The following is a 57,671-nucleotide window of genomic DNA, read 5'->3' as shown; positions in this document are numbered from 1 at the left end:
AGGCAGGCCCCGATCCACACCAAACGACGTTTCATGGGGAACTCTCCGGGGATGGGGGAAGGCTTGTCTCCCGGAAGTGGACGCCGGCGCCGAAAAGGTTGCCCGGTTGCCGCCGGTTAATTGAGTTTCCCGTGCCGGATGCACAAAAAGGACAGTACAAAAACGAACAATAATGGGCCGGTGGCCACCGGCTGAATGCCTTTTCGTTACCTGAAAGAGAATCGATCGTCATGGGGTGTGCTTACGCTCCGGCGGATCAACTTCGTCCGGAGGACACTCTTAGATGCCTCAAAACATACCAAGTGCGGACGTTGCTGCGCGCCGTTCGCACCGCCGGCGTTCACCATGGACTCCGCCGTTCTCCCGGCCCGCACTTCGTGCCGTTGGCGCCGCCGTTCTGGCCACCGCACTCGGCCTCAGCTTCACCGGCCCGGTTTCCGCCGCGGAAGTCGCCGACACGCCGTTTATCAGTGAGATCCACTACGACAACGCCGGCACCGACAGCGGTGAGGCGATCGAGATTCAGGCTCCGGCCGGATTCGATCTGACCGGCTGGCGGGTCGTCCTTTACAACGGCAACGGCGGCGCGTCGTACGGAACGCTCACGGTGACCGGCCCGGTGCCGGACGCCGGTGTGGTGGTCGTACCGGCGAGCGGTCTGCAGAACGGTGCGCCCGACGGTGTGGCGCTGGTCAGGCCCGACGACACGGTGGCCGAGTTCCTCAGCTACGAGGGTGCCTTCGCCGCGACCGGCGGACCGGCCTCGGGCCGGACGAGCGTCGACATCGGAGTGTCCCAGCCGGACAGCACACCGGCCGGTCAGTCGCTGCAGAAGGTCGGCGGCACCTGGACCGGACCGGTCACCAGCAGCTTCGGCACCGTCAACAAGGCCGAGCCGGAGGAGCCCGAGGAGCCGGAGGAGCCCGGCGCGGGCTGCACCACGGACCTCACCCACACGATCGCCCAGGTGCAGGGCACCGGAGCGGCGACCGGCCTGGCCGGCTCCACGGTCACCGTCGAGGGTGTCGTCACGGCGGACCACCGCACCGGTGGCTACAACGGCGTCTACCTCCAGACCGCGGGTAGCGGCGGGGACCGCCCGGTCGCCGCGGGCACCGCGTCGGACGGCATCTTCGTCTACCTGACCGCGAACACCGCGAACCACCCGTCGGTGACCGTCGGAGACGTGATCCGGGTGACCGGTACGGTCAGCGAGTTCAACGCGCTGACCCAGATCACCATCGGCGCCAAGACCGACGTCCAGCTCTGCGCGAGCGACAAGCCGCTGCCCGCACCGGTTCCGCTGGCCCTGCCGCTCACCGACGAGGCACGCGAGTCGGCCGAGGGCATGCTCGTCGCCCCCGTCGGTGCGTACACGATCTCGGACGTCTACAACACGAACCGGTACGGCGAGATCGTCCTCGCCGCCGGTAACGACCCGGCCCGCATCCCCACGGACGTGGCGCGGCCCGGCAGTGACGCGGCCCTGCAGCTCCGGGCCGCCAACAAGAACGGCCGGGTCCTGCTGGACGACGGCAAGACCACCAACCTCGCCTCGGCGGGTATCGCTCCGCCGTACTTCTCCAAGGACGACCCGATCCGGGTCGGCGACACCGTGGAGAAGTTCGGGCCCACAGTGCTCGGCTACGGCTTCAGCGAGTGGCGCCTGCAGCCGGCGAAGCCGGTCGACGCGGACACCGCGGCGGTCTCGCGGACCACGTTCAAGGACACCAACCCGCGTACGCCCGCACCGGTGAACGTCGGCGGCGACATCCGGGTGGCCAGCTTCAACGTGCTGAACTACTTCGTCCACTTCGGTGGCGAGGCGCGCGGCGCGACAGACGCGGCGGCGCTCGCCAAGCAGCAGGAGAAGATCGTCTCGGCGATCACCGCGCTGGACGCCGACGTGGTCGCCCTCATGGAGATCGAGAACTCGGTCCGCTTCGAGGACAACGACCCGCAGCTGGCGCTGAAGACCCTGGTCGGCGCGCTGAACGCGGCCGACGGTGCCGGCACCTGGGACTACGTCCGGTCGCCGGCCGAGCTGCCGGGCGCGGCCCAGCAGGACTTCATCACCAGTGCGATCATCTTCAAGCCGGGCTCGGCCACGCCGAAGGGCCCGTCGAAGGCGATCAACGACGAGACGGTGTGGTCGAACGCCCGCGAGCCGATCGCGCAGACCTTCACCTCGGGTTCGATCGACTTCACCGTGGTGGCCAACCACTTCAAGTCCAAGAGCGCCTCGGTCGCGCCGACCGGCGACAACGTCGACACCGGTGACGGGCAGGGCGCCTACAACGGTGACCGGGTGCGGCAGGCCAACTCGCTGGCGGGCTTCGTCGCGGGTCTCGGCACCGACAAGGTGATCCTGCTCGGCGACTTCAACGCGTACGGCCAGGAGGACCCGCTGAAGGTCCTGTACGACAAGGGCTACACCGACGCGCACACCACGTTCGCGCCGGACAAGTCGTCGTACGTCTTCGGCGGCGAGTCGGGTTCGCTGGACCACGCGCTGGTCACCGGCGAGTTCGCCAAGCGCATCACCGGCGTGGACATCTGGAACATCAACTCGGTCGAGTCGTTCGCCTACGAGTACGACGGCTTCGCGCCGTTCTACGACGGCGGGCCGTACCGGGCCAGCGACCACGACCCGGTTGTCGTCGGCCTGGAGACCGGGCTGGCCGGCCCCGTCGACCTGCAGTTGCTCAGCATCAACGACTTCCACGGCCGGCTCGAGTCGCCGTCCACCGTCAACGGTCAGGCCGTCGGTGGCGCCGCTCAGCTCGTCGGGCTGGTCGACCAGCTGCGCGCCGCGAACCCGAACACCGCGTGGATCTCGGCCGGTGACAACATCGGCGCCTCCACGTTCATCTCCGCGATCGACAACGACAACCCGACGATCGACGTGCTGAACGAGGGCGGCCTCGCCGTCTCCGCGGTCGGCAACCACGAGTTCGACAAGGGTCTCGCCGACCTGCAGGGCCGTGTCGACGAGCGGGCCGACTTCCCGCTGCTCGCGGCGAACGTCTACAAGGACGGCAAGCGGATCCTGCCCGGCTACTCGGTGCAGAACCTGGGCGGTGTCCAGGTCGGCTACATCGGCGTGGTGACCGAGCAGACCGGCTCGCTGGTCAGCCCGGACGGCATCGCCGGCGTGGAGTTCCGCGACCCGGTCGCCGAGGCGAACACGCTCGCGGCGCAGCTCTCCGACGGCAACCAGGCCAACGGTGAGGCCGACGTGCTGGTGCTGCTCGCCCACGAGGGTGCGGCCACCGCGAACATCAGCTCCGCGGCGGCGCTGCAGGCCGACCCGGTGTTCGGTGAGTTCACCAAGGTGAGCGCCGAGATCGACGCCATCTTCAGCGGGCACACCCACCAGCCGTACGCGTTCCAGGTGCCGGTTCCCGGTTCCGAGAAGACCCGTCCGGTGATCCAGGCCGAGGACTACGGCGAAAAGCTCGGCAAGGCGGTTCTGACCTACGACCCCGCCACCGGTGAGGTCACCACGTCCACCGCCGAACTGATCACGGTGACCGGCTTCGGTTCGAACACCGCCGTCGCCGACATCGTGACGGCAGCCAAGGCGAACGCCACCGAGCTGGGCAAGCAGACCCTCGGAAAGATCACCGGGGACATCCTGCGGGCGTACACCAGTGCGGGCGCCGAGGACCGCGGCGCCGAGTCGGTGCTCGGCAACTTCATCGCCGACGTCCAGCTCGACCAGACGAGCGAGCCGGGCCGTGGCGGCGCGCAGATCGCCTTCATGAACCCGGGCGGGCTGCGGGCCGACCTGAAGTACGGCACCGACGGCACTGTCACCTACTCGGCGGCCTTCTCCGTCCAGCCGTTCTCGAACGACGTGGTGACCCAGACGCTCACCGGCGCCGAGATCAAGCAGGTGCTGGAGGAGCAGTGGCAGCCGGACGGGGCGTCCCGGCCGGTGCTGCACCTGGGCTCGTCGAAGGGGCTCACCTACTCCTACGACGCGAGCAAGCCGCGCGGCTCGAAGATCATCGCGTCGTCGCTCAAGCTGAACGGGGTCACCCTCGACCCGCTCGGCACGTACCGGGTCACGTCGAACTCGTTCCTCGCCGCCGGTGGTGACAACTTCGCCACCCTCGGCAAGGGCGACGATCGGTTGACGACCGGCGACAACGACCTCACCATGCTGGTCAACTACTTCGCCGAGCACACGCCGATCACCCCGGACACCACCCCGCGGAGCACTGCCGGTGTCGCGGACACCACCGCGCCGACGGGCGTCTACACCCTGAACGCGGCGGCCCTCTGGTCCGGCCAGTCGGTGACGCTGACGCAGAAGGCCCTGGCCGACGATGTCAGCCCGGCGGCCGGGATCACCCGGGTCGTCAACTGGGGTGACGGCAGCGCGCCGCAGACCCTGGCAGCCGGTGCCACCACCGCGACCCACACGTACGCGAAGGCCGGCGCCCACCAGGTGTCGGTGGCTCTCACCGACGGGGCCGGCAACAGCGGCCAGGCGACCTTCGAGGGCGCGTCCAAGGTGACGGTCTCGGCTCAGCCGGGCCGGTTCAGCCTCGACAGGTCCTCGATCTGGGCCGGTCAGACGGCCACGCTGCGCCTGAGCGGAGTAACCGGTGCCACCAAGATCGTGGTGGCGTGGGGCGACGGCACCAGCACGACGGTGTCGCCGGGAAGCACCTCCGCGGCGCACCGGTTCGCCAAGGCCGGCACGTTCGCGGTCAAGGTCACGCCGTACAACGCTCTCGGCGCCGGCCAGCAGGTGACGGCCGGGAACCTGAAGGTCGTCAAGGACACCTTCAAGCCCGGCGTGAGCCTGAACGTCCCGAAGAGCCCGGCCAAGGCGTCGTCCTGGTCGAAGCTCAGCGGGAAGGTGGCGGACACCGGCCTCGGTGCCGCGCAGGTACGGGTGAAGCTGATCGAGAAGCGGTCCGGCAAGTGGTACTACTACAACGGCCGGAGCTGGGTGAAGGCGAGCTCGCTGACCTCGGCCCAGGCCCGGGCGAAGGTGGTCACCGCGACGCCGAGCGCCAAGGGCACGTGGAGCGTCGGCGTGAAGGGCGTCCGCAAGGGCACCCTGAAGGTCACCTACTGGGCCGTGGACAGGGCGGGTAACACCTCGTCCGTGAAGGTCTACACGGCGAAGATCACCAAGTAACTCCGGAGGGCCCCCACACACCACTCGTGTGGGGGCCTTTCGCTGTCCGAAAACGGTTATTTACCTACTATCGGAAGGTGTTGCTCAAAGCGCCCGAGGTCGCCCCGGACCAGATGACGCAACGCGTGCACAACGGCCTCACCCTGGCCGCGGTCCTCGGGCTGGCGATCAACACGCGCACCCTCTGGGCGGGGATCGCGCTGCCGTACCCCGGCCTCGCCGTCGTGATCACCCTGGGCTACGGCGTGATGCTCGTCGCCGCGGTCATGGCGCTCTGCGCGCGGACCACCGCGGCCCTCGCCCGTCTCGACGTCACCGTCCTCGTCACGGCCGTCGTGCTGCGGACGATCGCCCTCTGGCCGGCGATCAGCGGTGCGAGACCACTCCGGGTCGACGAGGGCATGCTGATGGACCGTGCCACCCGTGCCGTCGCCGCCGGGCAGAACCCGTATGTGATGAGCTGGCCCGACATCGACCCGGAGTCGGTGACCCGGCTGATGGGCGGTGGAGCGGTCGCCGGCTTCGGCTATCCGCCGTTCGGGGTCCAGCTCGGCGCCCTGGCGCAACTGGTCACCGGCACGTTCCCCGGCATCGTCGTCGTCTCGGCGCTGGCCCTGATCGCCACGGCAGTCATCGCCTTCCGCGCCGCCCCGGTTCCCCTCCGGCCCCTTGCCACACTCGGTGTTCTCGGTACGGGACTGCTCACGCCGTACGCCGAAAACGCCTATCCCTCGATGATCGCCCTGCCCCTGCTCTGCCTGGCGGTTTGGCACTGGCCCTCGATCGGCCGCGGCGGCCGGCTCGGCCGGCGCGGCGTCCTGCGCGCGGTGGCGATCGGCCTGGCCGTCAGCACACATCAGCTCGGCTGGTTCCTCAGCCTGTTCCTGCTGGCCGGGCTCGTCCTGGTGCGGCGCGGCGAACTGCCCTGGCGCGGCACCGTCCTGGTCGTAGGCCGTTACGTCGCCGTCGCGGCCGGGGCCGCTCTCGCCGTCAACCTGCCCTACCTGATCCCGGACCCGGCGGCCTGGCTGCACGGTGTCGCGGAGCCGGTGACCCAGCACGCGGTGCCGCACGGCCAGGGCATCATGGCCGTTTCCTATCACCTGATCGCCGGCAGCGGAGCGCTCGACTTCTACAGTCACGCCGCCGTCGCCATGCTGCTCGGCCTGCTCGGGCTCTACGTCGTGAACGTCACGCGTCTCGGTCCGGCCGCCGTGGTGCTGCCCTGGCTGGTGTTCTGGGTGGCGATGCGATCACAGGACGGCTACTGGGTGCTGACGATGCCGCTCTGGATCGTCGGGCTCTGCACCACGAATCGCAGGGACTTCGCCAAGGCGTACCGGATCCCCTGGCGCATCGAGAGGATGGCGTTCTTCGTCCCCGCGGCGGTCTGTCTGATCGTGGCCATGGCGACGCCGCAGCCGCTGAGCATGCTGGTGTTCACCGAGGTTGTGCCCGGCCAGGAGGTGAGGACGCTGACCGTCGCGGTGACCAACCGGTCGCCGCGGGTCCTGGCGCCGCACTTCACGGTCACCACGGGTGCCTATCTGGGGCAGTTCTGGCCCGTCGTGACCGGCCCGGCGACGCTCGCACCGGGCCGGTCGGCGACCTACACGCTGGTGCCACCGCCCAATCGGCAGGGCGAACCGGTGTGGAAGCCGGCGGTGGAGCAGCCCGCGCTGCTGAGGGCCGTTACGGACGGGCCGCAGACCCTCAGCAGCGTCGAGTTAGGCGGCGGCTAGCTCCCGCTCCGGTTCGACATCGTGGGGAACGGCCAGCTGCCTGGTCAGCCGCGCGCCCTCGACATCGACGTCCGGCAGGAGCCGGTCCAGCCAGCGGGGCAGCCACCAGGCGGACCGGCCGAGCAGCGACAGCACCGCCGGCACGATGGTCATCCGGACCAGGAACGCGTCCACCGCGACGCCGAACGCCAGGGCGAAACCGAGCGACTTGATGATGGTGTCGTCGGCCAGGATGAAACCGGCGAAGACGCTCATCATGATCAGGGCGGCGGCGGTGACGACCCGCGCGCCGTACTTCATGCCGCTGAGGACGGCAGCGTTCGGGGTGGCGCCGTGCACGTACTCCTCACGGGTGCGGGTGACCAGGAAGACCTCGTAGTCCATGGCCAGTCCGAACAGGATGCCGATCAGGAAGATCGGCATGACGCTGACGATCGGCCCGGTCGACTCCAGGCCGATCAGGCCGGCGAGGTGGCCGTTCTGGAAGACGGCGACCAGGGCGCCGAAGGACGCGGCGATGCTGAGCAGGAAGCCGACGGTTGCCTTGATCGGCACGAGGATGCTGCGGAACACGAGCATCAGCAGGATGAACGCGAGGCCGACGACGATCGCCAGGTACGGGATGAGGGCGTTGGTGAGCTTCTCGGAGATGTCGATGTTGACGGCGGTCGTGCCGGTCACCGCGAGGCCGGGGAGTTCCGCGTCGCGGATCGCGTGGACCAGGTCCTTGGTCGCCTCGCTCGTCGGTGCGGAGGCGGGGATGACGGTCAGCATCGCTGTGTCGCCCGCGGGGTTGACCGTGGGCGGGGTGACCAGGACCACGTCGTCCAGATCGGTGATGATGCGCTGGGCCTGCTCGGCGGCGGCCTTGGCAGTGTTCGACGCGGACGACACCACGATCACCAGCGGGCCGTTGAAGCCCTCGCCGAAGCCCTCGGCGAGCTGGTCGTACGCCTTGCGCTGGGTCGAGCCGACCGCGGCGGTGCTGTCGTCGGGCAGTGCCAGGCGCAGGTCCAGAGCCGGGACGGCCGCGGCCGCGAGCAGGCCCAGCGAGACGATCAGGGCGATCCACCGGTGCCGGAGTACGGCGTGAGCCCAGCGCTCGCCGAACGCCATCTTCCCGGCGGCAGCGGTGGCCTTCCGGCGCCGCCGGGGGAGGATGCGGTGACCCGCGAAGCCGAGAATGGCGGGCACGAGGCTGAGAGTGATCACCACTGCGACGCCGACGGTGGCGGCCGCGGCCAGGCCCATGGCGGTGAGGAACGGGACACCGGTCACCGACAGCGCGGCCAGCGCGATGATCACGGTGAGCCCGGCGAAGACCACCGCGGAACCGGCGGTGCCGACGGCGCGACCGGCGGCCTCGTCGCCGTCGTGCCCCTCGGCCAGCTCGTGCCGGTACCGGGAGACGACGAACAGCGCGTAGTCGATGCCGACCGCCAGGCCGAGCATGGTGGCCAGGGCGGAGGTGGAGGACGACAGGTCGAAGAAGCCGGTGGCGATCTGGATGCCCAGCATCCCGACACCGACGCCGACCAGCGCGGTGAGCAGCGGCAGCCCGGCCGCGACAAGCGAGCCGAACGTCATCAGCAGCACGAACGCGGCGACCACGATGCCGATCGCCTCGGCGGCGTGGCTCTCCTCGGCGGTCCGGGTCACCTCACCGGAGAACTCGACACCCACAGCTGCCGAAGCGCCGGCGTCGAGCAGCGCCTTTCGAGCTTCGGTGGTCACGTCGGTCGCGGGGACCGAGTAGGTGACGGTCGCGTACGCCGTCCGCTGATCCTGCGAAACCGTTTGCGACACGAACGGATCCGACACCGCGGCGACCTGGGGAGCCTTCGCCATGCCGGCGATCGCGGCTTCGACGGCGGCCTTCTGCTCGCCGCCGGTGAGCCTGGTGTCGCCGGTGGCCGTGAAGACGACCTTCGCGGTCGCGTTCGCACCGTCCGAGGAGCCGAATTTCTCCTCGAGCACCTCCAGCGCGCGCGACGACTCCGTGCCGGGGATCGAGAACGCGTTGCTTGTCGGCCCGGACAGCGTGGCCGCCCCGATCCCGAACAGGGCCAGCACGGTGACCCAGACGGCCAGGGTCCACCGGCGCCGCCGGAACGAGAACCGGCCGAGCCGGTAGAGCAGGGTTGCCACGGGTGATTCCTCCAGGACGGGAAACGGTGCCGACCCGGTTGATCGGCCGATCCGTCCCGGAGATGAGTTCTAGGGGGAGCCATCCGCATGGCGGCGCCGTCCCGCAGCGCACCGCATTACATCGCGCCGCATCGCAGCATCGCGGCGCGGAGATGGGTTAGATGCGTGACCGGTTGCGTGCCTTCCACATCCGGAAGCCGGCGGCGGTGGCCGTGACGGCCGCCCAGACGCTGACCACGGTTGCTGGGATTCCCCAGCCGGCCAGCGCGAGCACGACAGCGGCAACGGCTATCACGGCGGCGGTGACGAACAGGGGGAGAGCCGGGCGCCCGGTCGCCGACACGCTGAAGTTTCCGCCGCCCATCCGGGCACAGAAATCGGGATCTTCACGGTGAAGCTGGCGCTCGAGCTGTGCCAGTCGCCGGTTGTCCTCTTTGCTGAGCATGCCGCCACCCTCCGGTCCGCCGCGCCGGTGAAGCATTGATCAAGTGAGAGCGATCTCGATCACAGCCATTGTTACCTGTGAGTTGCATTTGTGATACGCCTGCGTGTGCCGATTTTTCGCCCGGAGCGTCTCCCAGGCCGTCGCCGGCCGGGAAGGGTGTGCGGGGCATCGAGTCCCCCGCAACGGATACAACGGACGAAGCGATACCCGGTTATCGGCGAATGCTCCCCGCAAATCAGAACAATTACGACGCCCTCCCCGGAACAGCCGGAGGCGGCGACAAGAGCAACCGGACGGCTTCTCCTACTCGGCCACCCAGAGCCGGTTCAACTATTCGCGGCCACCCACGGTGATCTTTCGAGCACCTTGCGCGGTGGTCTCGGTGGCCGCCGGCGAGACGAGCCGCTCAACCCCGCATCGGCGTCTGGTGAGGAGATTCATGGTGAGGTCAGGTCGTACAGGGTGGTGTCGTCGACCGTCTTCGCGGTGTAGTTGGCGGCCACCCACTCGCTGATCTGCGAGCTGTAACTACTGCCACCGTTGCCACCGCCCCGGGCGAACCCGCCACCTCCGACGAAGTAGTGGATCTTCCCATCGGCCACGTACTGCTGGAACTGCTCAAGGGTGGGCGACGGGTCGGTGCCGTTGAAGCCGCCGATCGCCATCACCGGCTTCTCGGTCGCCAGCTGGTAACCGGAGGCGCTCTGCGAACCGATCGCGGCGGCCACCCACGTGTACTTGCCGGCGTCCTGTTCGAGCAGCGCCTTCATCTGGTCGCTGACCTCGGCGGCGTTCAGCAAACCACCCATACCGCCACCACCGTCCCGGCCTGCACGACCCGCCGCGCCACCGGGTAAGCCGCCGCCAGGAAGACCGCCCCCGGGGAACCCGCCCGGACCGCCGCCTCCGGGGAACCCGCCCCGACCGCCGCCTCCGGGGAACCCGCCCCGACCGCCGCCCCCACCCCGGCCGAAACCGCCCCCGAACCCATCGGCCACCGACGGCCCAGCGGACGGGATCGACCCACTGTGCGGCTCCGAAGCAGTCTGCCCCGCGTACGCCGAAGGTCCCGCCAGACTCACGCCGAGCGCGACCACCGCAACCACCACCCCCCACCGCCTGGCCAGTCGAACGGTGACCACCAGCGCAACCGCCGCAACCAGCCCGGCCACCAGCACCGGCACGCGCAACCAGGGCAGAAAATCAGCACTGCGCCCCAGCAGCACATACGACCACCAAGCGGTCACCGCCACCGACGCACCCAGCGCAACCACCGCGACGACGCTGGTCCGCCGCTCCCAGAGCAGCGCCGCGCCGATAGCCACCACCGCACCGATCGCCGGCGCCAGAGCAACCGTGTAATACGCGTGGAAGATCCCCTGCATCAGGCTGAAGACCAGCCCGGTGACCAGCAGCCACCCGCCCCAGACGATCAGGCCGGCGCGCTGGAGATCGGTCCGTGCCCGCCGCGCCGTGATCGCCAGCCCCGCCACCAGAAGAATCAGGGCGGCGGGCAGCAGCCAGGAAACCTGTCCACCCTGGCCGCTCTCGAAGAGCCGGGTGACCGATGCTGATCCCCACCGGCCGCCACCGCCGCCACCCCCGACGCTGCCGGCCTCTTCACCGCTGAGCCGGCCGAGGCCGTTGTACCCGAGGGTGAGCTCCAGCAGGCTGTTGTTCTGGGAACCGCCGATGTACGGCCGGGCCGAGGCCGGGATCAGCTCGACGATCACGATGTACCAGCCGGCCGACACCACCAGCGCGACCAGGGCGAGCAGCAGCTGCCAGATGCGTTTGCCCAGCTGGGGCGGGCCGGCGAGCAGGTACGCGAGGCCGAACGCCGGAACCACGAGCAGCGCCTGCAGCATCTTGGCGAGGAAGCCGAACCCGACGAACACCCCGGCCAGCACGATCCACTTGGTGGAGCCGTTCTCCACAGCGCGCATTGTCGCGTAGGCACCCGCCACCATCAGCAGAACCAGCAGCGCGTCGGGATTGTTGAAGCGGAACATCAACACGGCGACCGGGGTCAGCGTGGAGATCGCCCCCGCCAGCAGACCGGCAGCCGGACCCGCCGCGCGGCGCACAGTGGCGTAGAGCAGCCCGGTGGTGGCGACGCCGAGCAGGGCCTGGGGTACCAGGATGCTCCAGGAGCTGAGGCCGAAGACGCGTACCGACAGCGCCATGATCCAGAGCGAGGCGGGCGTCTTGTCCACTGTGATGGCGTTGGCCGCATCGGAGGAGCCGTAGAAGAACGCCTTCCAGCTCTCTGAGCCGGCCTGGACCGCGGCCGAGTAGAACGCGTTCGCCCAGCCGGACTCGCCGAGACCCCCGATGTAGAGGACGGCGGTCGCGGCGAGGAGCGCGAAGAGGGAGGGCCGGATCCAGGGGGCATCCGTGCGGCCGAGAAGGTATCGGGCGGCACCGGTGCGCTCACGCCGAGCGGGCGCCTCCGGAACGTCAGCGGCGGCCGCCTCCGGCAACAGCAAGGTCATGCGGAAACGATCGAACGACGGACTGTCGTTCCCTTGTGGCGTGGCTGAGCGGTCCCTGTGAACTCAGGGACCGCCCGGGAAACGAGGTCAGACCGTGCGGCGCTTCGCGGACGCGGTGGCCAGGCGCTCCAGCACGCTCACGGTGGCGTCCCAGCCCATGCACGCGTCGGTGACCGACTGCCCGTAGACGAGCGAGCCACCGAGGTTCTGCCGTCCCGGCTGCAGGAAGCTCTCCAGCATCACGCCGCTGATCCCGCGCTGCCCGGCCTCCATCTGCTGTGCCACGTCCTCGGCCACGATCGGCTGGCGGTTGTGGTCCTTGTTGCTGTTGCCGTGCGAGCAGTCGATGACCAGGCGCTCGGGTTCGCCGGCCGTACGGAGCAACTCGAGGGACGCGGCAACGTCGGCGGCGCTGTAGTTGGGCCTGCCGCCCCCGCCGCGCAGCACCAGGTGGCAGTCCGGGTTGCCGGTGGTGTGCAGGATCGCCGGGGTGCCGGAGTAGTCGATGCCGGGGAAGACGTGCTGCGCCGCGGCGGCCTGGATCGCGTCGACGGCGGTGGAGACGCTGCCGTCGGGGCGGTTCTTCATGCCGATCGGCATCGACAGTCCGGAGGCGAGCTGGCGGTGCACCTGCGACTCGACCGTACGGGCGCCGATCGCACCCCACGCCACGGTGTCCGCGATGTACTGCGGTGTGATCGGGTCGAGGAACTCCACTGCCACCGGCAGGCCCCGGCCGACCACCTCGAGCAGCAGCTTGCGGGCGATCCGCAGGCCGGCGCCGACGTCACCGGTGCCGTCCAGTGCCGGGTCCATGATCAGGCCCTTCCAGCCCACCGTGGAGCGCGGCTTCTCGAAGTACACCCGCATCACGATCAGCAGGTCCTCGCTGAGCCGCTCGGCCTCCTTCTTGAGCAGGTCGGCGTATTCGCCTGCCGCGGCCGGATCGTGCACCGAACACGGGCCGACCACGGCGATCAGCCGTTGATCTCGGCCGTTCAGCACGTCCTCGACCTGCTTTCGGCCGGCCAGCACGGTGTCGTGGAGGTCGGAGGTGAGCGGCAGCTCGTGGTGCAGCAGCGCCGGGCTCATCAGCGGGACGACCTTCTCGATGCGCTGGTCGCGGACGCGCTGTACCTCGGGGGCAGTCATGGCGATCTCTCTCCTTCGCCGGCACCCGAGGGCGAGAGCCGGCTTGCTCGTGGCAAACAAAAAGGCAGCGACGTCGTCGCTGCCTCGGCCGGCTCTGGCGGGGGTGTCTCAGGTCATGCGGTCATGGCCGAGGCACCGGCGAGAGCCGGCCTCGTAAACCAATAGAAAGACCACATCCGAGTCACGCCAAGGAGCATAGCCCGTTCACCGCGCCGGATGCAGCGCCTCCGGCTGTTGTTCAGCTGTTGGGACGACAGGCGGTGGGCCGAGCGGCAGCATCACCGTGAAGACAGTCTGCCCGGGACGGCTCCGCACGCCGACCTTGCCGCCGTGCGAGGTCACCACCGCGTGCACGATCGAGAGGCCGAGACCGGTGCTGCCGGCGGCACGCGAGCGTGAGCCGTCACCGCGGGTGAACCGCTCGAAGATGCGAGGGGCCAGCTCGGCGTCGATGCCCGGACCGTTGTCGATCACCTGGAGCACGGCTGCGTTCGGTACGGCGCCGACCTTCACGGTCACCGTCGAGCCCTCCGGGGTGTGTGTCCGAGCGTTGGCCAGCAGGTTCGCCAGCACCTGATGGAGCCGGGCGCCGTCGCCGATCACCGAGACCGGCTCCTCCGGCAGGTCGAGCTGCCAGAGGTGGCGTGGTCCAGCGGCGTGCGCGTCGCTCGTCGCGTCAACGGCGAGCATGGTCAGATCGACGGGATCCTGCGCGAGCGGACGGCCGGCGTCCAGGCGGGCGAGCAGCAGCAGGTCCTCGACGAGCGTGGTCATCCGCTTGGCCTCGGACTCGACCCGGGTCAGCACGTGCGCGATCTCGTCCGGGACGGGCTGGCGGCTGCGGCGGCTGAGTTCGGCGTAACCGCGGATCGCGGCGAGCGGCGTGCGCAACTCGTGGCTGGCGTCGGCGACGAACTGGCGCACCTGCATCTCGCTGGCGTGCCGCGCCTCCAGGGCGTTGCCGACGTGGTCGAGCATGCGGTTCAGCGCGGCGCCGACCTGGCCGACCTCGGTGCGCGGGTCGGTGTCCTGGTCGGGGACCCGCTGTGCGAGCTGCACCTCGCCGCGGTCGAGCTTGAGCTCGGAGACGCGGGTCGCGGTGGCTGCCACACGATCAAGGGGCTTGAGGGTACGGCGGACGATGAGCGCACCACCCCAGCCCGCGATCAGCAGCGAACCCGCGATCACGCAGCCGGTGAACGCGGCGACGGTGAGCAGCGTCGAGTTGACGTCTCCGAGCGACAGCCCGGTGTAGAGGGTCACCGTCTGGTCGTCGTACTTCGCCTTGGTCGCGATCACCCGGTATTCGGGGAGGTCACCGCCGAGGTCGATGTCGACCGCCCGGCCGCCCACCGTCGCCTCGCCGGTCAGGACGGCGACCTGTGCGGGGGTCAGTGAGTTGAAGCCGCCCTCCGGGCCGCGCGAGCCGACCTGGAATCGCACCAGGCCACCATCGACCGGGGTTCCGTCCGCGGCGATCCACAGGGTGATCGAATTCTCCGGGGAACCACCGGCGGGCTTCTTCGGCGGCAGCTGGCGGGTGCCCGGATAGATGTTCGAGTCGTCGTTCCTGATGTATCGCAGACGGCCGGAGATGTCGTCCAGTTCTTTGTCGATCTGGCTGTGCAGGGACTTGTAGAGGTAGATCTCCGCGGTACTGCCGACGACCAGCCCCAGCACCGACAGCAGCGCGATCATGATGGCGACCAGCCGGGTGCGCAGCGGCCAGCCCGCCGGGCTGCGCCAGCGGGCGGGGCGGGTGGTGCGGGCCGGGGCAGTGCCGGGCACGTCAGTCAGCCGGCTTGAGCACGTAACCCGCGCCACGCATCGTGTGGATCATCGGCGCCCGGCCGGCGTCGATCTTCTTCCGCAGGTACGAGATGTAGAGCTCCACCACGTTGGCCTGCCCACCGAAGTCGTAGTTCCACACCCGATCCAGGATCTGCGGCTTGCTCAGCACCCGGCGCGGGTTGCGCATCAGGTAGCGCAGCAGCTCGAACTCGGTGGCGGTCAGCGTGATCAGATCGCCGGCCCGGCGCACCTCGTGCGAGTCCTCGTCCAGGGTCAGGTCGCCGACAACGAGCTGGGACTCCGTACGCATAGGAGCGTGACCCATCCGCCGCATCAGACCGCGCAGCCGGGCCACCACCTCCTCCAGGCTGAACGGCTTGGTGACGTAGTCGTCGCCGCCGGCCGTCAGGCCGGTGATCCGGTCCTCGACCGAGTCCTTGGCGGTCAGGAACAGCACCGGGACCTCGGGCGTCTCGCCGCGCAGCCGCCGCAGCACCTCGAGCCCGTCGATGTCGGGCAGCATCATGTCCAGGACGACGGCGTCGGGGCGGAACTCCCGGGCGGTCCGCACGGCCGTCATTCCGTCGCCCGCGCTGCGCACCTCCCAGCCCTCGTAGCGGAGCGCCATCGAGAGCAGCTCGGCCAGGGTCGGCTCGTCGTCCACGACGAGCACCCGGACCGGTGTCCCGTCGGGCCGCCGGAGTTCGGTGCTGGGATCTGCGTTCGCCATCGTCATGCCCCTACTGTGCTGGGCGACGCTCTGCGCCGGCTTTCCGTTTCCTGTGTAGCAGCTGTGTCTGCTGTAGCAACTGTGTCCGCGCACAGCGGCTTCGCGCCGTCATGGTGTTCGGCAGAACGGTTCGCCCTCTTGAGGCAATAACCGCCTTCGCCGGTGCGGCATACCCCTTAAAACCGACAAAACACCCATACTGTACGGGTGAGAAGCGGACGAAAGATGCTGGTGTCCCTGTCCGCGCTCGTCCTCTTCCTGCTCACCGCGGTCCCGGCGGCGTCCGCGGCCACCACCGAGCCGGCGGCGCCGGAGCGGGATTCCGTCAGCGCGACCGAGCTGCCCGGCAGTGGGCCCAGCCCGATGCTGCTCGCCGCTATCGGCGGTTACCTGCTGACCGGTGGCCTGGCGCTGCTGCTCCTGCGGCGCTGAGCGTCCGCACACACTTGATCGGGTGGAACACTCGCTGTTCCCTCGATGTTGTGCGAGCGTTGGGGTCGGCGACGCGAGTGAGGAGCTGCACGTGGATCTTCTCGAGGAATACCGCAGGGCCACCTTCTTCTTCGAGTCCGGCGACCCGCTCGGTGCCGCTCGCCTGCTCGAACCGATAGTCGAGGCCGAGCCGCACAACACCGCCGTCCGTCAGCTGCTGGCCCGGGCCTATTTCAACTCGGCACAACTGGGCGGCGCGGAAACTCAGCTCCGGGTGCTGATCGAGCATGATCCCTCGGACCACTACGCGCACCACGTGCTCGGCCGGACCCTGGAGCGGGCCGGCCGATTTCGTGAGGCCCTGCCGCACCTGCGCCTGGCCGCCGCGATGAAGACGCAGCCCGATTATCAGGAAGCCGTCCGCCGGGTCGAGACCTGGCTCGGCAAGAACACCGCAGCGTAGGGTTCTCGATCGTGAAGCTGAAGCTGGACCTGCACGACATCTTCAACAAGGGTACCGAGATCGACCGTGCCCTGCGCGGGATCATCGACGAGGCCATCGAGAAGAAGGCCACGCTCGTCGAGATCATCCCGGGCAAGGGCAGCGGCGCCCTGAAGAAGAAGGTGCTCCGCTTCCTCGACCAGAAAGAGATCAAGCAGCTCTATCACCGGGTCGAGAAGGACGGCGACAACTGGGGCCGGCTGTTCATCCACTTCCGGTTCAACACATCCACCGGCCGGGGCCGCGGCCGCGGTCGATAACGGTCACCGCAGAACGCGATACCAGAGGCCGTTGGCCAGTGGGGACTCGCTGCTGCTGAGGCGTTCGAGGGCGACGTCGGTGCCGCCGGGGTGCTCGAAGAGGCGGGTGCCGTCACCGAGCAGTACCGGTGCCACGAAGACCAGGATCTCGTCGAGCAGCCCAGCGGCCACCAGCTGCCGGGCCACCTCGGCACCGAGCACGTTGACGTACCGGCCGCCCGCCGCCTCGCGGGCCGCGGCGACCGCCTCGTGCAGGTCGGTGACGAAGGTGACGCCGGGCACCGGCTCGGCCGGCGGGCGGTGGGTGAGCACGAACTGTGGCCCGTGCCAGGCACCCTCCATCGCGCCCTCCCGGTCGGTGCCCGCGTTCGGGTCGTCACCGCCGAACGTCCGCCTGCCGACCAGGAAGGCGCCGACCTGATCGACCAGGTCTTCGGCGGCGGGGTTGGGCCCGAGCCGCGGTGCCAGCCACGACATGTCCCCACCGGGACCGGCGATGAAGCCGTCGAGCGACATGGTCACGGAGTACAGAACTCTGCTCGTCACAGCGTGTAAGTCTTCGCTACGGCGACCATCTCGCTGCTGTGGGACCCCAGAACGCCCACCCCCGCGGGACGGGCCTGGAAACCGGGGAGCCGGGTGACGTCGTCGCTGGCGTCCATCGCGCGCAGCCGTACCGGATCGGTGCCGCGCAGGGTCAGCTCCACCTCGACCCCGTCCTTCGGTGGAGCGTGGAAGACGAACCCGAAGCCCCACCCGCCGCCGGCCTCGCCGGTCGGCGCGATCGGCCGTCCGCCGACGGTGGCGGCGGTGATCCACGTCCCGGCGGCCACGTGCAGCGTGACGAACCGGACTGTGCGCTGCGGGGCCAGCCGCAGACGCAGGGTCCGGCCGTCACCGGTACGGGTGTCCGTGACCAGGGTGAGGTTCGGTGCGGGCAGTGTCGCGGCCGGTGCGGGGCCGCTGCGCAGTTCCTCGGCGCCGAAGGCCGGCAACGAGTCAGTGGTTGTCACGGGGTCGCCGGCCACGTACTGCGCGGTCCACACCTGCGGATCGGCCTCCTCGCTGAGCCAGCGGGCGGTGCCGGTGTCGGCGTCCATCGCGTACATCAGGTGGGTGAGCGACGGGTGCTCGGCGTCGAATCTGTCGACGGCGAGGCCGGTCACGGTGCACGCCAGCACGGCGACCGCAGCGGTCAGCGTGGGCAGGGCGCCGTGCCGGCGGGCGCGGATAGCCTCCATGCCGCGGGCGCCACCCGTCGCCGGATGGATCAGGTCGACGACCGGTAGCAGGGCGAGGCCGAGCAGCACGGTGAGCAGCGCGCCCACCCCGGCCATCGGCATGCCCAGCGCGGGGAAGAACATCAGCACCGTGGGCAGCAGGATCACCACCGCGACGATGCCACCGGCGGCGATCGCCACGACCGCGAAGAGATCGGGGACGAGGATCGCGACCAGCGCGGTGAGCGCGCCGGCGAGGGCGGGCAGCGTGGTCAGATAGGCGCCGCCCGGGGTGTACGCGGAGAGCGGGATGCCGAGGACGGCGAGCCAGCCGAACCCGGCGACGGCCAGTGCGGCGGGTCCGACGCGGCGGCGCAGCAGGGCGTACCAGGTCAGGATGGTGAGCGCGGCGAGGGCGATCACGGCGAGCCGGTACCAGAGTGGACGGTACGGGTCGATCGGCAGCCCGCCGTACTCCGGCCGGATCAGGATCAGCAGCGACCACAGGCCCTGGGCCAGGAGCGGCGCGACCACGATCGGGATCAGGGTGAGCCCGGCCGCCGCCGCCAGCCGTCGTCCGGTGGCCCGCTTCTGCCGCACCACCAGGAAGCCCAGCAGCCCGACCGCGAGTACGGCCAGCAGAGTCAGCGGCCACACCAGTGAGCCGGGGTAGCGGATCAGCAGGCCCACCACCGGGAAGTAGGTGGCGTCGCCGCCCTCGAGCGCCGTCAGGTCACGCCCGCCCAGTTCCCGGGTGAGGGCCAGGGCGTTGTCACCGTGGTGCTGGAGGCTGTCCCGGTTCATCGACTCGGGGGTGTCGGTCGGCGCGTGGTAGACCGCTGCGCCGTCGATGTATGCCGAGTTCAGCCCCTGGAACCCGGCGTCGAGGAACGGGGTGAAGTCGGTGTCGTTCGGCATCAGCCGGTAGATCTCGACGGCCAGCGACGTGCCGACCGGATACGGCACGTGCCCGTACGCCTCGACGAGCCGCCCGTTGCCCTCCGAGGTCTCGAACATGATCGCTGGCCCGCTGCTGCCCCGCGCCTCCAGGTTGAGCACCACGCCACCGTCCCGGGCGAGCGGGTGCTGGTCGGTGAACGCCTTGGCACCGCAGAGACAGGCCTCCTCGGCGTCGGTGAGCACCAGTACGACGTCGTTGCGCAACGGGCCGCCGGCCTTCAGCGCACGTGCCGTCTCCAGGATCGTGGAGGTGCCCGCGGCGTCGTCGTTGCCGCCCGGCGCGATCTGTGCGGAGTCGTAGTGCGCCACCAGGAAGATCCGGCCGGTGGAGGCGGTGCCGGGGATCAGTGTGACCACGTTGCGTACCCGGGCCAGCCCGGTCCCGCCCGCGCTCGCCGACAGCGTGCCGCCCTGAACGGTGACGGTGTCCTGCACCTCGGGGGTGAGGCCCATACCGCGCAGCGTCGTGAGCAGGTGCTCGCGGACCGTGTCGTTCGCCGCGCTGCCGGCCGGGTGCGGTACGGCGGCGATCGTCTCCACCTGGGTGAAGGCCCGCGCCGCACTGAACTCGTCCGGCGGCGCCGTGGCCGCTCGCTGCGCGGGCGGCGCGATGGCGCGCACCGCGGCGAAGCCGGCCAGGGCGAGCACGGCGAGGACGGCGGCCGCGGCGAGGCCCCGGCGGGCCGGCCTGGTCAGGGCGTAGTCACGCATGAGTGACATCTAAGCGCTCGGCGCGGCGGCCGGGTACCCCGAAGATCCAATGCCGCGTGGCATAGCGTTGTCCGGGTGACTACCCCGCTCGATCCAGCCGCCGTCATCGCGGAGTTCATCGCAGCGGTGTCCCCGTACAACCCGAACCCGGACGCCGCGCCCGTCGCCGTCGTCGGCGTGCGCACCGCGCTCGGCGAGGACGTCTTCACCCTCAGTGATCATGTGATCCGGGCGATGTGCCGTGCGCTCGCCTCCTACCGGGACCCGGAGGACCGCGGCGAGTGCGTCGGATGCGGCGGACGTCACCTCGACGAGAACCTGCACTGCCGGGATTGCGGCAGGTTGCACGGAATCCTCGGTCAGGTGATCGCCGAGCACGCCCGCCGAGTGGCGGCGGACGGCGCCGACCAGCACCCGACGGGCCCGATGTGATCCCAGGTCACGACCTGGTGACCGGAGTTGTGCGGCCGGGCCCGGTGGTACACGATTTGCGGGTCCAATCTGCGTCGAGTGGGGAATCGGAATGACGGAGCGGTCGCTCGCGCCCCGCAGGTACGCGGCGAACCAGCTGGAGAGATTGCGGATCCTGCTCGTCGAGGACGACGAGGGCGACGCCTTCCTGGTTCGTGAACTGCTCAGCGAGGCTGAGGCTCCGTTCGACCTGACGATCGTCACCAGCCTCCGCGAGGCGACGAAGGTGCTTGTCGGCGTCGACTGCGTGCTGCTCGACCTGGGCCTGCCCGACGCGGAAGGCATCGACGGGCTGCGCAAGCTGCTCGCGGTCGCCGGCGGTGCCGCGGTCTGCGTGCTGACCGGGCGCTCCGACGAGCACCTCGGTGTGCAGGCGGTCGCCGAGGGAGCCCAGGACTACTTGGTCAAGGGTCAGGTCGACGGTGTCCTGCTGATCCGTTCCCTGCGTTACGCGGTGGAGCGCAAGCGCGCCGACGAGAACGCCCGCCTGCTCCGCGAGGTGGAGCTGCGCCAGGCCGAGTCGGCTCGCCTGGAGCGTGGTCTGCTCCCGCAGCCGCTGATGCAGACGACCGAGGTCGCGGTGGAGACGTTCTACCGGTCCGGCCGCGCGATGGGTCTGCTCGGTGGTGACTTCTTCGACGTGGTGCAGGTCGGTGACGACCGGTTGCACCTGATCGTCGGTGACGTCTGCGGGCACGGTGTCGACGAGGCCGCGCTGGGTGTGGAGCTCCGGGTGGCCTGGCGTGCCCTGACGCTCGCCGGCGTTCCCGAGGAGCAGGTGCTGCCCTCGCTGGAGCAGGTTCTGATGTCCGAGCGGCGGGCCCGGGAGGTCTTCGCCACGGTCGCCTCGGTGGTCATCGACCTGCCGGGCAACCGCGCGACCGTACGGCTGGCCGGGCACCCGCCGCCCGTGGTGCTCTCCGGCGGCCGGGTCGTCCCGGTGGCCGCGCGTACCGGAATCGTCCTCGGGGTACGTCCTGCTCCCACACCCGCGACGGAGTTGGAGTTCTCCGGCCATGACTGGTCTCTGCTGATGTACACAGACGGACTGATCGAGGGGCACACCGGTGGTGGCCCCGAGCGGCTCGACGTCGAGGGTCTCCGCGAGCTGCTGGACGAACGGGAGGCCCGGGAGATGCCGCTGCCCGCCCTGCCCGCCTGGCTGGTCAGCCGTGCGGACCAGGACAACGGCGGCCCGCTCGCCGACGACGTCGCGATGCTGCTGATCTCGCGTGGCGGTGGCCGGTGAACGTGCTCGACGCGCGTACCTGGACCCTGCGCGGGCGGATCGCCGCGCTCTGCACCGCCGTGGGCCTGATCCTCGGCGCGCTCGGCGTGTTCGCCGCCTTCACCGCGGCCTCCAACAACCGGCACCTCGACGACGTGCTCGATCGGATCGGCCCGATGCGGGTGGCCGGTGAGGCGCTGAACACCGCGCTGGTGAACCAGGAGACCGGCATCCGGGGCTATGCGATCACCGGACAGCTCGACAACCTCAAGCCGTACGAGAACGGGCTCGCCGCCGAGAACGATCAGATGGCGCGCCTGGAGAGCCTGGTCCGGCCCGGCGACGCGGACATCAGGGCGGGCCTCGAGGACGTCCGGGCGCGTTCCGCGGCCTGGCGGGCCTCGGTGGCCGATCCGGTGATCACCGCGGTCCGGTCGCAGGGCACGCAGGCGGCGCAGACGATCGTCGATCAGGCCGACACCCGCCAGTTCGACGAGTTGCGGCAGTCGGTCCAGCGCGTGCAGGGCCACATTCAGGTCATCCGCGCGGAGGCGGCGGACGCGGCCCGGCAGGCCGGTTCCACCATGGTGGCGATCGAGATCGCCGCCGCGGCCATCATCGTGCTGACCGGCGCCTTCCTGCTGTTCCTGCTGGATCGGCTGGTCAGCCGTCCGATCACGGTGCTCGCCAACCAGGTGCGCGAGGTGGCGGCCGGCGACTACGACCGGCACATCGACATCCCGCAGGGCTCACCCGACCTGGTGGCGCTCGCCGCCGACATCGACCGGATGCGCCAGCAGATCGCCAGCGAGCTCTCCGAGGTACGCACCGCCCGCGGCCAGGTCGAGTGGGTGAACCAGCAACTCCAGTCGCAGGCCGAGGAGCTGACCCGGTCCAACCGTGACCTCGAGCAGTTCGCCTACGTCGCCTCGCACGACCTGCAGGAACCGCTGCGCAAGGTGGCCAGCTTCTGCCAGCTCCTCCAGCGGCGGTACGCGGGTCAGCTCGACGACCGCGCCGACCAGTACATCGGTTTCGCTGTCGACGGTGCCCAGCGCATGCAGCGGCTGATCAACGACCTCCTGGCGTTCTCCCGGATCGGCCGCCTGACCAGCGGGTTCAGCGAGGTCGACCTGAACAAGGTGCTCACCGACGTCCAGTCGCAGTTGGAGCCGCGGGCCGGTGAGGGCGCCGAGATCGTCTGGTCCGGACTCCCCATCGTGGAGGGTGAGGAGCCGCTGCTCACCACGCTCTTCGTGAACCTGGTCGGCAACTCACTCAAGTTCCGCCGCCCCGACGTGCTGCCGGTCATCCGGATCACCGCGAAGCGGGACGGCGGCGAGTGGCAGATCAACGTCCGCGACAACGGGATCGGGATCGAGGCCGAGTTCGCCGACAAGGTGTTCGTGATCTTCCAGCGGCTGCACGCGCGCGATGCGTACGAGGGGACCGGCATCGGACTGGCGATCGTCAAGAAGATCGTCGAATACCATGGCGGGCGGGTCTGGCTGGACGTCGATGTCCCGGAAGGTGCGTCGATCTACTTCACGCTGCCGGTGCTGCCCGGTTCGGAGCCCGAAGAGAAGGCCGAAGAGGCCGTGGAAGAGGTGCCGGCATGAGCATGACGCGGGAAAACGGGACACCTATCGAGGTGTTGCTCGTCGAGGACGACCCGGGTGACGTCCTGATGACGCAGGAGGCGTTCGAGGAGCACAAGGTCCGCAACCGGCTGACCGTGGTCTCCGACGGTGCCGAGGCTCTCGCGTACCTGCGCCGGGAGGGTCAGTACTCCGACGCGGTCCGTCCCGACCTGATCCTGCTCGACCTGAACCTGCCGCGGCGTGACGGCCGTGAGGTGCTCGAGGAGATCAAGAAGGACGACGACCTGGGCCGGATCCCGGTTGTCGTGCTCACCACCTCCTCGGCGGACGAGGACATCCTGCGCAGCTACCAGCTGCACGCGAACGCGTACGTGACGAAGCCGGTGGACTTCGAGCGGTTCATCGCGGTGATCCGCCAGATCGACGAGTTCTTCGTCAGCGTCGTGAAGTTGCCGCCGCGTGCTTGATCAGGTCGCCGAGCTGATTCGTGAGGTAGCGCACACCGTCGTCCTGCCGCGCTTCCGGCACCTGGCCGACTCCGAGGTGCAGGAGAAGGCACCCGGTGACCTGGTCACGATCGCCGACCAGGAGTCCGAGCGGGCACTCACCCGCGGGCTCACCGCACTGCTGCCGGGCTCGGTGGTGGTCGGTGAGGAGGCCGTCGCGGCTGATCCCGCGGTGCGCGACCGGGTCGGTGGCGGCGGCGCGGTGTGGATCGTCGACCCGGTCGACGGCACCAACAACTTCGCCGCCGGCAAGACGCCGTTCTGCGTGATGGTCGCCCTGGTCCGTGACGGTGAGCCGGCCGCGGCCTGGATCCTCGACGTGGTCGCGGACCACCTGACGGTGGCCGAGGCGGGCTCGGGGGCCTACCGCGACGGCGTCCGCGTCAAGACCCGGACCGACAACCCCGGTGCCGCCGAGCTGCGGGGCGTCGTCTCGCACAAATACCTCCCCGACGACCTGCGGGATCAGGTCCGTGCGAACGCCGCCGGCCTGGGCGGGCACACCAACGGCAAGCACTGCGCGGGGTACGAGTATCCGGCGATCGCCACCGACGAGCAGCAGTTCGGCATGTTCTGGCGGATCCTGCCGTGGGACCACGTGCCCGGTTCGCTGATCGTCCGGGAGGCCGGTGGGGTGGTGCGTCACCTCGACGGCACGGAGTACCGGCCCACCGACCACCAGCGGGGACTTCTGGTCGCCGCGAACGCCGACATCTGGCAGTCGGTCCACGGGACGCTGTTCCCGGGCGGTGCGCCCGACGTGGAACCGGTTTAGGGTCGCGTCGTGTCGTCGTACCTGGAAATGATCTTTGGTCTGACCGGCCGGACCGCTGTGGTGACCGGCGGCAGTTCCGGGATCGGCCGCGCGATGGCTGTCGCTCTCGGTCGCGCCGGAGCGCGGATTCTGGTGGTGGCCCGGCGCGAGGCGCCGATGGCCGAGGTGGTCACTGAGCTGCGCGAGCACGGCGTTGAAGCGGACGCGATCTCTGCGGATCTCGCCGATCGCGCGTCGGTCAAGGCTGCCATAACCAAGATCATTGAGGGGTACGGTCAACCCGACATTCTGGTCAACTCGGCGGCGGTCAACCTGCGCCCGCATCTCGACGCGCTCACCGACGACGACTGGGACGTGACGCTGGCCGCCAACCTGACCGCGCCGTTCCTGCTCGGGCAGGCGTTCGGCCCGGCCATGGCGCGCAACGGCTGGGGCCGGATCGTCAACGTCGTCTCGCAGCAGGCGTTCCGCGCCTACGGCAACAGCGGTGCCTACGGCGCGGCGAAGGCCGGCCTGGTCGGGCTGACCCGATCGCAGGCCGAGGCCTGGTCGCGGCACGGAGTCACCTGCAACGCGGTGGCGCCCGGCGTGGTGCACACCCCGCTCACCGAGGAGGTCTTCGCCGACCCCTCGAAAGTGTCGGTGCACACCGCCCGGACGATGATCGGCCGCAACGGTTTGCCGAGCGATTTCGCCGGATGTGCCGTTTTCCTGGCGAGTGATGCTGGGCAGGCGGTAACCGGTCAGACACTCTTCGTCGACGGTGGCTACTCGGCCACCTGAGTGATCTCCCTTTCTCCAGGTCCGGCACGGTAAAGTACCGGCGCTTACGACTTGGAGGTATTCGTGGCGGCCACTCTCCCGCGCCGGTTGACTGCCCTGTTGGCTCTGCTGGCCGCTGCTGTGTCGGTGACCCTCGTTGCCAGTGCTTCCCCAGCCGCCGCCGATCCCGAGGGCGGCACCAAGAAGCTGCGCAACGCGCTCGAAACGGCCGCGAAGGGCTACGACCAGGCGAAGACGAAGCTGGCCTCCTCGAAGAAGCGGCAGACGCAGCTGACCGAGAAGCTCAAGCAGTCCGAGGCCAGCGCGAAGGTGCTGACCGGGCAGGTCAACGAGGTGGCGAACCGGCTGTACCAGATGGGCCGGATCAGCACGATGTCGCTGCTGCTCAACAGCGCCTCGCCGGACAACTTCATCGATCGGGTGCAGAGCCTCGACGTGCTCGCCCAGATCGACAGCGGCACCCTGGCCCAGTACCAGGAGGACATCGAGACCTCCAAGAAAGCCAAGATCGCGCTCGACGCCGAGATCATCGAGCAGCGCAAGCAGGTGAACGTGATGGCCCGCAAGAAGCGGGAGGCCGAGCTGGCGCTGGCCGAGGTCGGTGGCGGAGCCGCGGGTGGCTTCGTCTCGGCGAACTCGCCGGCGGCCAAGGCGGCACCGCGCAACTCGGACGGCTCCTGGCCGAAGGAGTCCTGCACGGTCAAGGACCCCACCTCCAGCGGGTGCATCACACCTCGGACGCTGCACGCGTTCCAGGAGGCCAAGGCGGACGGGTTCAAGCGGTACACGGTGTGCTTCAGCCAGCGGTCGTCCGGCGAGCATCCGAAGGGCCGGGCCTGCGACTTCTCGGCGGCCTCGGGGACCTTCAAGAACGAGGCGGCGAGTGGCGGCGACAAGTCGTACGGTGACAGCCTCGCCGCCTACTTCGTGAAGAACGCCGACGAGCTGGGCGTCATGTATGTGATCTGGTTCCGGCAGATCTGGCAGCCGAGCACCGGCTGGCGGGCGTACAGCGTCAGCGGCGGGCCGGCCGCGGTGCACACCAACCACGTGCACCTCTCGATGCTCTGAACCCTCTCGTCTCCCACAGGTGGCGTGGGGTTTAGCGTTCCCACCATGGACGACCACAGGTGGATGGGCCGCGCCGTCGAGCTCACGCACCGCTGTCCCCGCTCGGAGACGGCGTTCGCCGTCGGCGCGGTGATCGTCGACGCGGACGGGCACGAGATCGCCTCCGGCTGGTCGCGTGACGCGGATCCGTACGTGCACGCTGAGGAGTCGGCCCTGATCCGGGCGGCCGGTGATCGGCGGCTGCGGCGGGCGACGCTCTACAGCACCCTGGAGCCGTGCTCGAAGCGGAGCAGCCGGCCGCACGCCACCTGCGTGAGCCTGATCATCGCGGCCGGGATCCCCCGGGTGGTGATCGCCTGGCGGGAACCGGACATCTTCGTCACCTGCGAGGGAATCGCGCTGCTGACCGCGGCCGGGGCCGAGGTGGTCGAGTTGCCGGAGTTCGCTGAAGCGGCGCAGTCGGCGAACGCTCACCTGCGTACCTGAGCTTTTCGGCCCGCCGGTAACATCCGGCGATGGACAGTCCGCCACGCGCTTTGCCCTCGGCCCTCGCCACCGCCCTGGCCTTCGGGTCCAGCGGGGCCGTCCTGGTCCTGGAGATCGTGGCGTTGCGTCTCGTCGGCCCGTACGTCGGTGTCACCCTCCAGGTGAGCAGCTCGGTGATCGGGGTGGCGCTGGCGGCCATCGCGTACGGCGCGTGGATCGGCGGGCGCCTCGCCGACCGGTTCGACCCGCGGTCCCTGCTCGCCCCCGCGCTGATCCTCGGCGCCATCGGCACGGCGGTGACCCTCCCGCTGGTCCGCTGGGGCGGTGAACTGCTCCGTGGCGGCGCCGCTCCGGCAGTGCTGCTGCTCGCGGCACTGGCGATCTTCCTGCCCGCCCTGGTGCTCTCCACGATCCCGCCGATGGTGGTGAAACTGCAGCTCGGCGACCTGAAGAAGGCCGGCTCCGTGGTGGGGCGGCTGTCCAGCATCGGCACCCTCGGCGCCATCACGGCGACCCTGGTCACCGGCTTCGTCTTCGTCGCGGCGATGCCGAGCAGCGTGATCGTGCTGAGCCTGGCGGTGCTGCTGGCGGCGGGCGGGCTGCTGCTCGGCTGGTGGACCCGGCGGGACCTGCCCGGATCGCCGAAGATGCGGGCGGCGCTCGTCGCGGTGGGGCTGGCCGGGGCGGGGCTCGGCGCGAGCTCGCCGACACCGTGTGACGTGGAGACGGCGTACCACTGCGCTCGGGTGGATGCCGACTCCGGTCGCCCTGGTGGGCGGACCCTGATGCTCAATTCGGCGCGGCACTCGTACGTCGACCTGAACGATCCGCTGTACCTGGAGTTCGAGTACGTCCAGTGGATCGGCGCGGTCACCAACGTGTTCAAGCCGCCCGCCGCGCCGATCGACGCGTTGCACCTGGGCGGCGGCGGGTTCACCGTGCCGAACTACGTGAAGGCGACCCGGCCCGGCAGCGACCAGCTGGTCCTCGAACTGGACGGCGGTCTGGTGGATCTCGACCGGAAGTCGCTGGGCCTGCGTACCGGATCTGATCTTCGGGTCGAGGTGGGTGATGCCCGGGTCGGCCTGGCCAGGCAGCAGGACCAGAGCTACGACCTGGTGGTGGGTGACGCGTTCGGGCACCTCGTGGTGCCGTGGCACCTGGCCACCCGGGAGATGGCGGCGGACGTGGCGCGGGTGCTGCGCGCCGACGGCGTGTACGCCCAGAACGTGATCGACTACCCGCCGGACCGGTTCATCCGGGCCGAACTGGCCACGGTGGCCGCGGCGTTTCCGCATGTCGCCCTGATCGCCCCACCGGATGCCATCGCGGGCAAGACCGGGTCGAACTTCGTGATCCTCGCGTCGAAGAGCCCCCTGCCGGTGGACGCCGTGCGAGAGGTGCTCGCTTCGGTGCCGAAGCCGGTCACCCTGCTGGCGGACGACGAACTGACCGGTTTCGTGGGGGACGCCCGGGTGCTGACCGACGACTACGCGCCTGTGGATCAGCTGCTCGCCGGCTGACAGCAGGTTTAACGCACGGGTTTCCCGGTGCGGCACCGGACGGCGGGCCTCTCGGCGAGAATCGGCGCATGGGGAGTACGGAGCGAAACAATCACGATGGGTCGCTCCGTCTCGCCGGGCGGTACCGCCTGATCGAAAAGCTGGGCGCCGGCGGCATGTCGGTGGTCTGGCGCGGCTACGACGAGACGCTCGGCCGCGACGTGGCGGTCAAGGTGCTCTCGCCGCGGCTGGCAGAGGACCGTACCTTCCGGGACCGCCTCCGGCAGGAGGCCTTGGCCGCCGCGCGGCTCTGCCACCCGCACATCACCGGCATCTTCGACTTCGGCGAAGCCCCCATCTCGGACCGGCTGACCGTCCCCTACGTGGTGATGGAGCTCAACGACGGCGAGTCCGTCGGCGCCCGGATCGGCAGGCAGGGCTCCCTGGCGTGGCGTGAGGCCGTGATGGCCGCCGCCGAGGTCGCGTCCGCGCTGGCCACCGCACATGCCCGGGGCGTCGTCCACCGCGACGTCACCCCCGCGAACGTGATGCTCACCGGCGCCGGCGCGAAGGTCGTCGACTTCGGCATCTCCGCCGTCATCGGCCAGCGCGACGCGGCCCCCGACGGCAGCCTCCTGGGCACCCCCGCCTACCTGGCCCCCGAACGCCTCGGCGGCGCCTCCGTCTCGCCCGCCACCGACGTCTACGCCCTGGGCCTCCTGCTCTACCGCGCCCTCACCGGCCGGCTGCCCTGGCCCGCCGAGAACACCGCCGAAGCGCTCCGAGCCCACCTGTACGCCGACCCCGAACCCATCACCGACCTGCCGGGACTGCCGGCCGGCGTCGCCGACCTGTGCCTGCGCTGCCTGGCCAAGAGTCCCGCCGACCGACCCGGCGCCGCCGAGGTGGCCCGCGCCCTCGCCGCAACGGTCGGCCTGCGGGCGATCATCCCGCCGCTGCGGGAGGGGGAGCGGGGTGCGATCCCGGCGGCCCGGGCGGTGGTGCCAGTGGCCGGAATCGTTCAGCCGCGGCGGGGCCTGCTCCGGGTGTGGCGGCGTCGCTCGCCGGTCGGCGCGCCTCTGCTGCTCACCTCACTCCCTCAGCCCTCAACGCGCTCGCCGGCTTCGCACCGTGCCTGGCTCGCGGCGTACCGGCTTCGCGCCGGGTTGAAGATCGGCTCGGCGTTGCGGATGGGACCGGTGCGGCCCCTGGGCGGCGGTCTGTTCGTCGGCGGGCGCCCGTCCGCCGGCCGGGACATCGGCGACCAGGGCATCGTCGCCCGCCGGGACCGGATGCCCGCCATCGCCGCCTTCGCCACGGTGATCCTGCTGGCGGCCACCCTGTTCAGCTGGTCGGCCCGGCGCGAGGCCGAGGACGCCGACGGCACGCACACCACCGCTGCTGGCGCCGGCAGCGCGGCGGTCGGCGCGCCGGCGGCCGGGGGAGTCAAACGCGCCCGGTGCTCGATCCGCTACGAGGTGCAGCGCGATTCCGGCACGGAGTTCGAGGCCAAACTGACCGTGTACGCCACCGGCGCACAACACCCCGCCTGGCGTGTCGAGTTCAGCTTCCCCGGCACCCAGCGCCTCGTCCCACTGTCGAAGACGGTCAGCCAGCAGGGCCGTCGCGTCGTGGTCACCGGCAAGGGACGGTCCGAGGCGGTCACGCTGCGCGGTGGTTACCGGGAACGGAACCCGTTGCCGCTCACCTTCGTCCTGAACGGGCAGAACTGCCGGGCGGAGGTCCTCGGCAGCACCAACCCCGGAGCCGTCGAGAACAACTCGGTGCGGGCGGCGGTCGAGGAGCCCGCACGCAACGGGGGCACCCTGAACAAGCGCAAGCGCACTCAGCCCCGCCGAGAGGTCACACCCCGCAAACACGTGGAGCCGGCTCCTTCCGGCCGCTCCGCTGTACCGGCTCCCAAGCACAGCACCGGTTTCTCCCTGGCTCTCTGATTCCTCGTGGCTCTCTGATTCCTCTCGGCTCCCTGATCCGATCACTGCCTGATCCGATCACTGCCTGATCCGATCACTGCCTGATCCGATCACTGCCTGATCCGATCGCTGTCGGCTCTCTGGTCCGGTCGCTCCGCCGATAGTGTCGAGCCATGACGAGACTCGCAGTGGTCACCGGCGGCGGTACCGGGATCGGCAAGGCGACGGCGGGCATGCTCGCCGGCGAGGGCTACGATGTGATCATCGTCGGCCGCCGCCCCGAAGTCCTCGCCGACGCGGTCAAGTGGATCGGACCGCAAGCCTCAGCGGTGACCGCCGACGTGTCCGACCCTGCCCAGATCCCCACAGTCGTCGACGCCGTCTCCGACCGCCCGGTCGACGTCCTGGTCAACAACGCCGGCGCATACATCCCCGGCAACGAGGACACCCTCGACGGCGTAGCCGCCCGCTGGCGCGCCAACCTCGACTCCAACGTGCTCACCGCCGTCCTGATGACCACCGCCCTCCTGCCCAAGCTCCGCCGCCCCGGCGGCAGAATCATCCTGACCAGCTCGATAGCCGCCCAGCGCGGAGGCGGCGGCCCGTACTCCGCCGCCAAGGCCGCCCTGCACGGCTACGCCCTCGACCTGGCCACCCGCCTCGGCACCGAAGGCATCACCGCCAACGTGATCGCCCCCGGCTACGTAACCGACAGCGAGTTCTTCCTGGGCCGCATGACCCCCGAAGGCCACCAGTCCCGCGTCGACGCGACGCTGCTCAAACGCCCCGGCACCCCCGACGACATCGCCGAAACCGTCCGCTGGCTCGCAGGCCCCGGCGGCACCTTCGTAACCGGCCAAATCATCAACGTCAACGGCGGCTCCGTCCTCGGCCGCTGACCCCACCGTTTCTGGCCCACCACCGTTTCGGGCCCCACCACCGTTTCGGGCCCACCACCGTTTCTGGCCCCACCACCGTTGCTGACCCCACCGTTTCTGACCCCACCCACCGTTTCGGCTGGCGGTCAGCTCGCGGCGCCGCCCGTGAACCGGCCCTCACCCGGCCGGTTGGCCCGGAACCTCAGCCCCGACCACCGCTCGTCGATCGCCACCTGCCCGCACGGCCGCATGTCGAAGTCGGCGACGATCGGCCAGAGGGTGTCCCGGTTGATGTCGGCCCTGTTCCCCTTCGGATAGGCGATCCAGAACGCACCAGGCTTGTCCAGATCGGCGCGGTGCTCGGCCAACTGCTTCCGGGCACCCTCCTCATCCTCGACGAACAACACCGCGGTACTCGCCGTAGCCAAAGTCCCGGTCTCCCGCACCCCGTCCGGCATCGGCGTGAGCAGCGGCAGACGAGCCGGCTCATTGAGCCAAACAGTCGAGTTCGGCTTGATCAGAAGCTTCTCTGCGATCGTTTTGGTCATGTCTAAGAGCCTTACACCCTCCAGCCGCTCTTCTGTCGCATTCCCCTAAGCAGCCGCCACACCATCCGCCGCCGTCCTGAGCCCCGGCCGTCCCCGGGCTCACGGTCCTGGCCTCGCCGCGCCGTCCCGGGCAGTCGTTGTCCTCCGGCCGTCGCCGGCCACCGGGACTGGTGGTGGTCGAGCCACCTGCTGTCCTGGGCGGGCACTACGCCGAGCGAACACTCGCCTCGCCGCAGGCCCTTCACAGATTCCCGCCCTCTGGTTCCGAGCCCGCAGCCGAGACCTGAAGACGGCCACCCCGGTGACTCCGCTCATCTCCACACACCACCCATCAACCGATCTCGATCGGACGCGGACCGTCAGGCGCTCGTCCGTCCCAGCAGCATTGCGGGTTCGTCGCGCCGGTGCGCAAATTCGTTCCCGAAGCTGTGGATAACTCCGAGCTGTGGATAACTCGGGCCGACCCGCCGCGGGCTGATAGACATGCCGGGTGACTGAGACGACGCGGATGGTGGCCGATGCGGCCGAGCGGGCGGTCGTGCGTGAGCGGGCCGAGGAGGTGCTCCGCAGGCTCGCCGGCGAGCATGCGGTGCTCCGTGAGGATCAATGGCGCGCGATCGAGGCGCTGACTGTCGACCGGCGGCGGGTGCTCTGTGTGCAGCGCACCGGGTGGGGCAAGTCGGCGGTCTACTTCGTAGCCACGTCGCTGCTGCGGAGCGGTGTCACCGCCGCACCCGGTGATCCGCCGACGGGTCCGACCGTCATCGTGTCCCCGCTGCTCGCGCTGATGCGCAACCAGGTCGACGCGGCCGCCCGGGCGGGCATCCGGGCACGCACCATCAACTCGGCCAACCTCGACGAGTGGTCTCTCGTCGAGCAGGAGATCCGGGCCGGCGAGGTCGACGTGCTGCTGATCAGCCCGGAGCGGCTCAACAACCCCGACTTCCGCGACAATGTGCTGCCGGGCCTCGCGTCCAGCACCGGCCTGCTCGTGGTCGACGAGGCGCACTGCGTCTCCGACTGGGGCCACGACTTCCGGCCCGACTACCGGCGGCTGCGCACCTTCCTGAGCGGGCTGCCCTCCCGGACCCCGGTGCTCGCCACTACGGCCACCGCGAACTCCCGGGTCACCGCCGACGTCGCCGAGCAGCTCGGTGACGCGCTGGTGCTGCGTGGCCCGCTCGACCGTGACTCGCTCCGGCTCGCCGTGCTCCGCCTGGACGACCCGGCGCACCGCCTGGCCTGGCTCGCCGACCACCTGGAGCGGCTGCCCGGCTCCGGCATCGTCTACACGCTCACCGTCGCCGCCGCGACCGAGACCGCGGATTTCCTGCGCTCACGCGGCTTCCCCGTGGCGTCATACACGGGACAGGTCGAGGACGCCGACCGCCGCGCCGCCGAGCAGGACCTGCTGGACAACAAGATCAAGGCACTGGTGGCCACCTCGGCGCTCGGCATGGGCTTCGACAAACCCGACCTGGGTTTTGTCGTCCACCTCGGCGCGCCCAACTCGCCGATCGCCTACTACCAGCAGGTGGGCCGAGCCGGCCGAGCCGTCGAGCACGCCGAGGTCGTGCTCCTGCCCGGCCCCGAGGACGCCGCGATCTGGCGCTATTTCGCCTCGCTTGCCTTCCCACCCGAAGACCAGGTCCGCGCGGTGCTCTCCCAGCTGGCCCCGGACCGCCCACTCTCCACCCAGGCCCTGGAACCCCTCGTCGACCTGCGCCGCAACCGTCTGGAGCTGATGCTCAAGGTCCTCGACGTCGACGGCGCGGTGCGGCGCACCAGGGGCGGCTGGCTGGCCACCGGCGAACAGTGGACCTACGACACTGCCAGACTGCGGCGCGTCGCCGAGGCGCGGGAGACCGAGCAGCAGACCATGATCGAGTACGCGACGACCACCGCCTGCCGCATGGAATTCCTCCGCCGTTGCCTCGACGATCCCGAAGCCGCCCCGTGCGGTCGTTGTGACAACTGCGCCGGCCCGCTGTTCGACACCGAGCTGTCCTCCGCCTCGCTGGCCGCCGCCAACGCCTTCCTGGGCCGCCCCGGTGTCGAGATCGCGCCCAAGAAGATGTGGCCCACCGGCCTCGCCGCCGTCGGCATCAGTCTCAAAGGCAAGATCGGTCCCGGGGAGCAGATCGAACCCGGCCGGGCAGTCGGCCGGCTCTCCGACCTAGGCTGGGGCAACCGGCTACGCAGCGTGGTCTCGCCCGACTCGGCCGACGCTCCGATCCCCGCCGAACTGGCCGCCGCCGTAGTCGAAGTCCTCAAAGCCTGGGCCCACGGCGACGACGCTTGGCGAGAGCGCCCGGCCGCCGTCGTGGCCGTCTCCTCCCACCGTCATCCACAACTTGTCCACAGCCTCGCCGAACACATTGCTACTGTCGGCCGCCTGCCTCTCCTCGGCTCCCTGCACTCCAACCACGTGGGCGAAACCGGTCACCGCGGCAACAGCGGCCAGCGCGTCCGAGCCCTCCACGAAGCCTTCACCGTCCCACTCGCCATCGCCGACGAGCTGACCCGCCTCTCCGGCCCCGTCCTCCTGGTCGACGACCTCGTCGACTCAGGCTGGACCATGTCCCTGGCCGGCCGCACCCTCCGCCGCGCCGGCGCACCCGCCGTCCTCCCCCTGGCCCTGGCCGTAGCCGGCTGAGCCCAACAGCGCCTGTGCGGTAATCCACGGCGGCCAGGACCACACCTAACGTCCGCATAGCGCCGCTTTCCGGCGCGACGCAGGCCGTCCGGGCGGCGCGGGCGGCGCGGCGGCGGGCGGTGCCACGCTCCGGGCGGCGAGGGCGGCGAGGGCGGCGAGGGCGGCGAGGGCGGCGAGGGCGGCGCGGGCGGCGCGGGCGGCGCGGGCGGCGCGGGCGGCGCGGGCGGCGCGGGCGGCGAGGGCGGCGCGGTGGCGGGCGGTGCCACGCGCCGGGCCGTTGGGTGGCGCGACACACGCGGCCGGCGGACACACGGGCGGCCGGCGGCGACCACGGTGGCCGCTGCGAGGGTCAGGTGATGCCGAGGACGGCGTTTCGGGTGGGGCGGCGGTCGATCTCCATGAAGCGGTGGGCGCCCTCCAACTCCGCGAAGCCGGACTTGCGGTAGACCTCCTGGGCGTCCTTCGTGGCGAGGAGGAAGCGCTGGATGCCGCGGGCCGACTGGGTTTCCAGGATGGTGTCGATCAGCCAGGTTCCGAGGCCGTGACCGCGGTGGGCGGAGTCGACGAACACGTCGCAGATCCAGGCGAAGGTGGCGCCGTCGGTGACTACGCGGGCGAAGGCGACCTGTTGGCCGCCGGTGAGTACGGCGTAGGGCACGGAACCCTCGATCGAACGGGCGACGAGGTCGCGGGGGCGGCCGGCGGCCCAGTACGACTCCTCGGACAGCCAGCGGTGCACCCGGTCCAGGTCTACGCGGGCCGGGTCGTCGGTCAGGACGTACTCGCCGCGTTCGAGGTATGTCACGTTCGGAACTCCTTCAGGTGTGCAGGCAGGGGACCGCACGGGCAGGCGTGCGGCCAGGGGACCGCACGGGCAGGCGTGCGGCCAGGGACCGCATGGGCAGGCGTGCGGCCAGGGACCGCATGGGCAGGCGTGCGGGTAGGGGAAACCGCACGGGCGAGGCGGTCGGCCACATGCGGACAGCATCGTCGCCGCGGTTCATGGTGTGCGAGCGGATGGCGGGCGAGGTGAGGTAGAGCACCGGATGGTGCGGGCGGGACAGTGCAATCGGTGTACCAACTGGTCGGCGGTGAGCCAACGCAGTTCCGAACCAGTGAGAGAGGGCACGCTCAAAGAGGGAGTGACATCACGGAGACCGGATACCGGCAGGGGGTATGCTGGGGCTCGAGTCGGACAGGTGACCAAGCCGGTCCGTGAGATGAGCAAGGCAAGCCGCCGGAAGGGTTGAACATGGCTGTGACCAGCACCTATACCGTGAAGGGCATGACCTGCTCGCACTGCGTCCAGTCGGTGACCAGCGAGATCTCCGCGCTGCCCGGCGTCGCCGAGGTGCAGGTCGACCTGGCTTCCGGCGGTGTGACGGTGACCAGCGAAGCACCACTCACGGATGACGCGGTGCGCGGAGCAGTCGACGAGGCCGGCTACGAGCTCGTTGATGCCTGATCAAGCCGAGGAGACGACCTCGGGCCGCGCCGAGGAGACGACCTCGGCCCGCGCCGAGGAGCAACAAGAGCAAGAGGCAGCGCAGGCTGAGGACTTCCGGCCACCGGAGAACGCCGGATTCCGGCTGGCCGCCATCGGCGCGCTGCTGATCGTCGTCCTCTTCGCCGGGTACGGCCTCGGCCGGCTGAACAACGGCACCCCCGCCCCGGCAAACCCGGCAGCCGGCGCCGCGAATCCCGCAACCGGTGCCGCGAATCCCGCGACGGGCGCCGCGAATCCCGCGACGGGCGCCGCGAATCCAGCAGCGGGCACACCGCCAGGCGCCGCACCCGAGGCCACCACCGTTGACGAGAGCCAGCCGCACACCCACGGCACAACCGCTCCGATCGCCGGCGGTGGCACCGGTGCGGCCGTCGGCGGTCTCTCGCTCAGTTCCAGCGGGCTGACCCTGACGCCGGTGTCCACGACCTTCCGGGCCGGCCGTTCCCAGCGGCTCGAGTTCATGATCCACGGGCCCGGTGGCGCGCCGATCACGACCTACAGCGTGGTGCACGACAAGCCGCTGCACCTGATCGTGATCCGCCGTGATCTCACCGGCTTTCAGCACCTGCACCCGGAGATGGCTCCGGACGGAACCTGGGGCATCGATCTGACCCTCGCCGAGCCGGGCAGCTACCGCATGATCGCCGACTTCACCGCGCTTGTCGGCGGCAGCCAGGTGGTGACCACGCTGGGTAGCGACCTGACGGTCGCCGGCGGCTATGAGCCGGTCACCCTTCCTGATCCGGTGCGGGCTGCGACCGTTTCTGATTACACCGTGGGGTACGAGGGAACGCCCGGCACCGAGTCGACCCAGCCCTTGCTCATGACCGTCAAGGACGGCTCCGGCAAGCCTGTCACGGTCGAGCCGTACCTCGGTGCGTTCGGGCATCTGGTCGTGCTGCGCCAGGGTGACGTCGGCTACGTCCACGTGCACCCGGAGAACCAGTTGGTCGACGGCAAGGTCAAGTTCTGGCTGACCGCTCCCAGCCCGGGCACCTACCGGATGTTCTTCGACTTCCAGGTCGCCGGGAAGGTCTCCACGGCGGCCTGGACCGTCGTGGTCAGCTGACGGCCCCAGGAGGACCGGTCAGCTGACGGGCCTCCGGAGGACCGGTCAGCTGATCGGCTCCAGGAGGACCGAGAGCGCGGGCGTCACGCCCCACTGACCGGTGAGCGTGTCGTACTCGGCGCGCTGGGCGTCGGTCGGGGCGGCGCCGGTGCGGCGGGCGCGCAGCAGCAGGTTGCGGGGTGTGTGCGCGGAGTCGATGAACTCGACGACGTCCACCCGGTATCCGTGCAGCCGGAGCAGCGCTGCCCGCAGCGAGTCGGTCAGCACGTCGGCGAAGCGTTCCCGCAGGATGGCGTGCCGGGTGACTTCCTCGTACGGCGTCGGGGTCGCCCCGCCCTTGAGCTGGGCGGCGATGTCGTGGTGGCAGCACGGCGCCGCCAGCACCCAGCGCGCCTCCCACTCCACCGCGCGGGCGAGCGCCTGGTCGGTGGCGGTGTCGCAGGCGTGCAGCGCGAGCACCAGGTCCGGCGCGAACGGCAGGTCCACCGCCTCGATGGTTCCGGCCACGAACGTCACGTCGCCGGAGCAGTCCAGCTCTTCGGCGACTGCGGTGTTGCGTACCCTCTGATCCTCGCGGACATCGACCCCCACGACCTGGACCTGCGCGCCACGCGCAGCCAGATAGCGGTAGGCCGCGAAGGTGAGGTACGCGTTGCCGCACCCCAGATCGACGACGCGCAGCGGCGACGGCAGATCCTCGGGCAGAGTCGCCGCCAGCGCCCGCAGGAACGCGTCGATCTGGCGCCGCTTCGCCGCGTTGCCGCCGATCACGGAGAAGAGCGGGTCACCGGGATCGAGCAGCCACTGCTTGGCGCGGTCGTGCTCGGCGGAGGCCGGCGCGGCGACGGCGCCACCACGATGCACCTGCGCGTCGCCCTTCTTGGTCACCCGGACCTGGACGGTCGCCGACTCGGTCTCCACGTGCCAGTTGCCGAACGGCTCGGCGAGCAGCTCGTCCACAGCGGCCGCCGCCTCGGCTCCGGGAGCGACGTTGCGGGTGTAGGGCCGGGCGCCGTCATCGGTGACGATCTGCAACTTCGGTCCGTGCTTGAGAGTGACCGGTCGCACCTGGGCTCGGGTCACCGACGGTACGTGCCCACGGCGGCGGCCGGCCGCGACGGCCCGGGTGAGGCCGGGCGCGAGCAGCAGCTCCCGCACCTCGGCGAGTGCTTGGTCGAGCGGTTCTGGCATGACATCCATTCTGCCCGGAGGCGGAGGGCGGCCACCGGCGGCGGCCACCGGCGGCGGCCATGCTGACTCGCCGCTGGACGTGAAACGCACGGGACCTGAATCGGTCCCGTGCGTCAGAGAAACCAGAGAGATCTGAGAAAGGCCGGTCAGCCCTCGGAGCCGCCTGCCACCTCGGCCTCGGGACGGCGGCGGCGACGGCGCCGGGTAGCGCCACCGTCCGGGTCGCCTGCCGAGCCGCCTGCCGAGTCGCCTGCCGGGTCGCCTGCCGGTTCGGTGGCAGCCGGGGAGGCCGCGGGGGCATCCGGCGAAGCGGCCGGAGCCTCACCGTCGGAGAACGTCACGCTGGCCGTGGCCGGACGGCGACGGCGGGTGCGGGCCCGCGGAGCTGCCGGTTCCTGATCGGACGGGGTGTCCGAAATCGGGGCCGGTGCTTCGGTCGTACCCAAGGAGGGGTTGTCTGTTTCAGTGACCCTGCGCCGGCGACGCTGGCGCGGGGACCGCTCGCCGGCGTCGCCATCCGGTGTGGGGGAGGGAGGCGCGGAGGACGACGGCGCGGAGGACGAGGGCGATCCCGAGTACCCACTGCTGCCGGACGCCGGGCCACCGCGGGCACGACCCCGCGTGCGCCCGCCGCCGCCACTGCTGCCACCACGGCCCGGACGGCGTCCGCCGCCCAGGTCCTCCTCGATCTCGGCCGACAGGCCCACACGACTGCGCTCAGCGGTCGGAAGCGTGCCCGAGATGTCGGTCGGGATGTCGAGGTCGACGTAGAGCGCGGCGCTGGTGTGGTACGTCTCGGGAGGCTCCGGCATGGTCAGGCCGAGCGACTTGTCGATCAGCACCCAGCGCGGCATGTCCTCCCAGTCCACGAACGTGACCGCGACACCCGTCGCACCCGCCCGGCCGGTCCTGCCGATCCGGTGCGTGTACGTCTCGGGGTCCTCGGGACAGTCGTAGTTGATCACGTGGGTGACGCCGGAGACATCGAGCCCGCGGGCCGCGACGTCGGTGGCGACCAGCACGTCGATCTTGCCGGAGCGGAACGCGCGCAGCGCACGCTCCCGGGCACCCTGGCCCAGGTCACCGTGGACGGCGGCGACCGCGAAACCGCGGAAGTCGAGATCCTCGGAGACCCGGTCGGCGGCCCGCTTGGTCCGCGTGAAGATCATCGTGAGGCCACGCTCGCGGGCCTGCAGGATCCGGGCCACCATCTCCACCTTGTTCATCGGGTGGGTGCGGTAGACGACCTGCTTGGTCAGCGGCGAGGCGGCGCTCTCGGTGGTGTGCCCGGCGTGGATCGTGACCGGGTTGTGCAGGAACCGGCGGGACAGGGCCACGATCGGGTCCGGCATGGTGGCCGAGAAGAGCATGGTCTGGCGCTTCTCCGGGAGCATCGCCAGGATCTTCTCGACGTCCTCCAGGAAGCCGAGGTCCAGCATCCGGTCGGCCTCGTCGAGGACCAGGGCGCGGATCGAACCGAGCTTCAGCTGCTTCTGCTTGGCCAGGTCGAGCAGGCGGCCGGGGGTGCCGACCAGGATCTCGACGCCCTTCTTGAGGGTCTCGACCTGCGGCTCGTACGCCACGCCGCCGTAGATCGGCAGGACCCGGATGCCCCGGGTGCTGCCCGCGGCGGCGAGGTCGCGGGCCACCTGGAGGCCCAGCTCACGGGTGGGAACGACGATCAGGGCCTGAGCCTGGCCGTCGGCGCCCTCGGACGGCGCGGTGATGCGCTCGAGCAGCGGCAGGCCGAAACCGAGGGTCTTGCCGGTGCCGGTCGGCGCCTGGCCGATCAGGTCGGTGCCCCGCAGGGCGATCGGCAACGCGTACTCCTGGATGGCGAACGCGTGAGTGATGCCGGCCTTGGCCAGGGCCTCGACCGTCTCGGCGCGCACGCCCAGCGCGGCGAAGGTGGGGCTGTCCGGGCGGACCGGCGCGCGGGTGGTGACGGGTACTAGAGCTTGCTCATTGTCGGTCATGAAGTTTTACGGGTGCCCTCTCGTGGTGCGCCCGTCGAAGTGCTGGGGCGCGGTCTGTGTAGGCGCGGGCCACACGCTCGAAAAAGCGGGCCGCACGCGCGGGTCGCCGATCCCTGGCCGTTGACCAAGCCCTGTTTGCACAAGAAGCCCTGTTTGAAACAGGCCCTGGTCGTTGAACAAGCCGGTCGATGTACGGCGACGCACGCCAGTCTACCCGACCGGAGCCGGGCGCACCCGAGAGAGAGTTACGGGAGGGCAACCCTGGGACCAGGGCGCCCTCCCGGTACTCAGCGAGTCGTGAAGCCGAACGGGCGGTGCGACGCCTCGGCGATCTCCACGTAGGCCACCTTGGCGATCGGGATGATCACCTTGCGGCCCTTTTCGTCCGTGAGCGAGAGGACGCTGTCCTTGGCCATCGCCTCGGACACCGCCTGCTCGACCTCCGCCGGGGTCTGCGCGCTCTCCAGCACCAGCTCACGCGGCGAATGTTGCACGCCGATCTTGACCTCCACGGAGCCCTCCTCTGTCAACCGTCTTCCGCCCGAAAGGCTATCCGATTTCCGGTGGCGTTCCTGCTGTTGAACCGCCCTGCAGCGGGAAGCTGGCGATCCCGCGCCAGATCAGTGCAGCTACGAGCGCTTCGGCTTCAGCTTTAGGCGTACGCCTGCCGTTGGCCAACCAGAACTGAGCGGCCTGTCCGGCTGCCCCGGCGAGGCCGGAGGCGAGCAGTTCGGCCTGGTCCGGTCGAAGGCCGGTGTCCGAGATGATGGTGTCCGTCACAGCGGCGATGCAGCCCTGCTCGACGCGTTCGACCCGCTGGCGCACCTGCGGGTCGTTGCGCAGGTCCGACTCGAAGACCAGCCGGAACGCCTCGCTCTCGTGATCCATGAAGTCGAAGTACGCGCGAACTGCGCCCTTCACACGCTCCTTGTTGTCGGGAGTCGCCAGCATCGCTCCACGCACCTTGGCGATTATCGCGTCGCAGTGCGTGTCGAGCAGTGCCAGGTAGAGCTCCAGCTTGCCGGGGAAGTGCTGGTAGAGCACGGGCTTCGAGACACCCGCCCGCTCCGCGATGTCATCCATAGCGGCGGCGTGATAGCCGTGCGCGACGAAGATCTGCTGCGCGGCGGCAAGCAGCTGCTTACGGCGCGCCGAACGTGGCAGGCGGGTGGGTCGTGCGGTCTGTGCCCCGCCGGACGCAGCGGTCATTTCTGTGAACCTCCAGGGGGTCGGTCCCCGCGGTTTGGCGGCGCGGATTGCCCGGATCGGCGCATGTCGCGGTCGTGCGGGCAATTGTCGCGACGCTGCAACTTATCGCCACTGCAACCACACGGTAGCCTCAGCGGGGGCGAGCGAGGAGCACGCGGTGGATGAATCAGGGCATTCCGGAGAGGCCGGAGCCGCAGCGAGTGGCAATGGCGCCGACTCGCGTGACCGCAACCGAGTGAACGGGTGGGCCAACAGCGACAGTCCATGGTCCAACGCGGGGGCGGCATTGGATAAGGCTGAATTGGACAAGGAAGCGGACATACCGTCATGGCGTCGTCCGGCAGAGGGACGGTCCTTCGGACGTCCCCAGTTTCCTCCCGCGCAGCCTCCGGCCCCACCCGGCTATCCGGAAAATTCCGCGGAGATTCCCCCGTCCGAGAACACCGGACCGGTCTCACCGTGGACCGGCAGTGAGCGGAGCAGGCTTGCCGACATCCTCGGTCACCGTCGTCCCGGCGCGCCTCCGGCAGCCCGGCCGGTCGGCGAGTTCGGCGGTCCCGCTCCCAGCAGTCCGGCACCGAGCAGTGCCCCGCCGTACCCGTACGAGGGTGATCTGGATGACACCTACCGGGACACGCCGGGCGGTCCGCAGCGCGCGTCGGTGCCGATGACACGCCCCGAGTGGACGCCTACGGGGGAGCCGGAGACCCCTCAGTCGCCGGCGGGAACTGAGCTGCCCCGTGCTGAGCCCCACCGGGTTGAGCCGGCCCGGGTTGAGAGGTCGCGGCACGCGCTGGTGACCGACACGCTCGCGCAGGGGCTTCCGCAGGTGGAGAACGCTCCTGCGGGGGACAGGCGAACGGCGGACAGCGGAGCGGTGGTGGCTCGCCCGTCGTACGATTCGGGTGGGTTCAACCGCCGATCCTTCGAGCAGGTGCCGCCCGACCATGCGTACCCGGGTTCTTCCGGTTTCGGGGAAACCGAGAGGTTCGGTCATCCCGAAAGGTTCGGTGAGCCGGAAAGCTTTGGTGATCCGGAGACCAGTGGGGCGCTTCCGCAGCGCGTCCCGGCCCAGCCGGACGTGCCCACAGTTCCGGAGCCGCCCTCCGTGGAGCCATCGGCCGAGGCGCCCGCACTGGCGCGCATCGCGACGCATCTGCGCCGCGGTGACGTGGTGCCCGCGCAGGAGCGCCAGGAGGGCTTCGACGTCCAGGACATCCTCGCCGCGGTCCGCGAGGTGGACGGGGTCCGGGACGCTTCGCTGCGAGCCACTCCGGCGGGCGCGCACAGCCTCCGGCTGGACCTGGCCGACGGTGCCGACCCGGCCGAGGTGAGCCGTCAGGTGGCCCGCCTGCTTCAGGATCGGATGGGGCTGGACGCCGCGATGCCCGGTGATGGTCCGGCGCCGCCGTTCGTGCCTGGTCAGGCCACTCGTGCGGGGCGGGCCGCGGTGCCCGCCGCTCCGGCATCCGCGCCGCCGGCTCCCGTTTCGGCCGCTCCGGCGGTCGTCCCGGCGCCGGCTCCGGTCTCGGCCCCGCCACGGATCGTGCCTCCCGCGCCGGCGCCGGTCTCGGCCGCGCCGCTACCAGCCGCGTCTCATACAGCCGCGCCCCTCACGCCGCTTACGGCTCGGCCGCGAGAATCGGCTCAGCCACGGGAAGTGACCCAGCCGCGGGAAATCGCCCGGCCACGGGAAACGGCCCGCCTTCGGGAAACGGATACCGCCCAGCCTCGGGAGATGCGGGCCGCCCTCGTACCCGCCGACTCCTCCAAGCCCCGCCCGCTCGACCCCGGCGACAACCCCGGCCCCCGCGTCGTCATCGAGAACGTGCGTGTCAACACCTTCGGCGCGGACGCCACCGTCGAGGTGCATCTGCGCGCCGGCGGCCGTACCACCTCCGGAGTCGCCACCGGCCCTGCCGTCGACGGCTACCTGCTGCGCCTCTGCGCCACGGCCACCGCCGGCGCGGTCGACGAGCTGCTCTCCACCTCACAGCACGAGGAGGGCCCGGCCCGCTGCTTCGTCGAACACGCCGCGTCGGTCTCCTTCGGCCCGATGCAGGTCGCGGTCGTCGTGCTGCTGCTCTCCTGCGGCGGCGGCTGGGTCGAGCAGCTGGCCGGTTCGGCAGTGGTCACCGGTGACGATCGGCACGCCATGGTTCGCGCCACATTGGCGGCGGTCAACCGCCGCCTCGAGGCACTCTTGGCTTGATGAGAGGCGCGATTCTTGCCGGTGACAGTGCGCTGCTGCCGGAGGGTGAGATCCCGTCGCCGTGGCCCGCACGCAGGGTCACCGTGGACGGTGCGATGCTGCATGTCCGTGACACCCCGGCACTGTCTCCGGACGCCGAGCCCGCCGTGTACGTACACGGCCTGGGTGGTTCCTCCCAGAATTTCACCGACCTGGCCGGCCTGCTCGCCGACCGCCTCGACGGTCAAGCCCTCGACCTGCCCGGCTTCGGCTACAGCGACCCCAGCCCGCGCTACTCCATCCCCGCGTTCGCGGCCACCGTCATCAACTACCTGGACCATGCCGGCCGCGGCCCGGTCCACCTGATCGGCAACTCGCTCGGCGGCTCCATCTCGGTGCGCGTCGCGGCCCTGCGCCCCGACCTCGTCCGTACCCTCACCCTGATCTCACCGGCCATGCCGTTCCTGAACCCGCGCCGCACCGCACAGGGCCCGGTTCTCCCCCTGCTCGCCCTCCCCGGCGCCGAACGCCTGATGGCCTGGGCCCTGACCCGCCTCACCGCCGAACAGATGGCCGAACAGGTCCTGGCCGCCTGCTTCGGCGACACCTCCAAGGTCCACCCGCAGCGCCGTGCCGAGGCGATGGAGGAGATCCAACTCCGCTACACGGTCGCGCACTACCCCAAGGCCTACCTCGGCACGCTGCGCGGCCTCGTCAGCAGCTTCCTGCGCGCCTATCTGCCCGGCGTCAACTCGCAGTGGCGCCTGGCCGCCCGGGTGGAGGCACCCACGCTGGTCATCGGCGGCCTCAACGACAAGCTGGTCGATCCCCGCGTACCGGTCCAGGTCGCCAAGGCGATCCCCGACAGCCGCCTGCTGATCCTGCCGGGCGTCGGCCACGTCGCCCAGATGGAGGTACCGAGGCTGGTCGCCCGCGCGATCGTCGGCCTCCTGGAGGACGTCCGCTCGCCTGCCCCCGGCTAGGCCGTCTCTGCCGGGGCCTGGGCGGCTTCCTCACCCTTTTCAAAGCAGGGGTACGCCTGAAGCGCGCCGTTCTTCAACCCTGTGCCCAGGCGCACCCGTTGGGGTTGCGTGTGCGCTGGCAGGGCCTATGACGGGCCTATGACGTGGGTGAACGCGCACGCATGGTCAACGTGTGCGCCCATACCCCTCATCTTGTGGAGTTGACCACGTCCGACGGGGTGGGCGGGCCGGGCGGAATGTGAAACCCTTGGCATCCGATGATCTCGCCCGATGCGTCCGACCTCGTGCCGGAGTCCCCGTTGCGAGGCGATCGGTGGCGCCAGTCCTGGCTCGTCGTCTTCGCCGCGACGTTGGTGCTGTTCACCGTCGTTTCGATCGGGCACCAGTTCACCGCTGACCCGGCTCCAGCAGGAGACCCCGCCGCCGCGAGCTCACCAGCCGCGCTCGACTCAGCCGCGTCCGACTCAGCCGCGTCCGCAGTCCCGTCGGACCCGGTCCCGTCGGACCCGGTCCCGTCCGGTCCAGTCGCTGCCTCTCCAAGCGCGCCGCCTGCTTCCCCGAGCGCCTCCACTGCGGTCCTTGCCGAGATCCCAGCGTTGGCGGGCGTCCGAACGCCGGGCTCCGGTGCGCCCATTCTCGAGTCGGGGGCGTTGCCGGGTGCGCCGGTGGCTGTCGCGGAACCGTTTCCCGCTGCCGGTGTGCTGCGCCTGCCGGGGGCGGTGCCCACGCGTGGTTCGGGGCGGTTCGACTACGCGACGGGGCGTGGACCGGTGGTCGGCGCCAAGGGGCCGTTGCGGCGTTACCGGGTGGCGGTGGAGAAGGGCAGCAACGAGGATGTCCGGGCGTTCGCTGAGCAGGTCAAGGCGACCCTCGGTGACGGCCGGAGCTGGGCCGGTACCGGCAGGCAGCGGCTTCAGATGGTCGGCGGCTCGGAGCGGGCTGACTTCACCGTCCTGCTGGCCACCCGGGACACCGCGGGGCGGATGTGCGCCCAGGGTGGCACGAACATCCGGATCGGCGGCGTGCCTTACACGTCGTGTCGCACGAGCGGCAAAGCGATCATCAATCTGGACCGCTGGCGCGGCTCGGCCAAGCCCTATTTGCAGGCTCGGGTGGGGCTCGCCACCTACCGCCAGTACGTGGTGAACCACGAGGTCGGACACGAACTCGGCCAACGGCACCAGGGCTGCCCGAAGGCGGGCGGACCCGCGCCGGTCATGGTGCAGCAGACGATCACGTTGCGCGGATGCAAGCCGTACGCCTGGCCCCGCCGCAACAACCGAGACTTCTCCGGACCGATGCGCTGAGGTCTGTTTCGGATGATTTGGTACGGAAATCCGAAAGTCCTGTGACAGGCGATCACTCATGGCAGGCTGGCGCTTGCTATGGCAAACGCGACAAATACTCCTGCTGAGCCGGGCGCTTCCGGCATTGACCGGAGCGCCCTGGCCGAGCGTTCACGAGTCGAGGCCGCCCTGATGGCGGGCCTGCCGACAGAGCCCCACCCGGCCACCGCCGATCCTGACGCCAACGATCACGGCTCCAACGATCACGGCGCCGGTGAGCCGGTCGGACGGCACCGGGCGGTAGCGGCCACCGCGACCAAGTCCATGATCACGGTCGCCGCAGAGCCGACCAAGTCTTCCGGCACGACGGCCAAGCCCTCCGCGGCAACAGCCAAGCCCTCAGCGGTCAAGCCACCCGCGGTCAAGTCCACGTCGAGTCGATCGACGTCCACCCGATCGACGGCCCGCAAGACCGCCACCGCTCCCGCCGAACCGTCACCCGATGCTCCTCCCGCCTCCACCACGAAGCGGACCAGGGCAAAGGCTCCGGAGACGGACACAGCCGCACCCGCCAAGCCGACCAGGCGTCGTGCCACCACGGCCGCCGCAAAGGCCGAGCCGGAAGCCTCGCCCACAACCGCGCCCACAGCCGAGCCCGCAACTGAGCCGGCGAAACCGGCCCGCCGCACCGCCAGGGCCACCAAGAGCACGGTCGCCCCGGCCAAGGCGGCAAAAAGCACCACCCGTCCCACCAAGACCACCGCCACCCGGAAGACAACCGAAGAGCCCGAGGCCGTCGAACCGCGCCCAGCTCGCCGGCCCGCCGCCCGCGCCGCCGCCCCGGCAAAGCCTCGCCCAATCGCTCCCGCCGAACCCCAGGCCGACCCTCAACCCGAGCCACCGGCCCCGGCACCCACCGGCGAACTGGTCGCCCGCGGCATCGTCGAACTCGCCGCCGAACGGCTCGCAGCCTCCACGCCCCGCACCCCCGAGCCCGTCGACGAGCAGCCCGCCCTCACGGTCTCGCGCGCCCTGACACTCCCAGCCCGCCGCCCGAGCCGCTTCCGCCCCACCGAGCCGCCAAGGCTCACCGAGCCGTCAGGGCCCATCGAGCCGTCAGGGCCCATCGAGCCGTCAAGGCCCACCGAGTCGTCAAGGCCCACAGAGGCGGCGTGGCCCGCGGAGACCTACCCGGAGCCGTTCAGCTGGGCGACCCCGAACCCCGCCGAGACGGCCCCCGAGGAGGCGACTCCCGAGGAGGCGGCGGCCGAGGACCGCACCGGCACCGGCTACCCGCACGTCGCGAACCGCCCGCCCATCGGCCTCCCGGCGAGCCTCCGCCTGCCCGCGGAACTACCCGACAACCTCTGGCCGCCACCGGGCCTGCTCGAACGCAACACCACCGAGAACCTCTACGTCCCCGCTCGAGCACTCCCCAACAGCACACAAGCCCCGGCCGCACTCCCTCCCGCGCACGAGGAGGAAACCGAGGAGATCCCGGCCGACGGGGTCTACGTGCCGCCACCCCCGGCCGAGAAGAAGGCTGAGCAAAAGCGGGACACGACCGAAACCGATCACGAAGAGCCCGACTCTGCCTTCCTACCGAGCGTGCTTTCCCGGGGCGACGAGGATTACGTGCCGGCGCACTCGCGTACCGACTCGGGGGCCCGGCATGCGGCGCCTCCCGCGATGTCGGTGCGGACGATCAGGCGACGGCGGCGAGCGCTGCTTCTCGCGTACATGATGCTTGTGGTCTTGATCTTGGTGATCGGACATCAGCTTCGCGACGATGAGCGACCCGTCGCACCGGGCCGGGAGGCTGCGCAGCGTGCGGCCGAACCGGCGGGTGTCGGCTCGGCGGAGAACGTGCCGGCGGCGAACGTGCCGGCGGCTACGCCGAAGGCCCAGGCGGGCCAGACGCAGGCGGCGGAGGAACCGGTCGCGAAGACCGAGGCCAAGGCAGGAGAGTTCGGGTACGCGAAGAAGCGCGGCCCGATGCTCGGATCGTCAGGGCGGCTGCACCGTTTCAAAGTGGCTGTCGAAAAGACTGTCGGCGGTCCGGCGCCGGCTGATTTCGCCGAGCGGATCGACAGCACGCTCGGTGACGAGCGGAGCTGGACCAACAACGGCAGGCTGCGGCTGCGACGGGTGCCGAACGACGCGGACAACGCCGATTTCACCATCTATCTGGCGTCGCCGCGTACGTCGGAGCGGATGTGCGCGACCGGTGGCCTGGAGACCGCTGCCTTCACGTCGTGCCGGGTGCCGGGCAAGGTGATCATCAACTCGGAGCGGTGGGAGGAGGGGGTTCCGGACTATGTGGGGCACCTCGACGAGTACCGCCGGTACGCCATCAACCACGAGGTCGGCCACGAACTGGGGCACGGTCACGAAGCGTGCCCGGGTGACGGTGCGAAGGCGCCGGTGATGATGCCGCAGACCTACGGTCTCAAGGGTTGCACTCGCAACGCATGGCCCTATCTGGACGGCAAACGGTACGCCGGCGAGCCGACCGCCTGAATATTCCGCGATCCCGCATGGCGGGCCGTGTTCGACGTCATGGGCATTCGTGCGCCGGACGAGCGACAATGGCGGCGATCCTTACCACCTAACCCGGGGAGTGAACTGTGGCTCTGCCCCCGCTCGTCGAGCCGGCTGCCGAGCTGAGCGTCGATGAGATCCGCCGCTATTCGCGTCACCTGATCATCCCCGACGTCGGGATGGACGGGCAGAAGCGGCTGAAGAACGCCAAGGTCCTCGCGGTCGGCGCGGGTGGCCTCGGCTCGCCGACGTTGCTCTACCTGGCTGCGGCCGGCGTGGGCACGCTCGGCATCATCGACTTCGATACGGTCGACGAGTCCAACCTTCAGCGTCAGATCATTCACGGCGTCTCCGACATCGGCACGCCCAAGGCGGAGTCGGCGGCGCGCAGCATCGCCGAGGTCAACCCGCTGGTGAACGTGGTCATCCACAACACCGCGCTGGACCGTGACAACGTCAAAGAGATCTTCAGCCAGTACGACCTGATCGTCGACGGCACCGACAACTTCGCGACCCGCTACATGGTCAACGACGCCGCGGTGCTGCTCGGCAAGCCGTATGTCTGGGGTTCCATCTACCGCTTCGACGGTCAGGCGTCGGTGTTCTGGGAGGAGCACGGTCCCTGCTACCGCTGCCTCTACCCGGAGCCCCCGCCGCCCGGCATGGTCCCGAGCTGCGCCGAGGGCGGCGTCCTCGGTGTGCTCTGCGCGTCGATCGGCTCGATCCAGGTCAACGAGGCCATCAAGCTGATCACCGGTATCGGTGACCCGCTCGTCGGGCGCCTGATGGTCTACGACGCCTTGGAGATGGAGTACCGCAAGATCAAGGTCCGGAAGGACCCGGACTGCGTGCTCTGCGGGGAGAACCCCACGCTGACCGACCTGATGGAGGACTACGACGACTTCTGCGGCGCGGTCTCGGTCGAGGCGCAGGAGGCGACGGCCAACGCGACGATCACGGCCCGCGAGCTCAAGGACTGGCAGGACTCCGGCAAGGACATCTTCCTCGTCGACGTCCGCGAGCCCGCCGAGTGGGAGATCAACCGGATTCCCGGTGCGACGCTGATCCCGAAGGGCGACATCCTTTCGGGTGCCGCGCTCGCTCGGTTCCCGCAGGACCGGCAGATCGTGCTGCACTGCAAGTCGGGTGTGCGCTCGGCTGAGGCTCTCGCCGCGCTCAAGGCGGCCGGCTTCAAGGACGCCGTGCACGTCCAGGGCGGCATCGTGTCCTGGGTCAGCACTGTCGACCCGTCGCTTCCGTCGTACTGAGCTGTCGCTTTCGTTCGTTCCGGGCTGGTCGTTTCGTCATGATGACCTGCCGCCTCGTCCGTGATGGCCTGTCATTCTCCTGGTGCTGATTTGTAGTGGCAGGTTCACGCTGAGGAGTCACCCGGGTGACTCCTCAGCGTGAGAATGGCGCAGCGGAAAAGCAGAGTGCGAGGTAGCGTCACCATCGTGGTCGATATAGACGCCGCGATCGGGTACGTGGTCGCCCATGGTGACCCGGTCGAGCGGGCGAGGTTGTCCCACCTCCGGACGGGACAACCCGCGCCGGAGGAAGTCGTGGACCGCATCGCCTCCGGGCAGATGCCGGAGGGCGGCTGGGCCGCCTCGACAGAGGGCTCCGTCCCATCCGTCGACGCCACCTGCTTCCGCCTCGCCGAGCTCGACGACCTCGGCGGCCTGCGCGGTCCCGTCGTCGAGCGGGCCCTCCAGTGGCTCGCCACCGCCCAGCGCGGCGACGGCACCTGGCAGGAGAACGAGACACTCGCCGACCAGGCCCCACCGTGGGCGATGCCCGGTGATCCCGAGGCCACCCTCTACCTGACCTCGGTGGCCGGTTTCTGGCTGACCACCGCCGCCGTGGAGGCCGACCCCTACCAGTCGCGGTCCCTCTTCGGCGAGGTGCTGACGTCCGCCGCCGGGTGGGTCGCCTCCCAACTGCGCCCCGACGGCACCTGGCCGTCGTTCCTGGCGGCCGGCTGGCACGCTGCCGTCCTGCTGCACCAGCAGCAGTACTTCTACGAGTCGGCCCGGGTGCAGCTGGTGCTGGGGGAGCGGCTGTCGGAGATGTCCCCGGCGGATGTGGCTTCGATGGCCGCGGTGCTGCGCCGGGTGAATCTCGGTGACGACTGGCTGCTGCAGAACGCGCGGAAGCGGCTCTCGGAGACGCAGCGCCGCGATGGCGGCTGGGACAGCAACGAGGGGCCGTTGTTCGACGTGAACACCACTTTGACGGCGTTGCGCGCCTGCCGCTCTTAGCCCGTCATCTCTCCCGCTTTCCCGCACCCGCTTCCCGCGCCCTCTTCCTTCTGCGCTCTCCGAAGCAACGCTGACGCCCAGCTGGCTGAGTCGGCTGGGCGTGGGTGCTGTCTGCGGGCGGTTGGGGCAGCACTGGCAGCCAGCCGGGTTGAGCGGGCTGGTTGTGGGTGCTGTCTGCGGGCGGTTGGGGCAGCACTGGCAGCCAGCCGGGTTGAGTGGGCTGGTTGTGGGTGCTGTCTGCGGGGCGTTGAGGCGGCACTGGCAGCCAGCTGGGGTGGAGGAGTAGGGGCGGCGGGACCGCCGCCGCCCCGGGAGAGGTCAGCGGGTGTGGCCGTTGCCTGTCACCACGTACTTGGTGGAGGTGAGCTCGGGCAGGCCCATCGGGCCGCGGGCGTGCAGTTTCTGCGTGCTGATGCCGATCTCCGCACCGAAGCCGAACTCGCCACCGTCGGTGAACCGGGTCGATGCGTTGATCATGACGGCGGCGGCGTCGACGCCGGCGGTGAAGCGGCGGGTCGCGGTGGTGGACTCGCTGACGATCGCCTCGGTGTGGCCGGTTCCGTAGTGGCGGATGTGGTCGAGCGCGTCCTCCAAGGAGTCGACGACTGCTACCGCGATGTCGGCGGACAGGTACTCCGTACCCCAGTCCTGTTCGGTGGCCGGGACCACCGCGTTGCTGTAACCGGCCACCCGGGCGTCGCCGTGGACCGTGACGCCGGCCGCCTCGAACTCCTCCAGCACGAGCGGCAGGAACGAGTCGGCGATCTCGGCGTGCACCAGCAGCGACTCCGCGGTGTTGCAGGTGGAGAGGCGCTGTGTCTTCGAGTTGACCGTGACGCCGAGGGCCTTCTCCAGGTCGGCGGCCGCGTCGACGTACACGTGGCAGTTGCCCACGCCGGTCTCGATCACCGGCACCGTCGACTGCTCGACCACCGTCTTGATCAACGAGGCGCCGCCGCGCGGGATCAGCACGTCGACCAGGCCGCGGGCCCGCATCAGCTCCTTGACCGAGTCGCGGGTGGTGGCGTCCAGCAGCTGGACGGTGTTCGCCGGGAGGCCGGCGTCGGCGACGGCCTTGCGCAGCACGGAGACGATCGCCGCGTTCGAGGAGAACGCCGAGCCGGAGCCGCGCAGCAGTGCCGCGTTGCCGGACTTGAGGCAGATGCCGGCGGCATCGGCGGTCACGTTGGGCCGGCCCTCGTAGATCATGCCGACCACGCCGAACGGGACACGGACCTGTCGCAGCTCGAGCCCGTTCGCCAGGGTGGAGCCGCGGACCACGTCGCCGATCGGGTCGGGCAGGGCGGCGAGCTGGCGCAGGCCGTCGGCCATCGCGGCGACCCGCTCGGGGGTCAGCGTCAGCCGGTCGATCATCGCTTCGGAGAGCCCGCCCTCACGGCCGTTGCGGATGTCCACCTCGTTCGCCGCGACGATGTCGTCGGTGCGCTCCACCAGCCGGTCGGCCATGAGCAGCAGGGCCCTGTCCTTTTCGGCCCGGGTGGCTCCGGCCAGGTCGATGGCGGCGACCCGGGCCGCGGCCGCCTGCTCCAGCACGCTCATGGCAAACCTCTCCGAAGACGAAATAGACGAATCACAGCAGCACGAGGTCGTCACGGTGAACGACCTCTCGTTCATAGCCTGGACCGAGCGCGGCGGCCAACTCCGGTGTGGACCGGCCGAGGAGCGCGGGCAGTTCCACAGCGTCGTAGTTCACCAGCCCACGGGCCACCGGCGTCCCGGAGCCGGCGTCGACCAGGTCGACCGGATCACCGGCCGCGAAGGAACCGTCGACAGCGGTGATACCGGCCGGGAGCAGGGACTTGCGGCGGGCCACCACTGCCGCGACCGCTCCGGCGTCCAGGTGCAGCCGGCCGCGCGGTGCGGTGGCGTGGGCCAGCCAGAAGAGCCGGGCGGCCGGTCGCTGCGCGGCTGCCTCGAACAGGGTGCCGACCTCCTCGCCGGCGAGCGCCTGACCGGCCAGCGGCGCGGCGGTGAGCACGACCGGGATACCGAACCCGGTGGCGATCCGGGCCGCCTCGACCTTGGTGACCATGCCGCCGGTGCCGACGCCGGATTTGCCCGCCGAGCCGATCCTGATGCCGGCCAGGTCGGTGTCGTCGCGGACCAGCGGGATGCGGCGGGAAGCGGGGTCGGACGGACTGCCGGTGTAGAGAGCGTCCACATCGGAGAGCAGCACCAGCAGGTCGGCCTGGGCCAGTGCGGCGACCAGCGCGGCGAGCCGGTCGTTGTCGCCGAACCGGATCTCTTCGGTGGCCACCGTGTCGTTCTCGTTGACGATCGGCACCGCGCCCAGGTCGAGAAGTTTGCGCAGTGTCCGGTACGCGTTGCGGTAGTGCGCGCGCCGGGTCACGTCGTCGACGGTGAGCAGCACCTGGCCCACGGTGAGGCCGTGCCTGGCGAAACCGGCCGCATAACGCCCGATCAGCAGGCCCTGACCGACCGAGGCGGCCGCCTGCTGGGTGGCGAGATCACGCGGCCGGCGGCGCAACTGCAGCGGGGCCAGCCCGGCGGCGATCGCGCCGCTGGAGACGAGGACAACCTCGCGCCCCTCGGCGGACAGCCCGCCCAGAACGTCGACGAGGGCGTCGACCCGTTGCTCGTCAATGCCGCCCGACGCGGTGGTCAGCGAGGAGGACCCCACCTTCACCACGATCCGGCGCGCACCGGTCACCACATCTCGCACCAGGCCCATTGTGCTCGGCAGGCCCCTGTCGATCCTTGCCAGATCCCATATCGTGGCGGGTGATGACACCGCAGGAGTACGTCGAAGAGGTTCTGGCGCTGGTCGAGAGCATCCCCGAGGGCCGGGTCATGTCCTACGGCGCGATCGCCGACGCCCTGGCCGAGCGCTCCGGCCGCAACTCTCCGCGACAGATCGGCCGGATCATGGCCCTGCACGGCGGAGGGGTGCCGTGGCATCGGGTGTGCAACGGGGGCGGGCGGCTCCCACCCGGTCACGAGCAGGAGGCCAGGGCCCGGCTGCTGAGCGAGGGGGTGCCGATGCGGGGCGAGCGGGTGCTCATCGGCGAGGCCGGGTGGATGCCCCGATGAAGGCCGGCGGATGCCCGATAAGGGCAGGATGGATGCCTCGATGAAGCACGGTGAGCCGAGTCGCACGGCCTACAGCGCGGCGCGTTACCGGGCCGCCCATCAGGTGCTTGATGGCGGTGCGATCTTCGAGGACGCTCTTGCCGTACCCATCCTCGGTGAAGCGCGAGATGATCTCCTGGCGGACGCACCGCGGCGCGGCATGCGGCTGTTCGTCGCCGCGCGGCATCGCTTCGCGGAGGACGCGATCGCTGCGGCGGCCGGGCGTGGTGTGCGGCATGTGGTGGTGGTCGGTGCGGGCCTGGACACGTACGCCTACCGCAACCCCCTTCACCTACGCGTGACCGAGGTTGATCATCCGGACACGCAGGCGTGGAAAAGGGGGCGGCTCGCCGAGGCGGGCATCGAGATTCCGGACGGTGTTGAGCACGCGGGTGTCGACCTGGAGAAGGAGCCGCTGCGGCTGGACCTCGACGGGCCGGCGTTCTTCCTCTGGCTGGGCGTGGTGCCCTATCTGACCGCTGAGGGATTCGGCGAGACGCTCGACTACATCGCTGCTGGTGCGGGGAACGAGGTGGCGCTCGACTACGCGCAGCCGCTGGAGCGGATGACTGCCGAGCGCCGGGCGCAGCTGGAGGCCCGGGCGGAGCGGGTGGCGCGGCTCGGTGAGCCGTGGCTGACGTATTTCGAGCCCTCGGAGATCGCCACCGAGCTGGGCCGACGCGGCTTCGGCGAGATCGAGGACCTCGGCCCCGCCGCGATGGGCGCCCGTTTTTTCAACCGCCCCGACGTCCCCTTGGACACCCCCGGCGGTCACGTCCTCCACGCCCGCCAGCTCTAGCCTCTCGTGGATCTTGGACATCTGAGCCGCCTATAGCCGGTCCAGCTGTCCAAGATCGCGGGGGACCCGGGAGCGGGAGCGAGAGGACGTCAGGCGGTGAGTCCCGCCTGGGCGGCCGCCCCGCGCATCTGGAACTCGAAGAACCCGCGCCGATCCTCGTCGACGGAGTTGTTCAACTGGCCGAACAACTCCGCGCTGATAGCACCGCACAATTGGAAGAACCCGCTGATCGCGTCAGCGATGGCCCGCGCCGGCAGATCCGGGTAGTAGTTGGCCGCCACCACCCCCAACTCCTCCGCATAGCGCCCAGCAGGAAGCTCCCGCGACGGCACCTCCCCGGCCCGATACGCGGTAGCCAACGTCTCCCCGAGCAGCAACAGCACCCGACTGGCCGGAACGATCGTGTCCTGCGGTGCCTGATATCCCGGCACCGGGCTCCCGTAGATCAGCGCCCACTCGTGCGGGTTGGCCAGTGCCCAGTCCCGGGCCGCATGTCCGGCCGCCAGCCACTTCTCCAGCGCACCCTCAACACTCGCGGCCGCCTCTTCCGCGGCGGCACCCACCGCGTCGTACGCGTCGATGATCAGCGCGGTGAGCAGCTCGTCGCGGCTGGCGAAGTAGCGGTAGACGGCGGACGAGGCCATGCCGAGGTCCCGGGCGACCGCCCGCAGGGACAGGTTCGCCCCGTCGGTGGCCAGGTGGCGCCGGGCCACCGCCTTGATCTCGTCGGTCATCTCGGCCCGCACCCGGGCTCGTAGGTTGGCGGCGCTCATCAGGCCAGTGTGCCACAACGAGAGCACTGCTCTTGCGCGACGGCCAAGCAAGTGAGACTGTTGTTCTCGACAGAGAGCAGTGCTCGCAAAGGAGAACGCCATGCAGGTTGTTGTCGGTTCCGGTCCGATCGGCTCCACCGTCGCCCGTCTGCTCGCCGAGCGCGGCGAGACCGTCCGGATCGTCACGCGCAGCGGCAGCGGCCCCGAGCATCAGCTGATCGAGCGGGTCACCGCCGACGCCGCTGACGCGCGCCGCCTCACCGAGCTCGCCAAGGGTGCTGAGGTGCTCTACAACTGCGCCAACCCGAAGTACACCGAGTGGGCCGCCAAGTGGTTCCCGATGAACAACGCGATGATCGCCGCAGCCAAGGCGAACGACGCGGTGTACGCGATCACCGGCAACCTCTACGGATACGGTCGGCAGCCCGGCGGCCGGATGACCGAGAGCTCCCCGCTCGCCGCGACCGGGCGCAAGGGCCGGATCCGCATCAAGATGTGGCAGGACGCCCTGGACAGCGGTGTCCGCACCTTCGAGGCCCGCGCCTCGGACTACCTGGGTGCCGGTGCGGCCGGGATCTTCTCGGCGGTCCTGCTCCCGGCCATCCGCGCCGGCCGTACGGCGTGGGCCCCGGCCGACGTCGACGTGCCGCACACCTTCACCTACACCGGTGACATGGCCCGCACACTCGTCGAACTGGCAGGCGACGACCGGTCGTACGGTAAAGCCTGGCACGTCCCCTCGCCCGCCCCGATCTCCATCCGCGAGCTCGCGGGTCGCTATGCCACGATGACCGGCCAGCCGCCGCTGAAGATCCGCAAGCTCCCGCGCTTCGTGATGCGCACCGCGGGCCTGGCCGTCCCGATCGCCCGAGAGCTGGCCGAAATGGATTACCAGTTCTACTTCCCGTTCGTCCTGGACAGCTCCCTCACCGAGCGCACCTTCGGCCTGACCGCCACCGGCCTCGAGGTGGGCCTCCGCGAAACGGCCGCGGACGCCGACGCCATCGCGGCCCGAAAGATGGCCTGAACGGCCCGAATCTCAGAGGAGCAGGCCGACACCACCCCGCCGGGGATCGCCCGCCGCACCGGCCTGCCCCACCGCCGTCACCCCGCCGAAGTAGTGGTTGACCTCCGGCCACTCGACCACCTGCCAGCCGGCTTCCGCCAACGCGGCCAAGTCCGCGGGCGGGCAGCCGGCTTCGGCGTGCACGGTGTCCTCGACGACGTGGAACCGGGGACGGGCGATCGCCTCCGGCACGCTCAGATCGTCGACCAGGACGCCGAGCAGCGTGTCCACCAGCGCGGTACGGATACGGGACGCACCCGCGGAGCCCGCCGCCACGGTCAGCCCGCCGTCCGGGCCGATCACCACGAGCGGGCACATGTACGACGACATCCGCCGCCCCGGCAGCAGATCGTCGGTGAGCAGCTCACCCTCGCCCAGCATCGAGTTCAGGTTGATGCCCAGGCCGGGCAGCCAGACCCCGGCACCCAGCCCCAGCGTCGTGGTGATCACACAGGCGTTGCCCTCCGGGTCGACCACCGACACGTTCGTGGTGTCGCCGAGCCGCTGAACACCCTTGTTGCGCAACGCCGAGGCGACCCCGACGGCCCGGGCCGGCCTCGACAGGTCAGCCGGAAGGGCCCCGATGGTGTCCACCGTCCGGTTCAGATCATGGCGGGCGTGCACCCGGTAGCCGGCGAGCATCGCGTGGTCGACGGGCGTCTCGGCGACCCGGTATTCGGCGAGGTCCTTCAGGCCGAGCGCTCCGCCGGCCGCGCGCACGGTGTCGACGAGCACCGAGGCGTACTCGCCGGTGTAGAAGACGTCGGGCCCGTCGGCGGCCATCGCGTCCATGGCTTTCGCGAGCCCGGGTAGGAGGAGCAGTTCGTCGCCCTGGAGCAGCTGTCCGCCGGGGGCGTAGAGGGCCGCACCCTCCCCGTACGTCAGGGCCGGCGCGCAGGCCTCGAGCGTGCGAGCGTGTGCGGCCGGGAGCAGCACCCCGGTCCGCGCCAGCCCGGCGGCCGGCGCGACCACCTCCGCCCACGGCAGCCGTCCCCAGCGTTTGTGCACCTCACCGAGGCCGGCGGGCACACCGGGAACCGCTACGCTGGCGCCGCCGATCGAGTACACCTGTGGCAGCCCGCCGAAGAAGACCTCGACCGCGACCATCGGCTCGGCCTTGCGGTCACCGTCCAGCCCTGGGACGGCCACGAAGAAGTCGAGACAGGTGACCTTGCCGGTGCCCGCCTCGAAGAAGGTGGCGAACCCGCCACCGCCGAGTCCGGTGTAGACGGTCTCGGCGACGCAACAGGCCAGGACCGCACCCACCGCAGCGTCGGCCGCGGACCCTCCGGCCTGCAGGATCCGCACACCGGTGCGGGCGGTGGCCGGGTGGCTGGCGGCGACGCCGGCCGCGACGCTTTTCATGCGGCGAGCGTAGGCGGAGCGACGCGATCATGGTTACGATGCGCGTCCATGACGACGGCCGGTCCCTCTCCCGTGGTACCTCAGACGAGTGTGCTGCCTCGCGGTGTTTTGGCTGGATATTCGCTGGGCTCCCTGGTCACCGGCGCCTTCGGCACGGT

49 protein-coding genes (2 of these 49 running past the window's edge) are annotated in these 57,671 nt (G+C 70.3%); 29 read left to right on the top strand and 20 right to left on the bottom strand.

The window, feature by feature from the left end:
- Positions 1 to 35 carry the 5' end (the start) of a cellulose-binding domain-containing protein gene (locus ACFQV6_RS18080; protein ID WP_378028648.1) on the bottom strand. It extends 1,246 nt beyond the left edge of the window, so 35 of the gene's 1,281 nt are visible here — the first part of the coding sequence; it begins with the start codon at positions 33 to 35; its stop codon lies off the left edge, out of view.
- 248 nt (positions 36 to 283) lie between these two features.
- Between ACFQV6_RS18080 and ACFQV6_RS18075 the strand changes: the two genes are divergently transcribed.
- Entirely contained in the window at positions 284 to 5,158 is a 4,875-nt protein-coding gene (locus ACFQV6_RS18075; protein ID WP_378028647.1) for an ExeM/NucH family extracellular endonuclease, read from the top strand.
- 77 nt (positions 5,159 to 5,235) lie between these two features.
- On the top strand, positions 5,236 to 6,900 hold the full coding sequence (locus ACFQV6_RS18070; RefSeq protein WP_378028646.1) for a hypothetical protein: 1,665 nt from the start codon (positions 5,236 to 5,238) through the stop codon (positions 6,898 to 6,900).
- On the opposite strand, the gene ACFQV6_RS18065 is transcribed toward ACFQV6_RS18070, so the two are convergent.
- From ACFQV6_RS18065 to ACFQV6_RS18040, 6 genes are all read right to left on the bottom strand, one after another.
- Positions 6,886 to 9,048, bottom strand: a complete 2,163-nt coding sequence (locus tag ACFQV6_RS18065) for an MMPL family transporter (protein ID WP_378028645.1) — start codon at positions 9,046 to 9,048, stop codon at positions 6,886 to 6,888. The genes ACFQV6_RS18070 and ACFQV6_RS18065 overlap by 15 nt on opposite strands.
- A 157-nt stretch (positions 9,049 to 9,205) precedes the next feature.
- Positions 9,206 to 9,493 (bottom strand): DUF3040 domain-containing protein, encoded by a 288-nt coding sequence (locus tag ACFQV6_RS18060; RefSeq protein ID WP_378028644.1) that lies wholly within the window; start codon positions 9,491 to 9,493, stop codon positions 9,206 to 9,208.
- A 437-nt stretch (positions 9,494 to 9,930) separates the two neighbouring features.
- Positions 9,931 to 11,988, bottom strand: a complete 2,058-nt coding sequence (locus ACFQV6_RS18055) for a glycosyltransferase family 39 protein (protein WP_378028643.1) — start codon at positions 11,986 to 11,988, stop codon at positions 9,931 to 9,933.
- An 87-nt stretch (positions 11,989 to 12,075) separates the two neighbouring features.
- Positions 12,076 to 13,140 (bottom strand): 3-deoxy-7-phosphoheptulonate synthase, encoded by a 1,065-nt coding sequence (locus ACFQV6_RS18050; protein WP_378028642.1) that lies wholly within the window; start codon positions 13,138 to 13,140, stop codon positions 12,076 to 12,078.
- Positions 13,141 to 13,344: 204 nt separating this feature from the next.
- The gene (locus ACFQV6_RS18045) at positions 13,345 to 14,838 is read right to left on the bottom strand and encodes an ATP-binding protein (RefSeq protein ID WP_378028689.1); all 1,494 of its coding nucleotides are present in this window, start codon (positions 14,836 to 14,838) and stop codon (positions 13,345 to 13,347) included.
- A 91-nt stretch (positions 14,839 to 14,929) separates the two neighbouring features.
- Positions 14,930 to 15,667, bottom strand: coding sequence for a response regulator transcription factor (locus tag ACFQV6_RS18040; RefSeq protein WP_378028641.1), 738 nt, complete (start codon positions 15,665 to 15,667; stop codon positions 14,930 to 14,932).
- A 201-nt stretch (positions 15,668 to 15,868) separates the two neighbouring features.
- Between ACFQV6_RS18040 and ACFQV6_RS18035 the strand changes: the two genes are divergently transcribed.
- The 3 genes from ACFQV6_RS18035 to ACFQV6_RS18025 all read left to right on the top strand — a co-directional run bounded on the left by ACFQV6_RS18035 (position 15,869) and on the right by ACFQV6_RS18025 (position 16,855).
- Positions 15,869 to 16,093: a hypothetical protein gene (locus ACFQV6_RS18035; protein WP_378028640.1), complete on the top strand. Its 225-nt coding sequence runs from the start codon at positions 15,869 to 15,871 to the stop codon at positions 16,091 to 16,093.
- Between the two features lie 91 nt (positions 16,094 to 16,184).
- The gene (locus ACFQV6_RS18030; protein ID WP_378028639.1) at positions 16,185 to 16,556 is read left to right on the top strand and encodes a tetratricopeptide repeat protein; all 372 of its coding nucleotides are present in this window, start codon (positions 16,185 to 16,187) and stop codon (positions 16,554 to 16,556) included.
- Between the two features lie 11 nt (positions 16,557 to 16,567).
- Positions 16,568 to 16,855 carry a Smr/MutS family protein gene (locus ACFQV6_RS18025; protein WP_378028638.1) on the top strand — a complete coding sequence of 96 codons (288 nt, stop codon included), beginning with the start codon at positions 16,568 to 16,570 and terminating at the stop codon, positions 16,853 to 16,855.
- A gap of 3 nt (positions 16,856 to 16,858) precedes the next feature.
- Here the strand turns inward: ACFQV6_RS18025 and ACFQV6_RS18020 are convergent, their stop codons facing one another.
- Positions 16,859 to 17,401: a dihydrofolate reductase family protein gene (locus ACFQV6_RS18020; protein WP_378028637.1), complete on the bottom strand. Its 543-nt coding sequence runs from the start codon at positions 17,399 to 17,401 to the stop codon at positions 16,859 to 16,861.
- Positions 17,398 to 19,746, bottom strand: coding sequence for a M28 family peptidase (locus ACFQV6_RS18015; RefSeq protein WP_378028636.1), 2,349 nt, complete (start codon positions 19,744 to 19,746; stop codon positions 17,398 to 17,400). Before ACFQV6_RS18015 ends, ACFQV6_RS18020 begins: the two co-directional genes overlap by 4 nt.
- A gap of 75 nt (positions 19,747 to 19,821) precedes the next feature.
- On the opposite strand from ACFQV6_RS18015, the gene ACFQV6_RS18010 reads away from it, so the two are divergent.
- From ACFQV6_RS18010 to ACFQV6_RS17960, 11 genes are all read left to right on the top strand, one after another.
- Positions 19,822 to 20,178: a hypothetical protein gene (locus tag ACFQV6_RS18010; RefSeq protein ID WP_378028635.1), complete on the top strand. Its 357-nt coding sequence runs from the start codon at positions 19,822 to 19,824 to the stop codon at positions 20,176 to 20,178.
- A gap of 91 nt (positions 20,179 to 20,269) precedes the next feature.
- Positions 20,270 to 21,466 carry a PP2C family protein-serine/threonine phosphatase gene (locus ACFQV6_RS18005; protein ID WP_378028634.1) on the top strand — a complete coding sequence of 399 codons (1,197 nt, stop codon included), beginning with the start codon at positions 20,270 to 20,272 and terminating at the stop codon, positions 21,464 to 21,466.
- Positions 21,463 to 23,064 (top strand): ATP-binding protein, encoded by a 1,602-nt coding sequence (locus tag ACFQV6_RS18000; protein ID WP_378028633.1) that lies wholly within the window; start codon positions 21,463 to 21,465, stop codon positions 23,062 to 23,064. Before ACFQV6_RS18005 ends, ACFQV6_RS18000 begins: the two co-directional genes overlap by 4 nt.
- Positions 23,061 to 23,513 (top strand): response regulator, encoded by a 453-nt coding sequence (locus ACFQV6_RS17995; protein ID WP_378028632.1) that lies wholly within the window; start codon positions 23,061 to 23,063, stop codon positions 23,511 to 23,513. The genes ACFQV6_RS18000 and ACFQV6_RS17995 overlap by 4 nt, the downstream gene beginning before the upstream one ends.
- Entirely contained in the window at positions 23,506 to 24,327 is an 822-nt protein-coding gene (locus ACFQV6_RS17990) for an inositol monophosphatase family protein (protein ID WP_378028631.1), read from the top strand. The genes ACFQV6_RS17995 and ACFQV6_RS17990 overlap by 8 nt, the downstream gene beginning before the upstream one ends.
- A gap of 9 nt (positions 24,328 to 24,336) precedes the next feature.
- Entirely contained in the window at positions 24,337 to 25,110 is a 774-nt protein-coding gene (locus tag ACFQV6_RS17985; RefSeq protein WP_378028630.1) for an SDR family NAD(P)-dependent oxidoreductase, read from the top strand.
- 63 nt (positions 25,111 to 25,173) lie between these two features.
- A complete protein-coding gene (locus ACFQV6_RS17980; RefSeq protein WP_378028629.1) occupies positions 25,174 to 26,181 on the top strand; it encodes a coiled-coil domain-containing protein in 1,008 nt (335 codons plus the stop codon).
- 45 nt (positions 26,182 to 26,226) lie between these two features.
- Positions 26,227 to 26,667, top strand: coding sequence for a deaminase (locus ACFQV6_RS17975; protein WP_378028628.1), 441 nt, complete (start codon positions 26,227 to 26,229; stop codon positions 26,665 to 26,667).
- Positions 26,668 to 26,696: 29 nt separating this feature from the next.
- The gene (locus ACFQV6_RS17970) at positions 26,697 to 28,190 is read left to right on the top strand and encodes a fused MFS/spermidine synthase (protein ID WP_378028627.1); all 1,494 of its coding nucleotides are present in this window, start codon (positions 26,697 to 26,699) and stop codon (positions 28,188 to 28,190) included.
- Between the two features lie 68 nt (positions 28,191 to 28,258).
- Positions 28,259 to 30,124, top strand: coding sequence for a serine/threonine-protein kinase (locus tag ACFQV6_RS17965; protein ID WP_378028626.1), 1,866 nt, complete (start codon positions 28,259 to 28,261; stop codon positions 30,122 to 30,124).
- 152 nt (positions 30,125 to 30,276) lie between these two features.
- Positions 30,277 to 31,002: an SDR family NAD(P)-dependent oxidoreductase gene (locus tag ACFQV6_RS17960; RefSeq protein WP_378028625.1), complete on the top strand. Its 726-nt coding sequence runs from the start codon at positions 30,277 to 30,279 to the stop codon at positions 31,000 to 31,002.
- Positions 31,003 to 31,127: 125 nt separating this feature from the next.
- On the opposite strand, the gene ACFQV6_RS17955 is transcribed toward ACFQV6_RS17960, so the two are convergent.
- Positions 31,128 to 31,529 carry a hypothetical protein gene (locus ACFQV6_RS17955; protein ID WP_378028624.1) on the bottom strand — a complete coding sequence of 134 codons (402 nt, stop codon included), beginning with the start codon at positions 31,527 to 31,529 and terminating at the stop codon, positions 31,128 to 31,130.
- A 508-nt stretch (positions 31,530 to 32,037) separates the two neighbouring features.
- Here ACFQV6_RS17955 and ACFQV6_RS17950 point away from each other — a divergent pair.
- Positions 32,038 to 34,185 (top strand): DEAD/DEAH box helicase, encoded by a 2,148-nt coding sequence (locus ACFQV6_RS17950; RefSeq protein WP_378028688.1) that lies wholly within the window; start codon positions 32,038 to 32,040, stop codon positions 34,183 to 34,185.
- A 45-nt stretch (positions 34,186 to 34,230) separates the two neighbouring features.
- On the opposite strand, the gene ACFQV6_RS17945 is transcribed toward ACFQV6_RS17950, so the two are convergent.
- Positions 34,231 to 34,497 (bottom strand): hypothetical protein, encoded by a 267-nt coding sequence (locus ACFQV6_RS17945; protein ID WP_378028623.1) that lies wholly within the window; start codon positions 34,495 to 34,497, stop codon positions 34,231 to 34,233.
- Between the two features lie 37 nt (positions 34,498 to 34,534).
- Positions 34,535 to 34,990: a GNAT family N-acetyltransferase gene (locus ACFQV6_RS17940; protein WP_378028622.1), complete on the bottom strand. Its 456-nt coding sequence runs from the start codon at positions 34,988 to 34,990 to the stop codon at positions 34,535 to 34,537.
- 447 nt (positions 34,991 to 35,437) lie between these two features.
- Between ACFQV6_RS17940 and ACFQV6_RS17935 the strand changes: the two genes are divergently transcribed.
- Both ACFQV6_RS17935 and ACFQV6_RS17930 read left to right on the top strand, forming a co-directional pair.
- Positions 35,438 to 35,650, top strand: coding sequence for a heavy-metal-associated domain-containing protein (locus ACFQV6_RS17935; protein WP_378028621.1), 213 nt, complete (start codon positions 35,438 to 35,440; stop codon positions 35,648 to 35,650).
- Positions 35,643 to 36,761 (top strand): hypothetical protein, encoded by a 1,119-nt coding sequence (locus tag ACFQV6_RS17930; RefSeq protein ID WP_378028620.1) that lies wholly within the window; start codon positions 35,643 to 35,645, stop codon positions 36,759 to 36,761. The genes ACFQV6_RS17935 and ACFQV6_RS17930 overlap by 8 nt, the downstream gene beginning before the upstream one ends.
- 45 nt (positions 36,762 to 36,806) lie before the next feature.
- On the opposite strand, the gene ACFQV6_RS17925 is transcribed toward ACFQV6_RS17930, so the two are convergent.
- The 4 genes from ACFQV6_RS17925 to ACFQV6_RS17910 all read right to left on the bottom strand — a co-directional run bounded on the left by ACFQV6_RS17925 (position 36,807) and on the right by ACFQV6_RS17910 (position 41,137).
- Positions 36,807 to 37,952, bottom strand: coding sequence for a class I SAM-dependent methyltransferase (locus tag ACFQV6_RS17925; protein ID WP_378028619.1), 1,146 nt, complete (start codon positions 37,950 to 37,952; stop codon positions 36,807 to 36,809).
- A 146-nt stretch (positions 37,953 to 38,098) separates the two neighbouring features.
- Entirely contained in the window at positions 38,099 to 39,928 is a 1,830-nt protein-coding gene (locus tag ACFQV6_RS17920) for a DEAD/DEAH box helicase (RefSeq protein ID WP_378028618.1), read from the bottom strand.
- A gap of 287 nt (positions 39,929 to 40,215) precedes the next feature.
- The gene (locus ACFQV6_RS17915) at positions 40,216 to 40,440 is read right to left on the bottom strand and encodes a DUF3107 domain-containing protein (protein WP_378028617.1); all 225 of its coding nucleotides are present in this window, start codon (positions 40,438 to 40,440) and stop codon (positions 40,216 to 40,218) included.
- Between the two features lie 37 nt (positions 40,441 to 40,477).
- Positions 40,478 to 41,137, bottom strand: coding sequence for a TetR/AcrR family transcriptional regulator (locus ACFQV6_RS17910; RefSeq protein ID WP_196419678.1), 660 nt, complete (start codon positions 41,135 to 41,137; stop codon positions 40,478 to 40,480).
- 1,108 nt (positions 41,138 to 42,245) lie between these two features.
- Here ACFQV6_RS17910 and ACFQV6_RS17905 point away from each other — a divergent pair.
- From ACFQV6_RS17905 to ACFQV6_RS17880, 6 genes are all read left to right on the top strand, one after another.
- A complete protein-coding gene (locus ACFQV6_RS17905) occupies positions 42,246 to 43,349 on the top strand; it encodes a hypothetical protein (protein ID WP_378028616.1) in 1,104 nt (367 codons plus the stop codon).
- Positions 43,349 to 44,311 (top strand): alpha/beta hydrolase, encoded by a 963-nt coding sequence (locus ACFQV6_RS17900; protein ID WP_378028615.1) that lies wholly within the window; start codon positions 43,349 to 43,351, stop codon positions 44,309 to 44,311. Before ACFQV6_RS17905 ends, ACFQV6_RS17900 begins: the two co-directional genes overlap by 1 nt.
- A gap of 665 nt (positions 44,312 to 44,976) precedes the next feature.
- Positions 44,977 to 45,618 carry a DUF3152 domain-containing protein gene (locus ACFQV6_RS17895; RefSeq protein ID WP_378028614.1) on the top strand — a complete coding sequence of 214 codons (642 nt, stop codon included), beginning with the start codon at positions 44,977 to 44,979 and terminating at the stop codon, positions 45,616 to 45,618.
- A gap of 78 nt (positions 45,619 to 45,696) precedes the next feature.
- Positions 45,697 to 48,117 (top strand): DUF3152 domain-containing protein, encoded by a 2,421-nt coding sequence (locus tag ACFQV6_RS17890; RefSeq protein ID WP_378028613.1) that lies wholly within the window; start codon positions 45,697 to 45,699, stop codon positions 48,115 to 48,117.
- Between the two features lie 107 nt (positions 48,118 to 48,224).
- A complete protein-coding gene (gene moeZ / locus ACFQV6_RS17885; protein WP_378028612.1) occupies positions 48,225 to 49,406 on the top strand; it encodes an adenylyltransferase/sulfurtransferase MoeZ in 1,182 nt (393 codons plus the stop codon).
- A gap of 186 nt (positions 49,407 to 49,592) precedes the next feature.
- Positions 49,593 to 50,399 (top strand): prenyltransferase/squalene oxidase repeat-containing protein, encoded by an 807-nt coding sequence (locus tag ACFQV6_RS17880; protein WP_378028611.1) that lies wholly within the window; start codon positions 49,593 to 49,595, stop codon positions 50,397 to 50,399.
- A 318-nt stretch (positions 50,400 to 50,717) separates the two neighbouring features.
- Here ACFQV6_RS17880 and ACFQV6_RS17875 read toward each other — a convergent pair whose 3' ends face one another.
- Positions 50,718 to 51,959: a glutamate-5-semialdehyde dehydrogenase gene (locus ACFQV6_RS17875; protein WP_378028610.1), complete on the bottom strand. Its 1,242-nt coding sequence runs from the start codon at positions 51,957 to 51,959 to the stop codon at positions 50,718 to 50,720.
- Between the two features lie 31 nt (positions 51,960 to 51,990).
- On the bottom strand, positions 51,991 to 53,103 hold the full coding sequence (gene proB, locus ACFQV6_RS17870) for a glutamate 5-kinase (protein WP_378028609.1): 1,113 nt from the start codon (positions 53,101 to 53,103) through the stop codon (positions 51,991 to 51,993).
- Positions 53,104 to 53,165: 62 nt separating this feature from the next.
- Between proB and ACFQV6_RS17865 the strand changes: the two genes are divergently transcribed.
- Positions 53,166 to 53,471, top strand: a complete 306-nt coding sequence (locus ACFQV6_RS17865) for an MGMT family protein (protein ID WP_378028608.1) — start codon at positions 53,166 to 53,168, stop codon at positions 53,469 to 53,471.
- A gap of 40 nt (positions 53,472 to 53,511) precedes the next feature.
- Entirely contained in the window at positions 53,512 to 54,309 is a 798-nt protein-coding gene (locus tag ACFQV6_RS17860) for a class I SAM-dependent methyltransferase (protein WP_378028607.1), read from the top strand.
- An 89-nt stretch (positions 54,310 to 54,398) separates the two neighbouring features.
- Here ACFQV6_RS17860 and ACFQV6_RS17855 read toward each other — a convergent pair whose 3' ends face one another.
- Positions 54,399 to 55,082 (bottom strand): TetR/AcrR family transcriptional regulator, encoded by a 684-nt coding sequence (locus tag ACFQV6_RS17855; RefSeq protein ID WP_378028606.1) that lies wholly within the window; start codon positions 55,080 to 55,082, stop codon positions 54,399 to 54,401.
- A gap of 100 nt (positions 55,083 to 55,182) precedes the next feature.
- Here ACFQV6_RS17855 and ACFQV6_RS17850 point away from each other — a divergent pair, with 100 nt between their 5' ends.
- Positions 55,183 to 56,109 (top strand): NAD-dependent epimerase/dehydratase family protein, encoded by a 927-nt coding sequence (locus tag ACFQV6_RS17850; RefSeq protein ID WP_378028605.1) that lies wholly within the window; start codon positions 55,183 to 55,185, stop codon positions 56,107 to 56,109.
- Positions 56,110 to 56,121: 12 nt separating this feature from the next.
- Here the strand turns inward: ACFQV6_RS17850 and ACFQV6_RS17845 are convergent, their stop codons facing one another.
- Positions 56,122 to 57,513, bottom strand: coding sequence for a gamma-glutamyltransferase (locus ACFQV6_RS17845; RefSeq protein WP_378028604.1), 1,392 nt, complete (start codon positions 57,511 to 57,513; stop codon positions 56,122 to 56,124).
- 48 nt (positions 57,514 to 57,561) lie between these two features.
- Here ACFQV6_RS17845 and ACFQV6_RS17840 point away from each other — a divergent pair, with 48 nt between their 5' ends.
- Positions 57,562 to 57,671: the 5' portion of an MFS transporter gene (locus tag ACFQV6_RS17840; protein ID WP_378028603.1), read on the top strand. 1,228 nt of this gene lie beyond the right edge of the window; the window shows 110 of its 1,338 coding nt (coding positions 1-110); its start codon is at positions 57,562 to 57,564; its stop codon lies beyond the right edge, outside the window.

Source organism: Actinoplanes sp. GCM10030250 (genome assembly GCF_042666575.1).
Lineage (GTDB): Bacteria > Actinomycetota > Actinomycetes > Mycobacteriales > Micromonosporaceae > Actinoplanes.
Note: the sequence above shows the minus strand (reverse complement) of the source record. Positions and strands in the feature narration are given on the sequence as shown.

Bases quoted from the DNA above. Each gene is read 5' to 3' on its own strand.
- ACFQV6_RS18075 (WP_378028647.1), top strand. From the start codon at position 284: ATGCCTCAAAACATACCAAGTGCGGACGTTGCTGCGCGCCGTTCGCAC.
- ACFQV6_RS18060 (WP_378028644.1), bottom strand. From the start codon at position 9,493: ATGCTCAGCAAAGAGGACAACCGGCGACTGGCACAGCTCGAGCGCCAG.
- ACFQV6_RS18055 (WP_378028643.1), bottom strand. From the start codon at position 11,988: ATGACCTTGCTGTTGCCGGAGGCGGCCGCCGCTGACGTTCCGGAGGCG.
- ACFQV6_RS18050 (WP_378028642.1), bottom strand. From the start codon at position 13,140: ATGACTGCCCCCGAGGTACAGCGCGTCCGCGACCAGCGCATCGAGAAG.
- ACFQV6_RS18045 (WP_378028689.1), bottom strand. From the start codon at position 14,838: ATGATCGCGCTGCTGTCGGTGCTGGGGCTGGTCGTCGGCAGTACCGCG.
- ACFQV6_RS18040 (WP_378028641.1), bottom strand. From the start codon at position 15,667: ATGACGATGGCGAACGCAGATCCCAGCACCGAACTCCGGCGGCCCGAC.
- ACFQV6_RS18015 (WP_378028636.1), bottom strand. From the start codon at position 19,746: ATGCGTGACTACGCCCTGACCAGGCCGGCCCGCCGGGGCCTCGCCGCG.
- ACFQV6_RS18005 (WP_378028634.1), top strand. From the start codon at position 20,270: ATGACGGAGCGGTCGCTCGCGCCCCGCAGGTACGCGGCGAACCAGCTG.
- ACFQV6_RS17995 (WP_378028632.1), top strand. From the start codon at position 23,061: ATGAGCATGACGCGGGAAAACGGGACACCTATCGAGGTGTTGCTCGTC.
- ACFQV6_RS17975 (WP_378028628.1), top strand. From the start codon at position 26,227: ATGGACGACCACAGGTGGATGGGCCGCGCCGTCGAGCTCACGCACCGC.
- ACFQV6_RS17970 (WP_378028627.1), top strand. From the start codon at position 26,697: ATGGACAGTCCGCCACGCGCTTTGCCCTCGGCCCTCGCCACCGCCCTG.
- ACFQV6_RS17965 (WP_378028626.1), top strand. From the start codon at position 28,259: ATGGGGAGTACGGAGCGAAACAATCACGATGGGTCGCTCCGTCTCGCC.
- ACFQV6_RS17960 (WP_378028625.1), top strand. From the start codon at position 30,277: ATGACGAGACTCGCAGTGGTCACCGGCGGCGGTACCGGGATCGGCAAG.
- ACFQV6_RS17955 (WP_378028624.1), bottom strand. From the start codon at position 31,529: ATGACCAAAACGATCGCAGAGAAGCTTCTGATCAAGCCGAACTCGACT.
- ACFQV6_RS17950 (WP_378028688.1), top strand. From the start codon at position 32,038: ATGGTGGCCGATGCGGCCGAGCGGGCGGTCGTGCGTGAGCGGGCCGAG.
- ACFQV6_RS17935 (WP_378028621.1), top strand. From the start codon at position 35,438: ATGGCTGTGACCAGCACCTATACCGTGAAGGGCATGACCTGCTCGCAC.
- ACFQV6_RS17930 (WP_378028620.1), top strand. From the start codon at position 35,643: ATGCCTGATCAAGCCGAGGAGACGACCTCGGGCCGCGCCGAGGAGACG.
- ACFQV6_RS17925 (WP_378028619.1), bottom strand. From the start codon at position 37,952: ATGCCAGAACCGCTCGACCAAGCACTCGCCGAGGTGCGGGAGCTGCTG.
- ACFQV6_RS17920 (WP_378028618.1), bottom strand. From the start codon at position 39,928: ATGACCGACAATGAGCAAGCTCTAGTACCCGTCACCACCCGCGCGCCG.
- ACFQV6_RS17910 (WP_196419678.1), bottom strand. From the start codon at position 41,137: ATGACCGCTGCGTCCGGCGGGGCACAGACCGCACGACCCACCCGCCTG.
- ACFQV6_RS17900 (WP_378028615.1), top strand. From the start codon at position 43,349: ATGAGAGGCGCGATTCTTGCCGGTGACAGTGCGCTGCTGCCGGAGGGT.
- ACFQV6_RS17890 (WP_378028613.1), top strand. From the start codon at position 45,697: ATGGCAAACGCGACAAATACTCCTGCTGAGCCGGGCGCTTCCGGCATT.
- ACFQV6_RS17875 (WP_378028610.1), bottom strand. From the start codon at position 51,959: ATGAGCGTGCTGGAGCAGGCGGCCGCGGCCCGGGTCGCCGCCATCGAC.
- ACFQV6_RS17865 (WP_378028608.1), top strand. From the start codon at position 53,166: ATGACACCGCAGGAGTACGTCGAAGAGGTTCTGGCGCTGGTCGAGAGC.
- ACFQV6_RS17860 (WP_378028607.1), top strand. From the start codon at position 53,512: ATGAAGCACGGTGAGCCGAGTCGCACGGCCTACAGCGCGGCGCGTTAC.
- ACFQV6_RS17855 (WP_378028606.1), bottom strand. From the start codon at position 55,082: ATGAGCGCCGCCAACCTACGAGCCCGGGTGCGGGCCGAGATGACCGAC.
- ACFQV6_RS17850 (WP_378028605.1), top strand. From the start codon at position 55,183: ATGCAGGTTGTTGTCGGTTCCGGTCCGATCGGCTCCACCGTCGCCCGT.
- ACFQV6_RS17845 (WP_378028604.1), bottom strand. From the start codon at position 57,513: ATGAAAAGCGTCGCGGCCGGCGTCGCCGCCAGCCACCCGGCCACCGCC.